We start from the raw sequence: 57,671 nt of genomic DNA, 5'->3' as shown, positions 1-57,671 counted from the left end.
CGGAGCGGAACAGCGACGCGACACCGGCGTAGGGGGTGCCGCTGGGCATCCACGGGCCGTAGACGTTGTGGTAGCGCAGCGCCCGCACGTCTCCCCCGGTCTGCCGCGCCCAGGCGGCGGCGAGGTGCTCCTGCGCGAGCTTGGTGGCGGCGTAGGTGCTGCGCGGGTCCAGCGGAGCGTCCTCCGGGACGAGCTCGCTGGTCAGCGGCTTCCCGCAGCGCGGGCACGGCGGCTCGAACCGCCCGGCCTCGACGTCCTCGGCACGCCGCCGCCCGGGGCGGACGTCGCCGTGCTCGGTGCAGCGGTAGCGGCCCTCGCCGTAGACGACCATCGAGGACGCCAGCACCAGCCGCCGCACCCCGGTCTCGTGCATCGCGGCCAGCAGCACCGCCGTGCCGAGGTCGTTGTGGGCGGCGTAGTCGGGCATGTCGGAGGGGTCGACGCCGTGGCCGACCATCGCGGCCTGGTGGCACACGACGTCGACGCCGCGCAGCAGCCGCCGCACGAGTTCCGCGTCGCGGACATCACCGCGCACCAACGGGAACCGGGTCCGCGGCGGCGCCCCGTGGGCTTGGGGCAGCAGGGCGTCGAGGGCCACGATCTCGTGGCCGTGGTCGGTGAGGGCCTCGGCGACGGCCGAGCCGATGAACCCGGCGGCGCCGGTCAGCAGGATGCGCACGCCCCGACGCTAGGGCCGCCCCGGCCGGGACGGGACCGTCCGGGCCGGGATGTCATCGATCCACAAGAACTTTCGGCTCCCTTACGCCTCGCCCGCACCTCTGGCGCAGCGGTCGCGGCAGGGCTCGAATGGAACCATGACCTCGCTCTCCCGTGGCCGAGCCGCCGCGATCGGACTCATCGCGGCGGGCTCGGCGCTGGCCGCCGGGCACCTGGTGGCCGGTTTCGGCGATCCGCGCACCTCTCCCCCGGTCGCCGTCGGCGGCGCGTTCATCGACCTGGTGCCGCCCGGGGTGAAGGAGTTCGCGGTGGCGCTGTTCGGCACCGCCGACAAGATCGCGCTGCTCACCGGCATGGGCGTGGTCATCGCCGCCATCGCCGTCACCGCCGGGTTGCTCTCACGGCACCGGGTGCTGCCGGGCGCGCTGATCATCGGCGCGTTCGGGCTCGTCGGGATCGCGGCGGCGCTGAGCAGGCCCGAGGGTGCCGCGCTGCCCGCGGTGGTGTCCTGATCGCGGGGGTGGGCGTGTTCACCGGGCTGCACCGACTCGGCGGCCCGCCCGCGACCACCGAGTTCGAACGGCGCCGGTTCCTGGCGACCTCCGGCCTCGTCGTGGTCGGCGCCGGACTCGCCGGTATCGCCGGAACCGCCAAGCAGTCCAGCACCGCCACCTCCCAGCAGCAGGTCGCCGCGCGGCTGCCGAAGCTGCCGGCACCGGCGATCCCACCCGGCGCGGACTTCGTCGCCGACGGCACGCCGCCGTTCGTCACCCCCAACCGCGACTTCTACCGGATCGACACGGCCCTGGTCGTACCCCGGCTGCGCGCCGAGGACTGGCGGCTGCGGCTGCACGGCATGGTTGAGCGCGAGCTGGACCTGTCCTTCGCCGACCTGCTCGCCCGCCGCCTGGAGTCGCGAACGATCACCCTCGCCTGCGTGTCCAACGAGGTCGGCGGCAACCTCATCTCCACCGCGCACTTCGTCGGCGTGCCGGTGCGCGACCTGCTGCTGGAGGCCGGGGTGCGGCCGGGCGCGCAGCAGCTGATCACCACCAGCACCGACGGCTACAGCGCGGGCACGCCCGTCGACCTCCTCCTGGAACCCGACCGCGGCGCGCTGCTGGCGTTCGAGATGAACGGAGAACCGCTGCCCGCCCGGCACGGCTTCCCCGTGCGCATGGTCGTGCCCGGCCTCTACGGCTACGTCTCCGCCACCAAGTGGCTGGTCGACGCCGAGATCACCACCTTCGACCGGCAGGCCTACTGGCAGCAGCGCGGGTGGTCCCGGTTCGGGCCGATCAAGACCCAGTCCCGCATCGACCGCCCGCAGCGCGGCGCCCAGGTCCCGGCCGGGCCGGTGACGGTGGCCGGGATCGCCTGGGCCCAGCACACCGGCATCGACGCCGTGCACGTCCGCGTCGACGGCGGACCGTGGCAACCCGCCGAGCTCGCCACCGAGGCGGGCCGCGACACCTGGCGGATGTGGCGGGCCAGGCTGGACCTGCCGCCGGGCGAGCACGTCGTGCAGTGCCGGGCCACCGACCGCACCGGCACCCCGCAGACCGAGACCCGCCGGGGTGTCGTCCCCGACGGAGCGACGGGCCTGCACGAGATCACCTTCCGCTGCGGGTGAGCGGCATCACTTCCGTTGGACAGCACCGCGCGAACTGAGCAACCGTTCGGTATGGGACTCGGTGAGGGGAGCGCGCGGTGAGCGACGGCGGGACGGGCATCTTCGAGTCGGTGGACGACGTCGTCGAGCAACTGGCCGAAACCGGCTACCTCGCCTCGAACGCCGTGGCCACCACGGTGTTCCTGGCCGACCGGCTCGGCAATCCGCTGCTGGTCGAGGGACCGGCCGGGGTCGGCAAGACCGAACTGGCCAAGGCCGTCGCGACCGTCGCCGAGGCGCGCCTGGTCCGTTTGCAGTGCTACGAGGGCATCGACGAGGCCCGCGCGCTCTACGAGTGGAACCACGCCAAGCAGCTGCTGCGCATCACCGCCGGTCGCGACGAGACCTGGGACGAGGCCCGCACCGACATCTTCAGCGAGGAGTTCCTGCTCCCCCGGCCGCTGCTCACGGCCATCAGCGGCGACGAGCCGACGGTGCTGCTCATCGACGAGACCGACAAGGCCGACGTCGAGGTCGAGGGCCTGCTGCTGGAGGTGCTCAGCGACTTCCAGGTCACGGTGCCCGAGCTCGGCACCGTCAGCGCCTCCCGGCGGCCGTTCGTGGTGCTGACCTCCAACGCCACCCGCGAGCTGTCCGAGGCGCTGCGGCGCCGCTGCCTGTTCCTGCACATCGACTTCCCCGACGCCGAGCTGGAGCAGCGCATCCTGCGGCTCAAGGTCCCGGGCCTCGACGAGGCGCTGGCCTCCTCGGTCGTCGAGCTGGTCGGGGCGCTGCGCGGCATGCAGCTGCGCAAGTCGCCGTCGGTGGCCGAGACGATCGACTGGGCCCGCACGCTGCTGGCGCTGGGCGCCGACACCCTCGACGAGGACGTGGTGCGCGACAGCCTCGGCGTCATCCTCAAGCACCAGGACGACGTCCGGCGGGCCACCGAGAAGCTGGTCGTGCCATGACCTTGCAGGCCCGCCTGGTCGGTTTCGCCGGGGCGCTGCGCGAGCAGGGGCTGCGCATCGGCCCGGGCGAGACCGTCGACGCCGCCGCTGCCGCCGAGCTCCTCGGCGTGGCCGACCGGGAGCGGTTGCGCGAGGGCCTGGCCGCCGCGCTGCTGCGCACCGACGGGCAGCGCAAGGTCTTCGACGCCGCCTTCGACCTCTACTTCCCCAGCGGCGTCGGCGCACCCGAGAGCGCCCGCGACGGCGATCCCGAAGACCTGGAGCAGCGGCTCGTGGAGGCGCTGGCCGGCGACGACTCCGGCGCCCTGTCGCAGCTGGCCGGGGAGGCGGTGGACGCGCTCGGGCACTTCGGCGGCGAGGGCGGGCCGCAGGGCTGGTCGGCGCACCAGACCCTGGAGCGGCTGCAACCGCAGACGCTGCTCGCCCGGGTCCTCGCGGCCATGCGCGCCGGAACCGAGGAGGACTTCACCGATCGGCTGGATCGCGACGAGATCCGCCGCCGCATCGACGGTTTCCGCGAGAAGGTCCGCACCGAGGCCCGGCGTCGGTCCGCGGAGCTGCGCGGCACCGACCACGTCGCCAAGCACGCCATCACCCCCAGCGCCGACCAGGTCGACTTCCTCAACGCGGGGCGCGATCAGCTCGCCGAGCTGCGCCGCGCCGTGCAACCGCTCGCCCGCAAGCTCGCCACCCGCATGGCGGCCCGGCGGCGCCGCGCCAGCCGCGGCGGCATCGACCTGCGCCGGACGCTGCGCCGCTCGCTGTCCACCGGCGGCGTGCCGCTGCGCCCCGCCTACCAGCACCACCGCCCGGCCCGGCCGGAGATCGTGCTGCTGTGCGACGTGTCGGGCTCGGTGGCCGGGTTCGCGAACTTCACGATGCTGCTGGTCCAAGCGCTGCACGACCAGTTCAGCAAGGTGCGGGTGTTCGCCTTCGTCAACCGCACCGACGAGGTCACCCACCTCGTCGAACCCGGCGCCGCCGATCCGGCCGAGCTCGGGCGCCGCGTGCTCACCGAGGCGGAGGTGACCGGCTGGCACGACAGCAGCGACTACGGCCACGCGCTCGGCGAGTTCGCCGAGCGGCACCTGGACGCGGTCGGCCCGCGCACCTCGGTGCTGGTGCTCGGCGACGCCCGCACCAACGGCTGGAACCCCAACCTGGAGGCGCTGCACCTGATCAAGGAGCGCTCCCGGCGGGTGTTCTGGCTCAACCCGGAACCGGAGAACCGCTGGTCGACGGGTGATTCAGCGGCCCTGGAGTACGCGGCCATCGCCGAGATGCACGAGTGCCGCAACACCCGGCGCCTCACCCACCTCGTCTCGACTCTCCTGCCGGTCTGACCTCTACCGGGCCGCCAGGAACCGCTCCACGGCGGTGGCCAGCGCGATCGGGGTCTCGTCGATCGCGTAGTGACCGGCGTTGGCGAACACCTCGATCTCGCAGTCCGGGTACCAGACCCCGAAGGTGGCCTTCATGGTCTCCACGCCGAGGGCGGGATCGTGCTCGCCCGCGATGACCTTGACCGGCACCGGGTTGTTCTCGATCTCGGCGTGGAAGTCGGTGCGCGCCCAGGCGTGGAGGTAGTCGACGACGGCGGCCGGGTCGGCGTGCCGCCGCGAGTGCTCGACCATCGCGTCCAGCCAGACCCCGGTGAGCCGGTTGCCGGTGGTCAGGTCGATGATCGCGCGCCGGTTGCCGAGGTCGTCGGCCGCACCGGAGAACAGCTCCCAGCTCTGGTCGTCGAAGGGCACCCCGGACGCCGGGACCGGCGAGATGCCGACCAGCGCCCGGACCCGCTCCGGCGCGTCGGCGAGGACGCGCTGCGCCACCGAACCGCCCATCGAGTGGCCGATCAGCGAGAACGTCCCGATCCCCAGCCGGTCGGCCAGCGCCAGGACGTCGGCGGCCGCTTCGGCGAGGGTGTGCTCACCGGCTTCGCCGAGGCGCTCGCCGTAGCCGCGGTAGTCCGGGAAGACGTAGCGGAACCGGCCGGTGTCCAGGTGCGGGTGCAGCACCCGCCAGGCCGACGCGGACCCGAACCAGCCGTGCAGCGCGATGACCGCGTGCTCGCCGCGGCCGATCTCCTCGTGTCCGGTGCTCATCCTTCTCCTTCTCGGTCGGTCGGTGCGCCGATGATCACCGGAGCTGACCGAGCGTAAGCAGCGTCACGCTCGGTGGTCAATCGCCTGCTCAGGGCCTGTGTGCCGAGCGCACCGGGCTCGGCGCGTACATTTGGGTCGAGGCGCGTCTGGGGCGCGCCGGCAACGTTGGTGGCCCCGGTCCGGGGCCGACATGAGCACCGAGAAGGTTGATCGGGTGGTAGTCCCCACGGCTCCTGCGCAGGACGTCGCGCAGCCGGTTCGACGCACTCCCGGACCGCGGGCCGCGTGGGCGCTGCGCCTGGTCGCGGTGATCGCCGCCGGGTTCGCCCTCTACGCGGGGTCACCGCCGCGCGAGGCCTGGTGGGTCGCGCCGCTGGCGATCGCGGTGCTGGGCGCCGTGGTGCGCCACCGCAGGGCGCGCGCTGGCTTCGGCTACGGCGTGGTGTTCGGCTTCGCGTTCCTGCTGCCGCTGCTGGGCTGGTTGCAGGACTTCCTCGGCGCCGACTTCGGCCCCTGGCCCTGGCTGGGCGTGGCCGCGGTGGAGGCGCTGTTCATCGGCCTGGCCGGTGCCGGGATGGCGCTGGTCAGCCGCCTTCCGGTGGCTCCGGTGTGGATGGCGGCGGTGTTCGTCACCGCCGAGTCGGTGCGCTCGGCGTTCCCCTTCGGCGGTTTCCCGTGGGGCAGGCTGGCCTTCACCCAGGACACCGGTCCGATGCTGTCGCTGGCCGCGATCGGCGGCGCCACCCTGGTCTCCTTCGCCGTGGCCCTGGCCGGGTCCGGCCTGGCGGAGTTGATCGGGCGGGCCGGCCTCATCGAGCGCGCCGGCCTCATCGAGCGCGCCGGGCTGATCCGCGCCCCGCGCCGCTGGGCGGTGCCGGTGGCCGCGATCGCGGTGCCGCTGCTGGGCGGGCTGGCGTGCTGGCCGCTGGTGGGCACCGACGCCAACGCCGGGACCAAGCGGGTGGCGATCATCCAGGGCAACGCCCCCAACCTCGGCCTGGGCCTGCTCTACGAGGACGACGTGCTGCACGACAACCACGTGCGCGCCGCTGAGGAGCTCGTGGACGACGTGCAGGCCGGGCGCGTGCCCAAACCCGACTTCGTGCTGTTCCCGGAGCAGGTCGGCAGCTGGGGCCCGGCGCGCAGCGATCCGGAGCTGTCGGCGATCGCCTCCCGGCTGGGGGTGCCGCTGATCGTCGGCGGGCTGGGGCAGGACCGCGACCAGCAGCTGCGCAACGAGATCGTGCGCTGGGACCCGGAGACCGGCTTCGGCGACCGCTACGTCAAGCAGCACCTGGTGCCCTTCGCCGAGACGATCCCGATGCGCGAGGTCGCGCGCCTGGTCAGCCCGTTCGTGGACCGCTTCCAGTCCGACATGGTCCCGGGCGACGACCCGGGCGTGCTCGACGTCGCGGGCCTGAAGCTGGGCGTGGGCATCTGCTACGACGTCGCCTACGACGACGTGTTCGGCCCGGCCGCGGCGGAGGGCGCCACGCTGCTGGCGGTGCCCACCAACAACGCCTGGTACGGGCATTCCGAGATGAGCTACCAGCAGCTGGCGATGTCGCGGCTGCGCGCGGTGGAGACGGGTCGCGCGGTGCTGGTCGGCGCGACCAGCGGGGTCAGCGCCGTGGTGGCGCCGGACGGGTCGGTGGCCGCGCGGACGGAGCTGTTCACCGAGCAGAACCTGGTCGCCGAGGTTCCGCTGCGGTCGAATCGAACCTGGGCGACCGAGCTCGGTTCGGTTCCGATGTGGACACTGGCGGTGCTGGGGGTGGGCGCGATCGCGGCCGCCGGGTGGCGGGCGCGGAAGTCCGGCGCCTGATCGACGAACGAGTGCGCGGCCGGTCGGCGACGACCGGCTAGGAGGATGTGGATGGCGAGGCAAGCGCCGGCCGAGAAGGTGCTGGTGGTGATCCCGACCTACAACGAGCGGGAGAACCTGGAGCCGATCGTGCGGCGGCTGTTCGACGCGCTGCCGACGGCGAACGTGCTGGTCGTCGACGACGGCAGCCCCGACGGCACCGGTGAGGTCGCCGACCGGCTGGCGGCCGAGGACGACCGGGTGCACGTCCTGCACCGCACGGCGAAGGCCGGTCTGGGGGCCGCCTACGTCGCCGGGTTCGAGTGGGCCCTGGCCCGCGACCACACGGCGATCATGGAGATGGATGCCGACGGCTCGCACGCCCCGGAGGACCTGCCGCGCCTGGTCGGCATGCTCGGTGAGCGGGGCACGGGCGCCGACGTGGTCCTGGGCTCCCGCTACGTCACGGGCGGCCGCACGGTGAACTGGCCCTGGTACCGGGAGTTCCTGTCCCGGGCGCCAACCTCTACTCCAAGCTCGCCCTGGGCGTCCCGATCAACGACATCACCTCGGGCTACCGCGTCTACCGCCGAGAGGTCCTGGAAACCCTCCAGCTGCACAACGTCGCCTCGCAGGGCTACTGCTTCCAGGTGGACCTGGCCCTGCGCGCGGTGGAAGCGGGCTTCAAGGTCGCCGAAGTCCCCATCACCTTCGTCGAACGAGAGCTCGGCACCTCCAAGATGGACGCCGACATCGTCAAGGAAGCCCTGCTCAGGGTCACCACGTGGGGAATCCGCAGAAGGACCACCCAAGCAACGAGAACAGCTCGCCAGCTACTCCCCTAACCCACGTCAGGCAACCGGCGAAGCCGGTTTCTCAGTACCCCACCTGAGCAACTGGCACCGCCGCGGGTTCTGACAGGTCTTCTGGGGAGGACAGCCGTAGCGCCGTGTATTTGGCATACATCAGTCTCGGATCCCGGAGCCAGAAGGCGTGTCAGGTTCCGCTTCCGGCACTGCCAAGCAACAAGACCACAGAGCAGTTGATCTTTAAACCCAACCCCGAACACACGTAAGCGCCCGAGCGGTCAAACTCGGGCGCTTGCCATGCGAATCAAAAAATCAACGACCCCGACGAGTCCTCAACAGCTCTAGCCGCTCGTTGAGCAGCTCTTCGAGCTCAGGGATCGTGCGCCGTTCGAGCAGCATGTCCCAGTGGGTGCGCGGCGGCTTGCTCTTCTTCTGCTCCGGCTCGTTGCCGTCGATGATCTTCGACTCGGTGCCGTGCAGGCGGCATTCCCAAGTCGGGGGGACCTCGGCGTCGTCGGAGAAGGGCACCTCGAACTCGTGGCTCTTGGGGCAGGCGTAGCGCACCGTCCGGCGCGGTGCGAGGTCGTGGTTACGGTCGGTCTCGTAGCTGACAGCTCCGAGCCGGCTGCCACGCAGAACGCGGTCGGCCATGACGGTTCCTTTCCCTTCGGCTCGGGCGCAGTTCCCGAGCGGTTGTGCTCACCGTGTGCAACGACGGAGTACCCGTCGTCTGTTCCCGGTGTCGTGCTGCTGGTCGCCGTCGGTGACATTGTTCACCCGTCAACGACGGCTGTCCTCCTAGGGACGCGGCCAGGTCGCGTTCGTGACGCGTTCTCCCGACAGCAATCCGTAGGTGGGTTCGAACGGGTGATAGTGCCAGATGTCCGGTCACTACCGCCAAGCAGGACCCCGGATTGTTAGTCATTGTGGGATGCAGATCACGACCCGTACGGCCGAAGGACCTGCCCTGGACGTGACTGCTCGTAATGCCATGATCCTCCCCGTGATCACAACGCAGCGTACTGGCATATTCCGTTTCCGCGGATTCCCCGCACCACCTAGATCACCAGCATGGAGCAACGCGCGCTCGATCGCGAGACGAACACGCCTGATCACGCTGCGCACATGACTCAGAGCAGCTCCGGCGCCCGGTTGCCCACCGCCTCGATGGCCCGGCGGACCGGCACCAGCGCGACCAGCACCAGGCCGACCGCGAAGAAGATCACCAGCGAGATGATGGCCAGCCGGAACGAGCCGGTCGCCTGACCGACCCCGGCGAACACCAGCGGCCCGAGCCACGACGTCGAGCGCTCCCCCACCTCGTAGAGCGAGAAGTACTCGGCCTCGCGGCCCGGCGGAATCATCTGGCTGAACAACGAACGGGACAGCGCGTTGGTGCCCCCGAGGACGAGACCGATCCCCACGGCCAGCCCGTAGAACTGCATCTGCTGCCCGGCCTGCACGAAGTAGGCCGCCACCAGCACCAGCAACCAGAACGCCAGGCTGACCAGGATGGTCTTCTTCGCGCCGATCCGGCGGGCCAGCACCCCGTGCAGCACGCCGCCGACGAAGGCGATGAACTGCACGATCAGCAGCGTCACGATCAGCGAGTCCTGCGGCAGCTTGAGCTCCAGGCTGCCGTACTGCGCCGAGACCTGGGAGACCGTGGAGATGCCGTCGGTGTAGATCCAGTAGGCGCCCAGGAACGCCAGGGTCAGCGGGAAGTGCTTGGCCTCGCGCAGCGTGTGCAGCAGCTGCTTGAAACCCGCGGTGACCGCCGCGGTTCCCCTCTCCCCGCCCTCGGGCGCCTGGTGCCTGCGCAGCGCGGTCAGCGGCAGCAGCGTGAACACCGCCCACCAGACGCCGGAGGAGAAGAAGATCAGCCGGACGGCCGCCGACTCCGACAGGCCCACGGCGTCGTGCCCGAGGTAGATGACCAGGTGCAGCGCCAGCGCCGTGCCGCCGCCGAGGTAGCCGATCGCCCAGCCGCGGGTGGAGACCCGGTCGCGCTCGTCGGCGTCGGCGATCTCGGGCAGGAACGAGTAGTAGACGACGATCGAGGCGCCGAAGCAGATGTTGCCGATGATGAACAGCACCACGCCCAGCTGCCAGTTCTGCCCGGCGACCAGCGCGAGCAGCCCGGTGGTGAACGCGCCGCCGAAGGCGAAGATCGCCAGCATCATGCGCTTGTTCTGGGTGCGGTCGGCGATGGCGCCGGTGATCGGCAGCACCACGACCTGCACCACCGTGGCCACCGACAGCAGGTAGCCCCACAGCGACCCGGCCGGGAACGTCAGCCCGAGCATCGAGATGTCGCAGTTGACCAGCGAGTTGTCGCCGGCGCAGGCGTTCAGGCCGTTGCGCGCGACGTCGGCCTTGGCCGCGGCGGTGGCCACCGAGGTCAGGTACAGCGAGAGGAAGACGGTGGTCACCGACGTGGGGAACACCGAGTTCGCCCAGTCGTACCAGCACCAGCCGCGTTGTTCCCGCCGACGCTGCGCGGACCCGGGTACCGCTTCGCTGTCCATCACGCTCATTCCGTTCGGTCCTCCGGCGGAGTGGATCACTCGATTGGAGGCACCATACTGGCTACCGGAGTGGTCGTGAGACGCACTCGCGCACGATTCTTCCGCTTATCCCGCGACGCGTTCCCGCAGCAACCCGTTGAGCAGGTCGGGCCGGTCGGTGACCAGGCCGTCCACGCCGAGATCCAGCAGCCGCCGCATCTCCGCGGGGTCGTCGACGGTCCACACGTGGACCTCCACGCCCCACCGGTGCGCCAGGGCCACGAACCGCTCGTCGACGACCTCCAGCCCCTGGTGCCGCACGGGGACCTGCACGGCCGCTCCCCGGATCAGCTTCCGCCGGAACAGCGACCCGGCCCGCGAGCACGCCCACAGCGCCGCGACACCGCGCTGCCCGGTGGAGGTCAGCAGGCGTCCCCCGCCGACCTTGCGCAGCAGGGTCAGCCGCCGGTCGTCGAAGGAGGCCAGGCACACCCGGTCCCAGGCGTTGTGCCTGCGCAGGGTCCGCAGGACCGGTCCGGCGGTGCTGTCGGCCTTGACGTCGATGTTGAGCAGCAGGTCCGGGAACTCCTCCAGCGCCGCGTCCAGGCTCGCCACCGGCTCCCGGCCGCCGATGCGGGCGCGGGCGACCTCCGCGAACGGCAGGCGCGCGATCTCACCCGCCCGGTCGGTGGTACGCCGCAGGTCCGCGTCGTGGTGCAGCACCACGACACCGTCGGCCGTGGCGTGCACATCGGTCTCGACGTACCGGTAGCCCTCGTCCGCGGCGGCGCGGAAGGCGCTGAGCGAGTTCTCCATGTCGGCGAGTTCGCCGAGGTGCCAGCCGCGGTGGGCGAACGCGCGCGGCAACGGCCCGTCCAGGAAGGGATGCGTCACGAGGACCACTGTCCCCCACCCAGGTGACTCCCGGGTAACCGGCCGGTGGACGTGACCTCGGCGTGGCGGGTCGGTGAAGATCACCGGGATTGACTAACGTGATCAGCGTGGACAACCCCGTCGAGCCGACCCGACGAGCTCGCCAGGTGCGGCACTGCGCCTGGTGCGGCAGGCGCGTGCCCGATTCCGGGCGGCAGGGCAGGCCGCGCCTGTACTGCGCCCAGTCGTGCAGGCAGCGCGCCTACGAGCGGCGCACGGCGGTGCAGCGCGGCGGGCTCCCCGAGGACTCGGTGGTGCTCTCGGCCGTCGAGCTCGCGGACCTGCAGGACCGCCTGTTCCAGCTGCGCTGCGCGGCCGAGGACGTGGTCACCGCGGTCGACGACGATGCCGACCACGCGGACGTGCGCAAGCTCGCGGCCCAGGTCGTCGACGTGGCCGCCGAGCTCGAACGCCTCCGCTGAACACCGAAGGCCCGGCCGCAACGGCGAACGGAGCCCACCGCCGGAACGGCAAACGGAGCATTGTGACGACATGACCGGGTGGCAAGATGAGACGAACCCCGGCGGCGAGGAAACGACGGTGTCCGCACGTCCCGCGGTCCGCGGCTTGCGCCGCGTCGACCTGCTCAGTCCCGACCCGATCGATGCTGCCTTCTTCTACCGCGCCGTGCTCGACTGGTCCCCGGTCCCGGCCGGTCCCGGCCTGGACTGCTGGGTCGGCAACCGCCGCTGCGCGTTCATCCGCAGGCCCCGCGCCGACGAGGCCACCGGGTTCCGGCTGGTGTTCGCCGGGGCCCCGATGGACTGCTCGCTGACCGGCCCGGACGACGCGCTCGCGCAGGTCACCAAGGGCCGCGCCCAGCACGGCCCGCTGGCCCCGGAACCGCGCCCGGGCGAACCCTGCTGGGCGGAGCTGACCACGACCGACACCGCCCGCGCCGACGCGTTCTGGGCCGACACCCTGGGCTGGGAGGTCCAGGACGGCGCCTACACCTCCGCGGGCCGGACGGTCGCCGGGCGCACCGAAGCCACCGGCGAGACGGGCTGGCTGTGCTACGTCGCGGTCGCCGACCTCGACGAGATCGAGCGCTACGCCGCCGAGCGAGACGGCGGGGTCGAGCGCCGCACCCACCCGGTGCTGGGCAAGACGATGCTGCTCACCGACCCGTGGGGCGCCCGAATCGGCCTCGCCGAAGCGAACTCCTGGGGCTAGGCCTCCCGGCCGCTGCTCCAGGTGTGGGACTCAGCCCGCACCGCCGAGCAGGGCAACCACCAGAACTCTCCTCAGCCGAGCTCGCCGAGGACCCGGTGGGTCCGGTTGGCCTTGACCGACAGCCGCTGCTCGCGGGCGGTGACGTCGATGTAGGTCTGGCTGGAGTTGATCGAGGAGTGCCCGAGGAGCTTGGCGATCTCGGCGGCGCTGGCCCCGTCCTCGGCCAGGCGGGTCGCGAAGGTGTGGCGCAGCGCGTGCACCATCGCCCCGGGCTGCACCCGGTCGGACACGCCCGCGGCCTGCAACGACCGGCGCACCAGGTACTGCAGGCCGCCGCGCTGCAGCTTCTCGCCGCGGTGGTCGACGAACAGCGGCTCGGCCCCGGGGAGCCGGTTGCCGAAGCGCTGCTTGCGGGTGCGCAGGTAGGTCTGGATCAGCCCGTCGAGGCTGTCCTCGATCGGGATGGACCGGCTCTTGCCGCCCTTGCCCTGCACGTGCAGCCGCCGGTCGCCGCCGCGCCCGGCCAGCGACGCCACGGTCAGCTCCAGCAGCTCCGCCGAGCGCACGCCCGTGCACAGCAGCGTCGCCAGGATCGCCAGGTCCCGCTCCGGCCACGGGTTGCGGGCCTTGCGGACCCCGGAGGCCACCTGCTTGAGCAGGCGCTCCGGGGTCTCCTCCCCCTGCAGCGGTTTGGGCGTGGCCGGGGCGCTGCGCGGCTTGGGCACCACCTGCATCGGATTGCCCGCCACCGCGCCCTCGATGACGCCGAACCCGAACAACCCGTTCCACGTCGACCAGGCCCGCGTCACGGTCGCCGCCGAGCGCTTGGCGGCGAAGCGCGCGAACGCCGACCGCAGCACCGAGGCGTCGAGGTCGTCGACGGGCAGCCGGTCGGACGGCGTGCCGGTGAGCTCGGCGAGCTCACCGGCCACCGATTCCAGGTCGCGGCGGTAGGCGCGCAGCGAGTTGGCCGCCAGCTTCCGAGCCTGCAGGTGCTCCAGGTAGCTCTCCACCAAGCGAGCCAGGTCCACGCGACACCTCCCGAAACGATGATCAACTACGGGAGATCAAACCAGACGCCACCGACAGTCAGCTGTTGCGGATGAACCGGTCCAGCACTCGCACGCCGAACTTCAGCGCGTCGACCGGAACCCGCTCGTCGACGCCGTGGAACAGCGCGGAGAAGTCCAGGTCGGCGGGCAGCTGCAGCGGCGCGAAGCCGTAGCAGTTCATGCCCAGGCGCGCGAAGGACTTGGCGTCGGTGCCGCCCGACATCATGTAGGGAAGCGCCTTGGCGCCCGGGTCCTCGGCCAGCAGCGAGGCCTGCATCTGCTCGACCAGGCGGCCCTCGAACTTCGTCTCCACCGGCGGCAGCCCGACCCATTCGCGCTCGACGTCCGGGCCCAGCAGCTCGGCGAGCTCCCGGTCGAAGACCTCCTCGCGGCCGGGCAGGATGCGGCAGTCCACGGCGGCCTCGGCGACCGAGGGGATGACGTTGTGCTTGTACCCGGCGGTGAGCATCGTCGGGTTGGCGGTGTCGCGCAGCGTCGCCCCGATGATGCGGGAGATGTTGCCGAGCTTGGCGACCGAGCCTTCGAGGTCGTCCTCGGGGAAGTCCCAGCCGGTGATCTCGCTGACCCCGTCCAGGAACTCCTGCACGCTGTCGCTCATGATCAGCGGGAACCGGTGCTGCCCGAGCTTGGCGACCGCCTCGGACAGCTGGGTGACCGCGTTGTCGGAGTGCACCATCGACCCGTGCCCCGCGCGCGCCCGCACCCGCAGCTTCAGCCAGCGGATGCCCTTCTCGGCGGTCTGCACCAGGTAGGCGCGCACCCCGTCCTTGAGGGTCAGCGAGTAGCCGCCGACCTCGCTGATCGCCTCGGTGCAGCCCTCGAACAGCTCCGGCCGGTGATCCACCAGCCACTGCGCCCCCTGGAAGCCGCCGGCTTCCTCGTCGGAGACGAACGCGAAGACGATGTCGCGCGGCGGCACGATGCCGTCGCGCTTGTAGCGGCGGGCGATGGCCAGGCTCATCGCCAGCATGTCCTTCATGTCCACGGCCCCGCGCCCCCACACGTAGCCGTCCTGCACGGCCCCGGAGAAGGGGTGCACGGACCACTCGGCCGGGTCCGCGGGCACGGCGTCGAGGTGCCCGTGCACCAGCAACCCGCCTCGCGACGGGTCGGCCCCGGGCAGCCGCGCCACCACGTTCGCCCGCCCGACCTGGTCGCCGGCCTCGACGTAGGTCACCTCGTACCCGACCTCACCGAGCTTCTCGGCCACGTACTCGGCCGCGGCCCGCTCGGGAACCAGGGTGTCGGCGTCACCCGTGTTCGTGCTGTCGATGCGGATCAGGTCGCTGGCCAGGGAGACGACCTCGTCCTGCGCCAGCGCCAACCCCGCGTCCTGATCACTACCGGAGATCCCGTTGTGCTCGCTCACCAGGCATTTCTATCACCCGAGGAGCAAACAGGGGGGTCCCTGCAAGGCCCTGTTGACCATGAGCTAATCTATTAACACAACACAGCGGGAACACCCCGGAAACGGCGGTGACCCGAGATGTCCGAGTGGCGGAATGGCAGACGCGCTAGCTTGAGGTGCTAGTGCCCTACTAATGGGCGTGGGGGTTCAAGTCCCCCCTCGGACACCAGTGGGTGGGATCCGTCCCACACAACCAAAGATGGTTTCAGACGCGAGACGGCGAGGTGCAATGCACCCGTCGTCTCGTCGCGTCTTCTGCCCCTGACCCTCGGTGCGGGGGTGAGGGCCATGGCTGAGGCCGCCGTCCCGGCCATCGAACTCCACCCGTTGTCGGTGGATGAGCGCACCGAGTTGATCGCCGCGCGCGGCACGGCCCAGCGGGTGCCGCTCACGCAACTGGCCGCGCTACCCGCCAGTACCTCGATGCTCTACCGGATCGCTTCCCTGGATCCGCAGGGCCGTATCGCCGAGAGCACCATCGTCGGTTCCTTGGGCTGGCGGGCCGGGCAGCGGCTGCGCCTGGACGTCCTGTCCAACACCACCGTGACCGTCCAGGCCGACCCCGACGGCGTGTTCACCCTCGCCCGCCGCGCCCACCTACCCCTACCGGCCGCCGTGCGCCGCTGGTGCGGCATCAACCCCGGCGACCGGGTGCTGCTCGCCGCCGCCCCGTACCCCGGGCTCCTTCTGATCCACACCATGCAGGCCCTCGACGCCATGGTCGCCGCATTCCACACCCCCGGAGCTGAATCCGAATGACTCACCACCCCGACGCGCCCGAGCTCGACGCCGCCCGCCTCCTGCTGGCCAAAATGGGCGTCACCCCCGAAGACCTCCTCGGCACCTCCGCGCCGAAACCACAAGCACCCACGTTCGCCGACTACATTCCCGAAGTCGCCAAAGCCGTCTCCCCCGGCACCAAACGCGTCTACAGCACCTACTGGAACCGTATCCTCGAACACTGGGGAGATCGGCACCTCGACGAACCCACCACGCTCGAAATCCAGCAACTCGCCGAAACCATCCGCACCCAGGTCGTCGTCCGCCGCAACGGCCGCGGTGGACGCGGCGCAGCCGAGCACCTCATCGCCGCCATCCGCTGCGTCTACAACCACGCCGTCGACGACCACCTCATCACCGAGGCCGACAACCCAGCCAAAAAGGCCACCAAACCCCGACGGCTCGCCAGTACCCGGCGGGGTCTGCCGGATACCCGGCTCAACGAGATCAATCACGTCGCTGCCACCACCGGCGACGATCCAGCGCTCGACACCCTCCTACTGCGCCTGCATATCGAGACCGCCTGCCGACGCGGCGGAGCCCTCAACCTCACCCTCCGCGACCTCGACCCCGACCAATGCCTCATCCGCCTCCACGAAAAGGGCGAAACCGTCCGCTGGCAACCCGTCTCCCCCACCCTCATGACCCACCTCCGCGAACACGCCCACCAACGCGGCGCCACCAAACCCAGCGACCAACTGCTGCGCTACCACAACCACCGACCCATCACCCGACGCCGCTACGACCACCTCTGGACCCGCATCGGCACACACCTGCCCTGGGTGGCCACCCAAGGAGTCAGCACCCACTGGCTACGCCACACCACCCTCACCTGGGTCGAACGAGAGCACGGCTACGCCATCGCCCGCGCCTACGCCGGCCACACCAGCACCAGCAGCAGCACTGGAACCACCGCCGCCTACGTTCAAGCCGGGATTCCCGAAATCGCCGCTGCCCTGGCTACCCTCACCGGTGAACCCCACCCACTCGCCCCGGCAGGATCGAAACGAGCCGACAGCGAAGACTGCTAACCCGCGAAAGAAGAGACCTGGCCGAATCGGCCCTGTGCACGAGCCGATTCGGCCAGGTTCCAGCCGACTGAATTGAAAAAGGAGCGGAACGACAGAGTGCCCGCATCAAAACATTTGCGGACCAATTCGGAATCTGGTTTGTACCAGCGACGATGACGGTGTCGACCTTGCTGCGACAGCATCACCTACCTGAGTCACGTGCTCCTCATCTGACTTGCAAGACCCGAAACGGTCGACGGCCTAGTGGATTACCCCCGCCTGCGCGGGGAGCACCCACCCGACTGCGGCGCTTCCACCACCCGCCCGGGACCATCCCCGCCTGTGCGGGGAGCACACCCTGGCCGTCTGACCGGTCCAGTTGCGGGTGGGTTCATCCCCGCCTGCGCGCGGAGCACCTCGTCCGGATTCATCGCGACGTGCGCCGTCCTGGGATCATCCCCGCCTGCGCGGGGAGCACGTGCTGTGCGGGCCCGTGATCGGCCTGCTGGCCGGATCATCCCCGCCTGCGCGGGGAACACTGATTTCAACGTGCACTGACGCAATAGCGTCAGGGATCATCCCCGCCTTCGCGGGGAGCACCGCCGCGGCCTGATCGAACGCTACGGCAAGGCGGGATCATCCCCGCCTGCGCGGGGAGCACACGTTCGGATACACCCGTTCATGGGAGTTCACGGGATCATCCCCGCCTGCGCGGGGAGCACCTGGCTGAAGCTCACATCCTCATGACCCGGTTCGGATCATCCCCGCCTGCGCGGGGAGCACCGGGTATCCGTGCGCGGAACGTGCAGCCCGTCCGGATCATCCCCGCCTGCGCGGGGAGCACGTGCTGTGCGGGCCCGTGAGCGGCCTGCTGGCCGGATCATCCCCGCCTGCGCGGGGAGCACGCCCACGGTGGCTTGCTCTCCTGCGGAGCCTGCGGATCATCCCCGCCTGCGCGGGGAGCACCAGGGCCAGGAAGTGCGCGTCGCTGCGCTGTCCGGATCATCCCCGCCTGCGCGGGGAGCACGCCAGTGCCCGCTCGGTGGCGGCGTTGAAGAACGGATCATCCCCGCCTGCGCGGGGAGCACGCGAGCACGTTGGCGAGCGGGTCGTAGATGTTGGGATCATCCCCGCCTGGGCGGGGAGCACCCCGAGCGCTTCGAGCGCGGCCGACGCCTGGGCGGATCATCCCCGCCTGCGCGGGGAGCACCCGCAGGGCATGCGCGGCGATGAGGTGCTCCGCGGATCATCCCCGCCTGCGCGGGGAGCACGACTCGCTGAACAGCACGCGGTTCCTCACGGCGGGATCATCCCCGCCTGCGCGGGGAGCACCGACGAGTAGGTCGCCGGTCTGCCGCCCGCTAGGGATCATCCCCGCCTGCGCGGGGAGCACCGCACCATTCCCATCGCCGCGTTCGGCGCCGTGGGATCATCCCCGCCTGCGCGGGGAGCACTCACGGTAGGCGGCGAGCTGCCCGGCGCGGGTCGGATCATCCCCGCCTGCGCGGGGAGCACGTGTAGCCCATGTTCGCGATGACGTCGCCGCCCGGATCATCCCCGCCTGCGCGGGGAGCACATGGCCGATCAGCCGATCAGCTGGTGGCTTCGCGGATCATCCCCGCCTGCGCGGGGAGCACTGGATCCGTGACGCCCAGTACGCCTGCCGGGTCGGATCATCCCCGCCTGCGCGGGGAGCACTCGCCGATCAACTTCATGATCGAACACCAGAGCGGATCATCCCCGCCTGCGCGGGGAGCACGACGCGCTGAACTCGACCCGCTTCGCGATGAAGGGATCATCCCCGCCTGCGCGGGGAGCACACGAAAAACAGTAACGAAAGGCCCCGGTATGCGGGATCATCCCCGCCTGCGCGGGGAGCACCTCGCCGAGCGCACCATCACCGCCGACAACCTGGGATCATCCCCGCCTGCGCGGGGAGCACGGCGAGGGTGGGCTTGCGGTTGATGACCTTCTCGGATCATCCCCGCCTGCGCGGGGAGCACAGCACGGCTGCCACGGCTCACCCGTCGCACCGTGGATCATCCCCGCCTGCGCGGGGAGCACGGCACCAAGGCCGGGCGCCGGGGATCGGTGTACGGATCATCCCCGCCTGCGCGGGGAGCACTCCGAAAACACCACACACCGGGTGCACTCAGCCGGATCATCCCCGCCTGCGCGGGGAGCACATGACCAACGATGACGCTGAACTCGTGACCGTCGGATCATCCCCGCCTGCGCGGGGAGCACGACGGCTACCGGTGGGTCGTGGCCTACCCCTCCGGATCATCCCCGCCTGCGCGGGGAGCACGGGCTCACCCCGAACACGAAGGCCATCCAGCGCGGATCATCCCCGCCTGCGCGGGGAGCACGGTCAGCGGGGAAATCCCCGGTATCGGCGAGGGGGATCATCCCCGCCTGCGCGGGGAGCACTGCTCGAAGAGTGGGCTAACGCCCTCACGATCGGGATCATCCCCGCCTGCGCGGGGAGCACCTGAAGGCGACTTTGAATGATGTCCGGCAGGAGGGATCATCCCCGCCTGCGCGGGGAGCACAGTCCAACGTGGTGCGCTGCTGCGGCGAACCGGGGATCATCCCCGCCTGCGCGGGGAGCACGTTCACGCTGATCGTCGCCATGATCAAGATTCCGGATCATCCCCGCCTGCGCGGGGAGCACGGGACCCGCATCGGTGACCGGCCGCTCAAGGAGGGATCATCCCCGCCTGCGCGGGGAGCACGGCCGAGGACACCCTGCAGACCATGCGCTGGGCGGATCATCCCCGCCTGCGCGGGGAGCACGCCGCGCGCTGCGGCCTGTCGGTGTCCGACCCCGGATCATCCCCGCCTGCGCGGGGAGCACCCCTTGAACACTGTTGGGACATTCTGTCCCAGCGGATCATCCCCGCCTGCGCGGGGAGCACTTCCTCCTTTCTCGAGGGGACGGCGTTTCGCGAGGATCATCCCCGCCTGCGCGGGGAGCACGCCTGCGCGGCGTAGAGACGTGCGGAGGCGAACGGATCATCCCCGCCTGCGCGGGGAGCACTCCAGCGCGACCCACTCCGGAAGCTGGTCGAGCGGATCATCCCCGCCTGCGCGGGGAGCACGTGCAGGTCCGACCGGGGCCGAGTTGGTGGCCCGGATCATCCCCGCCTGCGCGGGGAGCACACCACCTGCAACGGGCTCACCCGGATCGAGAACGGATCATCCCCGCCTGCGCGGGGAGCACAACGCCCGAAACGAAGCGCTTCGCCGAGGCGAGGGATCATCCCCGCCTGCGCGGGGAGCACCCGGTGATGGCGATCTTGTCCCCGTCCGGCACCGGATCATCCCCGCCTGCGCGGGGAGCACATCGCGGACATGCCGATCCGCTACCTGTCCCGCGGATCATCCCCGCCTGCGCGGGGAGCACGACCACGCCGTTGATCAGCCACGCGGTGCGGGCGGATCATCCCCGCCTGCGCGGGGAGCACCCACCGAAGGGGACCACCAGGTGCGGCTTCGGGGGATCATCCCCGCCTGCGCGGGGAGCACTCCACAGACGCGGCGTACTCGACCGTGACCGGCGGATCATCCCCGCCTGCGCGGGGAGCACCTCCAGGCCCACGCACGTGTCGGTCAGCGTGCCGGATCATCCCCGCCTGCGCGGGGAGCACTCCACACCCACCGCCACAGCTCTGTGATCAGCAGGATCATCCCCGCCTGCGCGGGGAGCACCCTGGGTGGGGGGAGGCCACGTGGGAGACGATCGGATCATCCCCGCCTGCGCGGGGAGCACCCGGGCGCGATCAAGGACATGTTGGAACAGGTCGGATCATCCCCGCCTGCGCGGGGAGCACGCTGGCGACCGGTCAGCTGCGTGTGATTCAGCGGGATCATCCCCGCCTGCGCGGGGAGCACGACCCGGCCCGGTTCTCCGCGGAGGCGGAGAACGGATCATCCCCGCCTGCGCGGGGAGCACGAAGCGGCCGGTGCCGGTCGCGACATCGATACCGGATCATCCCCGCCTGCGCGGGGAGCACGGCGGTGCCCTGGCCGCCTGGTGCGCGGAGAACGGATCATCCCCGCCTGCGCGGGGAGCACAACAAAAAAGCCCCAGCCGGAACCGGCTAGGGCGGATCATCCCCGCCTGCGCGGGGAGCACGGCTCCGATCAGATGGTGGGGTCGCGGGCGCACGGATCATCCCCGCCTGCGCGGGGAGCACGAGGCCACGCCGGTGCCCGCAGTTCTTGACCGCGGATCATCCCCGCCTGCGCGGGGAGCACTATTCGCAGAGGTCACCCAGGGGTAACCTAGGGGGATCATCCCCGCCTGCGCGGGGAGCACGTCACCCTCAGCATGACCAACAGCCTAAGTGACGGATCATCCCCGCCTGCGCGGGGAGCACACTTCGGGCTGGGGGTGCGCGATGGCGGGCACCGGATCATCCCCGCCTGCGCGGGGAGCACACTTATTGACCTGCGGTGTTTCTAACCGCGGGGGCAATTTTCCTTTAACTTGCTCGGCGGGTGTGGCTCGCGGCGCACGCGGTTCTCCGTTCTGGGCACTCACTCGTTCTTGCGTTTGAATTTGCGCCTGGCATTGCGGCGTTTCCAGACTGTCTCGGCGTTTGGTGCCGATGGTGACGTGGGTGCGGTTCCCGGGCTCGGCTGGTCCTTGCGCTGGACGGCCGGCGCGTAGGCCGATGGCACGTAGTCCGGAGTGCTCTGCCTCCGCATCAGCGTGATCCCGTCGAAGTCGACCGGTGTCCAGTCGTGACCGTGTACCTGGAATGCGAGGCGTTGTTCGCCGCGTACCGAGTGCACCATGAGTGCGCGGCCTTCGGCGACGAACTCCACGATCCTCGTCCACATCTCCTCGCGAACCCGGGCGGAAATGTGTCCGACGAACACGCCGGGGCTGATTTCCAGAAGCCAGCGCGTGAGGTGTCCGCGCAGTCCGGGTGGCACGGCGGTGAGGACGATGACGGTCACCATTCACCTCCGTAGGAGGTGCCACCGGAGACCGCGCCGTCACGGCCGTCCCACAGCGAGACGATGTCGACGTCGAATAGATCGTCCTCGTTCTCGCCTACCTGTTCAGGATCGAGCAGCAAACGCTGGACATCCCGGGCGCACCGTTGCAACAACTTCCCGTCGTGGAGCGCGTCGCGGAGGGCCCGCCGGGTTTCGGCTCCGACTTCGAGTTCGCAGTCGGAGGCGACATCGAAGGCGACGGGAATGGTCAGTTCGGCCTTGTAGAGGTCGGCGACGTCGTAGACGAACGACCGGTGGTGTCCAGTGTGGATGAATCCGAGCGCCGGCGAGCAGCCCAGTGCCACGATCACCGAGTGCACCACGCCGTACAGCGCTGAATTCGCCGCGGACAGCGCCTGGTTGATCGGGTCACCGTCCTCGAAATCGTCGATGTCGTAGTCTCGTCTGGTCCATTCGACGCTGGCGCGTTCGGAGTTCTCCCGGTACACCCGCCGGATCCGGGCCCCTTCGCGTCCGCGCAGCTGTTGCATCGTCAGCCCGGAAACGTCCTCGCCCGGGAACCGCATCTCATACATCGTCCGGGCAACACGTAATCGTGAGCGCTGGTTGCTGACGGCTTCGGCTTGCGCCTCGATCAATCGGGAGGTGCGGGCGAGGGAGGAACCGTGCGCGTAGTACCGCACGCCCCGCTCCCCCACCCACACCACGGTCGATCCGCTATCGGACAGCAACGCAATCGCCTGGTGGGTCACCGTCGTGCCCGGCCCGAGCAGCAGCACTCCGACCGAGGCCGCGGGGATGTGGACGGTGCCGCGTTCGTCGGTGGCCGTGATCGCGTTGCTGTCCCGGTTGACCACGCAGCGCTGGAGATACAGGAACGAGATCCGGTCCGCTGCCCGCACCAGTTCGCGGGGTTGCGTGGTTCTCTTGCTGATCGCGTTCATGCTCGTGCGGCGGGTTTCGCGATCGTGAGCAGCCCACAGCCATAGGCCTTCGCGCGGCCGATGCCGAAGGTCAGGCTCTGGCGGAACGCTGGCACGTCGGTGATTTCCAGGCGGCCTTCGAAGGTGGCCGTGGCGATCGTGACGCGTGCGCCTTGGCGGTTGAACCGTCGCGTGCCGCGCTCGACGACGCGGCAATCCGGCACCGGTTCCTCGACGCCCGCGGTGGTCTCGGCGATCCGGAATCCGCATCGCTGGGCGCGGTCGCGCAGCCAGCGTTGTTGCTGGTCGACGGTGACGTGTCCGATGGGTTTGGTGTCCGACCAGGACTCACGGCGGCCGGAATGGACGGTGTTGCCGGTCAACCGGAACTGCCACTGCTGACCGAGCCGCAGTGACTCCAGCAGTCCGTCGTAGGGCCGGGTGTCCCAGGCTTCGGTGGTGGGCCAGCCGACTTGTTCGACCAGGTGCGTGAAATCGGGCTTGCCCGGACTTGCCGTGAACAGCACAACTCGGTGCTGGTCGTAGGTGTCCAGCCGCCACAGGACCCGGCCCTCGTCGCTCGGGCTCGGGTCGGAGAACCCGGCGAGGACCGCAGCGTGCAGAGCCTGCGGCGACGCCAGCAGGTTCCGGGCCGCGCGACGCCGCGGGTTCAGCGGCATCTTCGTCAGAAACACCTCATCCTCCCAGGGCCGACATCGGATCGTGTTCGACGGTGTCGACGACCCCGTGCGGATTGGGCAGCTCCACGACGTCCCGCGTGATCGGCCGCCACCCGTGCTGTCTGCGGTTCGGGTCGAAACTCACCGGTTCGTCCCGCACCATCTCCGCCCCGGCCACCCCGACCGGCGCATCGCAGATCGTCGCGACCCGCACGGACCGTTCGCGATGACGCCGCTGCTCACGCGAACCCGCCTGCCACGGAATCGATGCCAACGCCGTGCCGAGATCGCCATCGAACACACCCAGCGCCACCGGCCCGGCCGGTGGGCAGGAGCGCCGGCCGAGATACAACGGGAACTCGGGCCGCCGCAGCGCCGCGTCGATTCCCTCGACCAACGCGCTCTCCCCTTCCAGTACCGCGACATACACCGCGTCGGAAAGGTAGTAGCGGTGCGACAATGGCATCGACGTCCAACTCACCGAGCCGTCGCGGTTGGTTTTCGGGCGTTGCGCGGTTTGGAAGTCCCGCATCAGCCGGCCGGGCTGATCCACGCGGACGCCGAAGCGGAGGTCCAGGATCTCTTCGAGCGAGTCGGTGCGGCGAATGCCCTTCGCCGCCGCGACGAGCCCGAGGACTCCGCTCTTCGTGGGCTCGCGCTCCGAGGAGCGCCGCACGAATCGGCTGCCCGAGCCCCACGACTGCATCGGCCCGGCCAGCCGCAGTGCGACCACCGTCATGAGGCCTCCCCCGCGCGGGAAGCCACCAGTGCGCCGGCCTGCTCAACAAGCTCGGCCAGCCCGACCGACTCGCCGAGTTCGTCCAGGCTCGCGGTGTCCGCGCCCACGCGCGTAACCCAGCTGGCGATCGGAGTCTCTCCGTAAGCCCGCTCGATTTCCTTGGCCTCGTCACGCAGTGCGTCGGCAGCCAGCTTGGTCCGGCCCGTCGTGGCGGTTTCGCGGACCGGGTTCTCGAACGCGCCGACGAGGTTGATCGGCTGCCCATCACGGGCCAGCACGACCACGGCCTCGGGCAGGGTGCGGTTGGCGAAGGTGTTCTGCTTCCCGGTGGGCATCGAGCGCACGAACGACTCGACGAACACCTCCACCGCACGCCGGGTCGCGACCACACTCCCGAGGTTGTCGGCCAGGCGGTCCACGTCGACCGTGGCGTACCGGTAGAGCGTCGAGGAGTTGAACTCGACCGTGCCGATCATTCCGGCGCCAGTCTCGTCATCGTCCTGGAAATCGTCGACGGCGGTGTAGTAGTCGAACTCGGTCTCCACCGGATGCACGCTGATCGCATGCGCAACCTGGGCGGCGGCGTCGACATTGATGTCGGCCTGGTCAGCGACCATCCGGCCGAACAACGCCACATCGACCGAGTGCTCCCGGTCGGCGACCTCCTTCACCTTGGCGTCCTTGAGCGCCTTCGCCACGTTGTCGGCGTCAGCGTGCTCGATTGCCCGGGCAGCGAGGTTCTGGATCTGGCGTCGACTCAAAAACACCAGGTAGCCGGCTTCGGGAAGCTCCTCTTTGGACGGTGGCTTGACCTCGATGCCGACGGCTTTGATCGTGTCGGTGGCCAGCTCGACCGCCCGTTCCGACAACTCCTGGTTCTGCTGGGTGATCTCCGCGGCCAGCAACTCCACGACCCGCTTGGTCCGGACCCCGACCTCGGCGGGATCCAAGTGATCGTTGAAGCGGACGCGAGCGGCCCGCTTCCAGGCCTGACTGGACACCCGGGCACGCCGCACTCCACCGTACACCGCGGTTTTCGGACTCCCGGTGTCGTCGCGGTTGATGTTGCTCGGCGGCACGGTCTGCACCACGTGAATGTCGATCAACGTCCTGCTCATCGCAGTCCTCACTCCTCACCATCGTCGGTGGACTCGGGTTCCGCGCTTTCCGGCGCGGTCCGGTAGAAATCACGGCCCCACGCCAGGCGCACCCTGTTCGCGCGGCCCGGGGTCAACAGGTTCAGCAGGTCATCGGCCAACGCGGCGTAGTCGAAGCCGAGCTGCGCGGATTTCAACTGGCTGATCAGACCGCGCATGTGGACCAGGGCTTCCTCGACCGACTCGGCGGTCGAGACCGCCATGAACCGGCGGGTCACGGCCTCGCCACTGCGGTCGTCGGAATGCCGCAGGCGCCCCGCCGCGCTGCCGAAGGATGTCCCCGGCACGTGCACTCCGGTGCGCGAGGACTGCTGGTGAAGCGCATACAGCACGAACGCGGCGTGCGCGGCCTCTCAGCCCGGCTGGGCGCGTCCCCGTCCCATTGCAACGATTCGGGAATCGCGCCGATGGTGATGTCCCAGATCTCCGGCACACTCCCGGCCGGTTTCCCCAGACCACGCCGCAGCTTCGCCAGCGTGGCCTTCGCCAGGGAAGTGTCGGCCAGGTAGTCGCTCTGGAGTCGCGTCAGATGCCGGTCCAGCGCGAATCCCAGGTCGCCGAGCCGCCGCGGCCGCACCGGTCGTTGCTCCGTGGTCGTCATCCCGCTTCCTCCACTTGCCTATCCGAATACGCCAACGGCAATGCCTTGCGCACTGCTGCCCGGTACCACGCCTCGGATATCGCGACGTTGACCAGGCGTTTCTGGATCATCCGTCCCGTCCATGCCACGGGTGGCGCGGCCTCGACCAGCTCGTCCACGACGGGAAACGCCGCGTCGCGCACGGTGCGTTGCCACGCGCGACGGGCCTCGGTCCGGTCGGTGTCCGGCCCCAGCGCCACGACCCACTCCCGATACGGGGTCTCCAGCAGGGAGAACAACGCCTCCTCCGCCCGATCACCCGCACCGGATTTCGGTTCGGCACCGCTGGCCTGTGCGACGTTCTCCGCCAGCCGCCACACCGCACGCGCAACCCCGCGCGCGTCGTCGACGGCGTCCCGGGCCAGCCGGCCGAGCGCCGGATGGTCCTGTGACAACAACGCCACCGACACCGGCAGCACATCATCGACGATCTCGGCGAAAGTCGTCTCTTTCGCACGGTATTCGACGCCCAAGACCCGCAGTGCCGGGGCGTAGGTCGAGGGGAGGTGTCCCTCGTGGGCCAGGTCGCCGAGCCACTGCAGCACGCCGGGGGCCAGGAACTTCTGCGCGTCTCCGGCGGGCCCGCGCCGGGGTGAGACCGACGGCAACATCGCTTCCAGCCCCCGCCACACCGACCGCTCCGGACGGTGCTCGTTGGGCATGTACGTGGTCGTTTTGAGCTTCTTCGACTGCGGCTCGCTGTAACGCCAAGCGGTGTGCGGTTCGAGACCGTGCCGGTTCTGCGGCACGATCTTGTCGCCGTTGGCCAGAACCACACCGCTCACTCCGGACCGGTCGCCGGCCAGCCGAACCCGGCGTGTCTGCCACGTATACAGCTCGATCGCTCCCGCAGGCGGACGTTCCTCGGCCCACCCCGGCCCGTCCGCCTCCCGTTCCCAGGGCGGCAAATCCTTCGAACCACCCAGACGCACGAACGACGCATCCCTCGAAATCAGATTCAGCACCAACGTTTCGCGCAGATTCGCGCCCTGCGGCAGCACTCCACCGATCTGCCCGGACCATCCCGGACGGCTCCCATAACCCTTGCCGTCCTTGACCTTCGGATCCCCGACCGCGCCCGACTTGATTCCGGAGGTGTCGAAGGCGTGCGCATGCACCAACCACCGAGCCGCTTCCCCCGCCGGGATGCTGCGGAAACTCGCCGCCGACCGCGTCGTGAAGAACGGTTCCCCATTGGGCACGTCCGCGATCAGCTTCTCCAGGCCCGCGACCTCGTTCTTCGCCGTGTGCAGCCCAGCGACCTGGAAAAACGGAGTATCCGGATCGAAGAGATCGAACCTGGAACGCACCCGATCGCCATACGCACGGACCCGATCCATGGGGAGCTCGGTTTCCGACCACAGCTGCGCCCAGTCGTCCTGGTCTTCCGGCCCGTCGAGCGCCCGGTGCAGGAACGCCAGCAGCAGCCGCGTGATCGCGAAGGCCTGCGTCGGCACCTCACCACTGATCATCCCCAGGCCCGGTGCTCGTTCCAGCATCTCTACTAAGGACAGTTCGTGTTGCCGCCCGTCCAAGCCGAGCGCCAGAATCCACGGCTCGTCCAGCAGATCGAAACTCAAATCCGTCGACATCCCCAGTCCGTTCACATCTCGTCGCCAACGCCCTCCAGCTCATGCGTCGTCGGTCGTGCTGAACACCTCCAGCCCCAGAGTCGGGGTGTAGCGGAAGCGGCGGCCGGCCAGTTCCCCTCGGCCGTTTTCGTCGATGACCAGCACCGGGGTCCGGTACAGCGACGGCGAGTACTCCCATTCCGGTGGCGTCGCCGCCCACAGTTCCTCTTCCGCGTCGGCGTTGCTGAATTCCAGCGGAAGCCGGAGCCCGCATGCGGCCAGGACCTGCGCAAGTTCCTCGCTTGGTGTCTCCTCGCGCGGCACCCTCAACTCCGCGCCGTCCGACAGCCACTCAGGCACCCGCCAGCGCCCGGCGTCGTCCTCACACACCACGATCGCCTCAAGCGTCGGTGCCCCGTCACGTACCTGTCCCTGGCCCTGCCCCTCGTCATCGGTGTCCCCGACATCGGCAGACACCCACCCCACGATCGCCTTACCCGGCTTGGAGGGCTCCGCGATCTGGAAATTGCCGGCCTTGTCTTCTCGGGCGCGGGTCTTCTCCTGTGACCGCGCAAGCGCCTCAGCACTCGCGTCCCGCCAGGCTTCGGGCTCGATCCGCTCGGCACCATAGGCCCGCTGGACCAACGTTGGGATGTCCCCAGGCAACGCGATCTGGCCGCCGAGGCGGGGCAACAGCACCGCCGCCGAGCGCAGTAATGCGTGCTCGCCGTAGATGTGGCGGGCGGCAGCGAGTTCGAATTCAGGAACCTCACCGGACAGATCAACTCCTGTCACGAGCGCGCGCGCCTGCCGCACCGGCTTGGGCCGCTTGTTCTGTCCCTCGCCTCGTTGGTGCCGGTGCAACCGGCCCATGCGCTGCAGCACGAGATCAATCGGGGCGAGGTCGGTGATCAGCAGGTCGAAGTCGACGTCCAGGGACTGCTCGATGACCTGCGAGGCCACGACGATATGCCTCCCGGGCCGTCGGGTGGCACGCGAGGGCGAGCCGAAGCGATCCAGCAAGGCACCGTCGGAGCGCATCCGGTCGGCAATCAGGAATTGCGAATGCGCGACCGTGACCTCGCCAGGAAACTGCTCTTCCAGCCGACGCGCGGTCGCCAGCACCCGCCGAACCGTGTTCCGCACGACCGCGGCGCACCCGCCATCGGCGAGGGTGTCCCGCAGCAGCGCGACCACCGCATCGAGATCGTCGTCGACCCCGCCGTCGAGAATCTCCAGGGCCACGTCCGTGCGCCGTCCCGACGGCTCGACCGCCCGCGTACGCACCTCCGCTCCCTCGGACCACGACACCACGGGATAGCCGATATCCCCGTTCAACGTGGACGGAATGTCGGGAAACTCGACCGGCTTCCCCTCGACTCCGAACCGATGACCTTCACGATAGGCCTCCAACAACGCGCGCCGCCGATCCGACGGCAAGGTCGCAGACAACGCCACAACCGGGACCCGATACGCCCCCAACCACGTCAACACCCGGGTCAGATACGAGTTCATGTACGCGTCGTAGGCGTGCACCTCGTCAAGGACCACGACCTTGCCTGCAAGCCCCAGATGCCGAAGCATCAAATGTCGCGATTTCAAGCCCGCGAACAGGAGCTGGTCAACCGTGCCGACCATGAAGTTCGCCAGCGACGCCTTCTTCCGGCCCGACAGCCACGAGTGCACCGCCACCGCATGCCGCCGCCCACCGTGCGCGTCGTCCCGACCAACCTCGATCCGCGATCCACGTACAAGGCCCTGAAAAAGCCGATTGAACCGAGCCTTTCCATGTCCGAGCGTGATCGCGCCTGCAACCTGCTGGCCGTCATCACCCAACGCGTCCAGCCAGTCGACAACCCGAGCGAACATCGCATCGCTGGTCGCCTGCGTCGGCAACGCCACGAACACCCCGCCCGCGCCCCACTTCGCCGCCATGATCTCGCTCGCGGCCAACGCCGCCTCGGTCTTACCCTCCCCCATCGGCGCCTCGACGATCATCAGCCCGGGTTCGGCCGCGTTCTTCGCGACCTCACACGCGGCGTGCTGCACCGGGCGCGGTTGCGCTTCCTTCGGAAGTGCGAAGCGCGTCCGGAACAACTCGCCTACTTGCTCCGGCACACCGCCTGGCCGCCACGGTTCAGGCAACCGCAGTCGACCCAGCGCACGCGCTACCCGTTGAGGGTCGTCGATCACCTCGGGCAGGTCGTCCCGCAGGTACGGCAGCAGCTCCTCGTTACTGACGATCCAATCCGCCACGATCACCAAACCGGTCACCAACACCTGGAACCCCGCCGACAGCATCACGTTCTGCCACCGCTGCAGAAACCGGGCGGCGCCCGTGGTTGCTGCCACGCGTTCCAACAGCTCGGTCTGCACATCCCGCCAGGTATGGGTGCCGTAACACTCCTCGTAGAACTCCGGAGAGTTCATCTCGGTCACCGGATCCGGAGGCGCACCGTGATGCCCACCCAGCACCACTCCCCAACATCGCGCCCGGCCCCGACTCCACCCATTTGCGGTCAACCACTCGATCAGAATGTGGTGCCCGGCCAGCGAATGATGCACAAGCCGGCGGTCCACAAGGTCCCGCTTCGACGGCGGACTGTACAGACCACGATCACGCATACGCTGCGCCAACGTGTCGTGCTGGATCGCGAACGCGGGCGTGGCCTTACCGATATCGTGCGCGCCGGCAAGAAACACCACCGCGGTCCGCGCCTCCTCGACGCTGCCGCCGAACTCCGCAGCGAGCCTCCGCACCACCGACGGCGCCAACCAACGATCGAACAACAACCCCGCCATCGATGCGGCATCGTCCATATGCCGCCACAACGGCAGCCACTCACCCTCCGCGTTCACGGATTTCGCCCACACCGACCGAGCAGCCCGACTCAACCCAGAGCCCGCTTCAGAAACCCCTGTCACCGTCCACCACACCAGTACCAGAACAAACGATCAGTTACCGCAGCACGCTGCCACAAGCCCCCGACAAAAAATGACGGAACCGACTACGCCATCCGTGCGGTCTTGCCATTGATCACTGAGCACGGACCGTGAGAGAGGCTCAGCCCGGCTGCGTGAGACCTCCTGGTGAACAAAATCAGCAACCCGTCCGGACGTCTTCGGAACCCAGCACGCCCAGCAGGGTGTTGTCGCCCCCGGCAATCATCCCCGCCTACGCAGGGAGCACGGCTGGACCCCGACCCAGCCCCCGCACCACACCGGATCATCCCCGCCTGCGCGGGGAGCACCACCGGCACCTCAGCAACCCGCAAACCCACGACGGATCATCCCGCCTGCGCGGGGAGCACCTGGTTCTGCGACTGACCAGGCTTCTCCAGCTCGGATCATCCCCGCCTGCGCGGGGAGCACGCCGCGGCCGCGTCCCCCAGATCCTGCCCCCGCGGATCATCCCCGCCTGCGCGGGGAGTACCTGGTTCTGCGACTGACCAGGCTTCTCCAGCTCGGATCATCCCCGCCTGCGCGGGGAGCACGCCGGGGTGTCCATCGGCGCACGCACCGTCGACGGATCATCCCCGCCTGCGCGGGGAGCACTTCGAGCCCCGGAACGGCGCACGCCGGTTCCGGGGATCATCCCCGCCTGCGCGGGGAGCACGCTGCCGGGCGCGCCGGGCAGCAGGGGGCGTACGGATCATCCCCGCCTGCGCGGGGAGCACTTCGAGCCCCGGAACGGCGCACGCCGGTTCCGGGGATCATCCCCGCCTGCGCGGGGAGCACGACAAGATGGACCCGGTCGACGCCAGCCAGGCGGGATCATCCCCGCCTGCGCGGGGAGCACGCCGTCGTCGTCTTACCCGTGCCGGGTTTCAAGGGATCATCCCCGCCTGCGCGGGGAGCACCCCGCCTTCGACTTCGTTTCCTTCTCGGCCGCCGGATCATCCCCGCCTGCGCGGGGAGCACCCCCAGAACTCCGCCAGGCGCTCGGCCGTGGCCGGATCATCCCCGCCTGCGCGGGGAGCACAGCTCGACGTTGACCGCGACGAGTACGCGGGTCGGATCATCCCCGCCTGCGCGGGGAGCACGACCCGATCGCCTCGGGGACCTGGCCCATCGAGGGATCATCCCCGCCTGCGCGGGGAGCACCACGACGTGATCCTCAACTTGTTGCCGTTGAGCGGATCATCCCCGCCTGCGCGGGGAGCACATCTCCTTCTGTCGGAGAAGTAGGTTCGCTATCGGATCATCCCCGCCTGCGCGGGGAGCACTCCTGCCGCTGGTGCACCGGCCTCTGGGTCGCCGGATCATCCCCGCCTGCGCGGGGAGCACGTCACCTTCTCGTCCTTCGGGCCCTTGGTCAGCGGATCATCCCCGCCTGCGCGGGGAGCACGCGAAGCAACGCCGCTCGCGTGACGGGAGGTTCGGATCATCCCCGCCTGCGCGGGGAGCACGTCGACCGCGACACGCCAGTCCCGCCCCAGAGCGGATCATCCCCGCATGCGCGGGGAGCACATCCTGTCGCCAGCGCCCGCCCTCGGGGCGCCGGGATCATCCCCGCATGCGCGGGGAGCACTGGACCGGCGCGGCGTTGGGCGAGCGGTTCGGCGGATCATCCCCGCATGCGCGGGGAGCACCACTACCCGATCCCCTGAACGGAGCTGGACGCCGGATCATCCCCGCATGCGCGGGGAGCACCGGACACACCTTGGACAGACCCCCGGACAGGCCGGATCATCCCCGCATGCGCGGGGAGCACGAGCTGGACGACGGATCGACCCACCGCAAACACGGATCATCCCCGCATGCGCGGGGAGCACGCGCCGGTCTCGCCGATCACCGCCAGGTGCAGCGGATCATCCCCGCATGCGCGGGGAGCACCCAGCAGCGATACACCCCGGCTTCCAGGGTCACGGATCATCCCCGCATGCGCGGGGAGCACGCCGGGTCAGCGACGAGCAGGTGCTCGACCAGCGGATCATCCCCGCATGCGCGGGGAGCACGTGATCGTGGCCCCCGCCGGAACCGGGAAGAGCGGATCATCCCCGCATGCGCGGGGAGCACTCAGTCTGGGGGGTGGGCGTCTCGCCCTTGCTCGGATCATCCCCGCATGCGCGGGGAGCACGTCTCCTCAAGCTTGTTGAGCGGCATCGGCAACGGATCATCCCCGCATGCGCGGGGAGCACACGACGTGACGTCGTTGCGGGCGGTGGTGGTGGGATCATCCCCGCATGCGCGGGGAGCACGCCGAGGCGCCTGACCTGAACGTCACGCCCGTGGGATCATCCCCGCATGCGCGGGGAGCACGTCCGGACCATCAGGTATGGCCGGTCACCCAGTGGATCATCCCCGCATGCGCGGGGAGCACACCAGCACCAACGTCACGTGGAACACCGCTGCTGGATCATCCCCGCATGCGCGGGGAGCACAGCTCCTCGCGCCGAATCCCACCCATGTCGGGGGGATCATCCCCGCATGCGCGGGGAGCACGTGGCGTTCAACTACTCGCGCCACCTCACCGAGGGATCATCCCCGCATGCGCGGGGAGCACCCCTGAACCGCCAGAGGCGAACTCAGGCTGAAAGGATCATCCCCGCATGCGCGGGGAGCACGAGCGCGAGCAGATCAGGGTGAACCGCCGAACCGGATCATCCCCGCATGCGCGGGGAGCACGCTCGGTGATTTCCCGAGGGTGCGGACGCCGGCGGATCATCCCCGCATGCGCGGGGAGCACCCCATGGCCGCGTTCAACGCATCCGTTGCGGCCGGATCATCCCCGCATGCGCGGGGAGCACTTCCTTCAGCCGGGCGTTCTCGTCGGTCAGCGCGGATCATCCCCGCATGCGCGGGGAGCACGAAGGGCGCGGCGAACTCGTCGACGTACAGGACGGATCATCCCCGCATGCGCGGGGAGCACACTTCTTGACCAGGGGCGTTGCTCCGTGGAAGCTTGCATTTCATTCAACTCATACTTCGATCGGCTGCGGCCCAGGTGAGCATCGCCGATAGCGCTTCCCCTCCGTGTGCCCGGACGTCCGCGCCGCAGTCGATGGATCATGCTCGCTTCCTTCAGCAGGCCACTCGCTCACTCGATGATGACGGTGGAGGCACCACGAACCCGTCCTTGGCGGGAATCAACTGGACCAGGGGCTCACGAAACGTGACGCTGATCGCGATCTTCGACGACCACTACGAGCACATCGCACCGAAGCCAAGAAGGAAGCCGACCTCCAAGGACTCTGGCACCGCACTTTCTCCGCAGGAGCCTTCAACCCCATCGCTGAGTCAGCGGGAGGGCACTGAAGGTTCACCGATGGGTGTCGGGGTCGTATTCCTCGATCGCGCATCCGTCGAGGTTGCCCTGGCGGAAGATGTCGAGCGCTGCATCGGAAACGACCAGGCGTCCTCGGGGCGTGAGCCCCACATCGTCGTGGCCTGCTGTGCCGGTGACGAAAAGCCAGCGGAACTCAGGAAACTCGGTCAGCCCGTGGCGTTCGAGGCGTTCGTGGGCCTCTTCGCCGTAGGTGATCTCGACTCCACGAATCTCAAACGCGCCGAGTCCGGAACCCGCCAGGGCCGCGGCCATCTTCTCGGTCAAGAGGAAGCACGGGTGAGCGGTGATCAGGTCATCCCCGAACCAGTTGTCGATCTCGTAGTAGAGGGTCCCCTCCACCCGGGGTGGGCGGACCGAGGTGTCCAGCACGGTCTCGTCCGCTAGGGCGCCGGGAACGTCGGGTCGCAGCCGATAGAACATGATCACCTACCGTACGGGTGGGTTGAACTGGTGACCGAACTTGTTATCGATCTCAGTCGCCTTGTCCAACAGGTCCTGCTTACTGGGGTTCGGGTTGTCGATGTAGAACTCGTCCCACTCCGACCGGATCTTGCGCAGGTGCACATCACCGTTGATCTCTTTCGGGATCCCCCGGAGATTATCAAGGGAATGCATCTCATTCGGGGTGATGTCCAGCTCCGGGTACTGCTTTTTCATCGCCTGCTGCTCGACCGCGTGATGCACCCACACCTTGCCCTTGAGATCGGGGTAGGCGTCGAAGAAGTTCGCCCGGTAAGCGTCTCGGCCGATGCGGTCGGACCAGCCGAAGCGGGCCTTCTCCCCAACCGCGAGTGCTTCACCGATCTTCGTGGCCGCTTTGCCGAGCTTGGAGCCGCCTGCGGCCCAGCCGGCGAACGGGACTGCGGCCGCCGCGGTCAGCGCCGCTTCCGTACCCCGACCTTGCAGGGCATACACCCCGGCGTGGGCCAGGTCGACGGCATCGCCGATAACCGGGATGAACCCGGCCGCGTCGGTCAGCGCGTGCGCGACGGTTTCGCCGGTGGACTCCTCGTCCTCCGTCGGCACCGCCTCAGCCATCCCGTTGAGCGCCTTCGCCGACTCATCAGCGACCGCTTCGAGCTGCTGACGTGCACGCTCCAGCAACTCACGCGCCGCCTGCCGATACTCCTCCCCCGGATCCTGAAACACCGGAGGCAACGCACCCGGAGCAGCGCGACCCGAGTTGAACTCAGCGACCGCCTGATCATGGGCCTGGCCGGCCTGCCGGGTCAGCTGTTGGCCACGGCGGTAGAGCTCCGCGGCGTTGTTGGCCTGCATCTGGGCCCAGCCCAGGCAATTCGCGTAACTCTCGACAGCTTGCGCGCCATAGGCCAGCGCGTCGCCGAGCTTGAGCCACCTCGGCCACTGGTTCGCGTTGTCGGCGGCATAGGCCTCATAAGCCGGCCCCGTCCACGCACCCGTATCAATGCGCTTGAGGGCCTCGGCGTCGGCGATCACATCGGTCGCGCGGTCCCGCAGCACCTGCGCATACCGGTACAGGGCCTCCACCTTGCCGGGAACGAGTTCGTCACCGCGCTCGGCCTCGCCCAACTCCTGGCGGTCAACCATCCCCGTGCCCTAGAAGTGCTCGTCCATCGCCGCGGCAGCCGGATCGCCGCCGAGGTGCTGCATCGCGGCGTGATCGGCTTCCCGGTAGGTGGTGGCCGCCTCGGACAGGCCTTGCCCGGTGTCCTCGGCCTTGTCCACCAGGTAGTCGATGCCCTCGCTCACGGTTTCGCAGAACGACACGAGCGCCTCGCACATCACGTCGCTGCCGATCGTCTGCGCATTGCCGTCACACAGCTCCGCGAGTTCCGTGGCGTTCTGGTCAGCAGCGATCTCCCCCATCGCCCTCGCTGCCGCCTCCAAGACCTCGACGTCGACGTGAAACCCCGGCCCGTCCAACAGTCACGCCCCCACACAGCACGCCTACGCCTCGTGATCTTCAACGAGACCGCGCGGGAGCGTAACTGCTGGCGTCGAGCCGGTGCGGCCGTGGTCGCCACACATCGCCCAAATGGAGCAGCACCCAGACAAGCACACGCCTGGACCTCGCCCGGCGCCGGCTCTCAAGTTAGAACGTGCTCGGGTTCGGGATTTCCGCGAGGCTGCTCACCACGGTCGCAGCACCAGCGGCCTGTAGGTCGAGGACGGTGAACTTGCCGGTGGACACAGCGATGATCTGAGCGCCCGCAGTGAGTGCGGCTTCGACGTCGCTGGGGGTATCTCCGATCAGGATCACCTGGTGTGCCGCGATTACCTCGCCGAGCTCGTCGGCTGCGCGGACACGGGCGATGTGTACGAGTTCGGCGCGGTCAGGGTGGTCGTCGCCGTAAGCCCCGATCGACGTGTCGAGATAGGCGGTGAGCCCGAAGGTATCGAGCTTGATGCGGGCGACCTCGGTGGTATTGCCGGTGAGCACACTTTGGTGGACACAGGGGGTCTCGGTGAGTGCCTGGAGCGCCTCCCGCGCGCCGGGCAGGACGCGGCCTCGTTCTCGCAGTTCGTCTTGGGCGGCGCGGTAGCCGTCAGCGAGGGCGTTCGCCAGGTCGCCTACGGCCTGGCCGGTGGGTTCGATGCCGTGGAGCCGAAGGGTGTCGTGGATGATGTCCAGCTCCGTGCGTCCGTGCACGGTGGCGAGTTCACGCAACGCCTGGCCGGTCACCCGGGGAAAGACTCGCTGGTAGATCTCACGCCCCACCCCGCGGCTTTCGATCAAGGTGTGGTCGATGTCCCAGAGCACCAAACGCGTCCGACCGTCGACTTTCATCGGTCCAGTTTCGCAGGTGATCGATGCCGTAGCATCACCCTGGGACGTCTGGTCAGACTGGGGCAGCGGCATGGTCGATCAACTTGCGCTAGACGTGGGCGACCGAGTTCGGTTCCACCGACTCGCCAGTAAGAAGACGCAGGTGGTGATCGCCGGCTTGGCCGGGATCACCACCGATTACCTCTACCAGATCGAGCGGGGTAAGAAACTCCCCACTGTCGCGGTACTAGTGTTGATCGCCAATGCGCTCGGTGTGCCACCAGCATCTCTGATCCAGGGAAGCCCCCGGGAACCGGTCTCCCAGACCCACCACGCTGCGGGTGAGGCCCTTCACCGGGCCATGACGCTGCCTCCGGCCATTGATGCAGAACCGCTGCCGGTCACTGACCTTCGCGTTCAAATCAACAAGGCATGGTGGATCTGGCAATCGTCACCGACACGATATAGCCAGGTCAGTAGGCTTCTTCCCCGGTTAATCGGGGAGGTCGAGCAGCTGCTCGGCCCCGCAAGTGACGCGGGTCACCTCGGAGACGGCTACCGTGCCGCTGCCGATCTCTACGGGTTGACGCGCACTGTTGCCAAACGGACAGGCCGCGTGGATCTGGCGTTGCTCGCCGCCGACCGGTCCCTGCGCGCGGCGCGGGCCAGTGGCGATGCTCGTCGCATTGGCGCGGCGCACTGGAACCTGGCTCATGCGGCACTGGCCGAAGGTCATCACGATGTGGCCGAGGACATCGCGATGACCGCGGCCGAAGAGCTCCGGAACAGCTCGGGCCCTGAGCCGGCAGCCGTACACGGTTCGCTGATCCTCGTCGCGGGTGTGGCCGCAGTGCGTCGTCGGGCGCTGTGGACGGCACGGGAGCGGATCCGGTCGGTGGCGCCGGTGGCGTGGAAGACCGCGGAATGCAACACCTTGTGGACGGCCTTCGGGCCCACCAACGTGGCGATGCATACGGTGAGCATCGAGGCTGAAGCCGGTGAAACCAGGCAGGCGTCCGAGCTCGCCGAGAGCATCGACTACGAGCGTTCACCTTCGATCGAGCGCCGCGTTGCCTTCCTCCTCGAACAGGCACGGGCGTTCCAACGCAGCAAGGACTACGGCAGCGCATTGGTGATCCTGCAGAGCGCGGCACGTGACGCACCCGAAGACGTCGCCTACCGGCCCGCTGCACAGAGCGTCTTGAACGAGGTCATCCGCAACGCCAGGCGCACCACCGCCAAGGAGGCAGCTCGCCTCGCCGACAGACTGGGTATTCATCCCGACTGAACCCCGACCGCTGGGCTACCCGGACGGACAGCTCGGGTTACCAGTGGGTAATCGCAATAGGTTCCTCCGCATAACAGATGTGAGGAGGAACTGATGGCTGACGTCGCAGATCCGGGAACATCAGCAGTCGAGTCCGGCACGGGTCACGCCCGGACGTGGACACCGATCGTTGATCAGCACGCCACATGGATCGCGCTCAATCCAGTGCAGGGCTGCCCGAAAAGGTGCACGTACTGCTTCCTCAACGAGCGTGGTCAAACGGCCGTGCCACCGAAGCACCTCGTTTCTGCGGCACGGTCGGTGGAGTTGCTGCTGAACTCCTCGTTCTACGCACCACCGCGTCCGGTCGCGCTGTACACGTGGACCGACGTGATGGCCCTACCCGACTCGCGCCGCCACCTGGCCGAACTGCTGGAAGAACTCGTTCGGCGGAAAGTGCCCAACCCGATCATCCTGATCACGAAATGCCATGTTCCCGACGACACCCTCGCGACCATCGCAACTGCTCGGAAGCGGGGCTTGACCGTCTTGGTGTACCTGAGCTACTCCGGTCTTGGACGCGACATCGAGCGAGGGATCCGGCACGAGGCCCTCGCCGAGAACTTCCCGAGGTTGGCCGAGGCCGGGATTCCGATCGTGCACTACTGGCGGCCGGCATTCCCGGACTCAGCCGACCCGGACACGATGCACCGAGTCCTCGACCACGCGGCGCGCTACGCACGCTGCACGATCGCGGCCGGACTGAAGGTCGAAAAAGACGCCCTCACGCGGCTGGCGCAGGTCTGGCCCGAGCTCACGGCCAGGCCGGAGGTGACCGAGGCCGAAGGGGTGTATCCCCGCGCGTTCTGGGAGTTCATCCACCGCACCTGGCAGTTGAACCCCGACTATCCTCTTTTCCACACCAACTCGTGCGCCCTGGCATTCGTCCTGGACCAGCCGGAGTCCTTCGGCATCTTCGGCAGTGAGGTGTGCCGGGTGCGCAACCACTGTCCGATCGCCCAGCGCGAGCGCTGCACCGTCGCCGATGCCCAGCGGCCCGAGCTAACGACCGACGCTATCGACGCGGCCTTGGCCCGCAGGGGCTTGTCCTGGACCCCGTACACCGTGGCCGATGGCAGCCGTGAGGTGGTCATCGATGCGACGATCGATACGAGCCTCGCCGCAGCGCTGACGCAGGACCTCGGCGTTCGGGTACGAGTCCGTAGGAACGGTACCGACGCGTACTGGAGCAGCGGTACCGCTGGGGCAACGCCTGTGGTCCTCGGATGACCAGCACCGCGCTCAGCGATCACCTGCACGAGGTGCTTCCGGAAGTCCAGCGCCTGCGCCAGCGATTCGCGGCAACCGCGCCACAGCAATGGGATGCGGTCACCGCGGCGGCCGAACTGTCCGCGCAGGTCGGACACCTGAGCCTGTGCCTGCTCCGTCAGCACGGTACCGATGTTTCTGACTACGACGATCCGCACCGTCCGATCGTCGATATCGGAGACGAGTTGGCCGACATCGTGCTCGCGGCCTTGAGTATCCCCGTGCTCGCGCACTTCGAACCCGCGACACCCAACCGCAGTCCGCAAGCAACCAATGACGTCGAGGCCCTTCTTCGGCTGCTCGTAGCCGCTGGCGGACTGTCGGAGGCGGCCATGGTCCACCACCGGTACCGGCATCGCACCGAAGGCACACCGCGGACTCTGTCAACAGCCTCTGCATCTGTCATCGCGGCATGTGACGAGCTCGCCCGCCAGCTCGGACTCAACCCCATCGGTGAGTTCCGCGCGATGGTCAACACCGCCGACCAGTTCCTCAACGAGCGAACAGGAACTTCATGAGTTGCCAGGGTGAATTCAGCACCCACCGCCGTGCGGGCACCGACGTCACCAAGTTCGCCAACGGCTCCCACCCCGCCGGCGGCAGGTTCGTCGATGCCATGACCTCAACCGGCGCCGCAGGGATGCATTCGTACCTCGACTCCCTGCAATCGGCCGGTGTGCGCCTTGCAGACGATCTACACGTCGTTTCCTCCCGTCCATTGACGGTCCGACACCGGTGGATGCCCGGCCCCACACTGCTCGATGACTCCAGCCAATCCGACCCTACGGCCTTCGCCGAGGCCATCGCCGAAATCGGCCATTGGGTATGCGCTCTCGAGGGAACCGACGCCCGAATCGACACCAACCTCGCCAACTTCTGCCTCGAAAATGGCAGGCCGGTTCTGGTCGACGTGCTGCCACCACTGGTGCCGAGCGTGTGCCCCACCCCAGTGACTCGATTCGAGGAGCTGTTTGACGTCCTGTGCTTCGACACCCCCGTCGTGCTCGACGCCCTTATCAGCTACGCCCTGCGTGCACTCCTGAGTGCCCACCCTGACGCAGCACGGGCACTCCTCCCAGTCCATGAGGAAATCCCCACCGGCGCACCCGATCCGGGCTTTCCCGCCCTGTGGTTCCACGCCCGACGTGCGCTCGCCGTCCGAGCGGCCAAGGGCGAAGTCGACGTCGCGAGCGTCCACGAGTTCTTCGCTCTCACCTCGGTGCTGGGTTTCAAACAACTCGATGAGTTCCACCGGTATCAGCGCATTCGTTCGGTCGCACGCCGACTCCGGGAGTCCCAGCGATGACCACTCGATCCGAAGTGACCCGAACCTTCCATCTAGGGGACCTCGCAGTCACCCTCACAGCACCCATGCCCTGGGCGCAGCGCCAACACGAGTACTTGGAGCAGTACCTGCCCGCCCCGTGTCTCGGCGATGACAATCTCGGCACGTTCCACTTGGCCATGTACCCCTACGAAGCTCAATTCCGCGAGCTCACCCGACTCATCCGGCAAGCGCCTGATACACAGCGAATCGAGCCAATACCAGGAGTGATGCTACTCGAGGCACGCGAACCCTCTGGTGCACGCAACTACGCGGTGAAAGCAGACGCGCTAGAGCACCAAGTCGATGCCTACGCCGTCCGCGTGCACCATCGGAACATCGAGCTCTACCTGCCTCGCGGAGCTCGCGACGGTTACCCGCTGCGATTGATGCGCGAAGCGATGCTGCGGACCCACGAAGATCACGGGGGCACGGTCTTCCACGCGGGCGGCGCCGACCTCGCAGGCCACGGAGTCCTGATATGCGGTCCCCGTTCCGCAGGCAAGACCACGTTGCTGACACAGCTGATTCGCGCTACGCGGGCGGCTGTGTTGTCCAATGATCGCGTGATCGTGCAGCCCAGCGGGCGCATGGTCGCCGTCCCCTTACCGGTACCGGTCGCCAGAGGCACCCTGGAGTCCGTCCCCGAACTCACCCAAGCAGCCTCCACCTCGTCTCGCCCTCAACCCGCAGTAGCGCAGCTACCCCGGCGTTTCGGGACAGCGAAGAAGGCGGCGTTCACCGCCCGCGAATACGCCAGCGCGTTGAACACATCGATCACCGCGGAATCGTGGCTCAACACCATCCTCGTTCCGCGCCTCAGCGACAGCACCGAACCACTCCGCCTCCGAACGTTGTCGGAAGCCGAGACCGAGGACACCCTGCGAGCCAATTGCTTCACACCGCACGACGAGTTCTGGCAGCGGCCCTGGCTCGTACCACGCACAACCCCGGACGCGGACCTGCAAGGCCGTTCCCTCCAGCTCATCAGAGGTCTCGTAACCCGGGTCGCCTGCGTGGAAATCCGATTCGGGATCCGCAACTCGCCAGAAGAGCTCACACGAGCGCTCGCCAACCTCAGCTGGAGCCCAGCATGCCCACAGTAGGCTTTCCCGCGGTGGTCACCGCCGCAGGCGCCGCCACCCGGTTCCGTCCCTTCTCCGACATCGTGCCCAAAGAAATGCTGCCACTGGGGCGCACCCCCGCCGTAGAACACGTCGTCATCGAGTGCCTGGAGGCCGGAGCCACCGAGGTCATCGTCGTGACCCGCCCAGGCGACCGCATCGTCTCCGGCCACATGCACGCCCTCCGTGCCGAGGGCCTGCCCGTGAGCACCGTCGAGGAAGACCTCAGCCACGGCTACGGCAATGCCACTCCACTGCTCACCCTCCGAGAGCGGCTCACCAAGACCACCATGTTCGCCGTCGCCTTCGGCGACGACATACTCCTCGCCGAGCCACGCCCGGGTTACAACCTCGCCACCATGCACCGCATGTGCGCCGATACCGAGGCCGTCGTGGCAGCCGCACACGTGGACCCGAGCGAAACCCGGTCCTTCGGCATCATCGACATCGACTCCGACGAACGACTCCTCAGAATTAGACAGCGTCCCGCTCCCGCGGCCGTGACCGAGCCCCTGGCCGTGGTGTCACGTCTGCTGCTACGGCCTTCCATCCTCGACCGGCTCCGGCCCTCCGATCTGGCTGGTGGCGAAGTCGACCTCGGCATCGCAACCAGCCAACTCGCCACTGAAGAACACGTCGGTGTGCACCGCATCGCGGGACACTGGGTCACCGTCGGCGATCCACACCGCTACCACCACACGCTCACCACCTACTGGAACCTCAACCCCAACGAACTACCGGCAACAGGAGCTCAACAGCCGTGACCTTGATCGACATCTTCAACGACCGCTACGAGCACATCGGCACCGAGGACAAGAAGGAGGCGCATCGCCAGGGACTCTGGCACCGCACCTTCTCCGCACTGGCACTCAACCCCCACACCCGCCGAATCCTCCTCCAGAAGAAGACTCCCGGGCGTTACACCTTCGACCGGCCCGACCACGCCGACATCACCGTGGGCGGGCACTACCACGCTGGCGAAACCATCCGCGATGGCGTCCGCGAAATCCACGAGGAACTCGGTCTCCCCACCACCTACGTCGATCTGCACCCCATCGGCGTGCGACAGACCGCCGCCACCCTCGCGCCGGACTACATCGAACGCGAGTTCCAGCACTGGCACCTCCTCCCGCTCGACGTCGACATCGAAGAGATCCCACTCGCTGACGCCGAAGTTTCCGGACTCGTCGAACTCGACCTGGACGACGCCACCGCTCTCGCCGACGGCACCCGCGACAAAACGTCAGCCCGGTTCGCCACCCGTACCGAACACGGCCTGAAATACACCGAAGGCGTCCTCGCCCGGACCGATCTCGTGCCCAACTACCTCGCTCTCGACCAGCTTTACCTACGCCTGTTCATCGCCGCCCGCCGCTACAGCGACGGCGAGCGAACACACCTCTTCTGGTAGTGGAAGGCAAGACATGCGCATCGCGGTCGTGGTGGGCACCCGCCCCGAATCCATCAAACTCGCCCCAGTCGTTCACACCCTCGGGCCTGAGGCCTTCACCATCCACACCGGTCAACACCACACCGCCGGCATGACCGGCCACATACACCCAGACTTCACCCTCAGCCCGCACCGCGACGCGCCCAGAGGACAACAGCTCGGGTCGATGACCGCCGAGCTAGATCGGGTCTTCCGCCGGTACCGCCCCGCCGCCGTCATCGTGCAAGGCGACACCACGTCAGCCCTCGCAGGAGGACTCGCCGCCAACGCCACCGACACCCCCTTGGTTCACGTCGAAGCCGGACTCCGCAGCTTCGATCGCACCATGCCCGAAGAACACAATCGCATCCTGCTCGATCACCTCAGTGACCTGGCGTGCGCGCCCACACCCCAGGCCCACACCAACCTCCGAGCCGAGAACATCCCCCCAGACCGGATCACCATCACCGGGAACACCATTGTCGAGGCTATCCAGAATGCGCTCCCCGGCGCCCGACGAGGGGAAATACTCCGCGCCGAGCTCGGCCTCCCAACGGGTCCCTTTACTCTGGCAACGCTCCACCGCCCCGAAAACACCGACAACCCAACCGCTCTAGCGATAATCCTCAGCGAGCTCTCCGCCATCGACATCCCCGTCGTCATTCCGCTGCACCCCAGAACGCAGCGACGAATCATCCACTCCGGACTTGACACACCACGGCCGAACCTCCGGATGACCGGACCACTTGAGTACCCGGACCTGCTGGCGTTGATCCACCAATCGGCACTGGTGATCTCCGATTCCGGGGGTATCCAGGAGGAATCGGCCGTCCTCAAATCCCCAATTCTCATCATCCGCCGTAGTAATGAGCGTCCGGAGGTCGAGGACACCTTCGGCACCCGGCTGCACCAGGACGGGCCGATCAGCTCTACCGCCAATACGTGGATCTACCACCGTACCCACATCAATGCCAGACTCGCCGAACTCCCGTCGCCCTACGGCGACGGCACAGCCTCCACACAGATCGCACAGGCGACGAAGGCCTTGCTCATGTCGTACGGGAAGTCCCAAGACAGCAGAACCAGAGTTACTCCCGCTCGAAATCCGGCCAGCGTGGCGGCAGCCCAGCACGATCAGCGACGGAACCCCCGAGCCGATCAACCGTTACCGTGACCGCTTCGTCCTCCCGCTCCCGCATGTCGAACCCGCGGTTAGAACCAGAGACCGTGTGGAAATCGCGGCAACCCCCGTGAAACAGCGCTCGATCGTGCCGATCTCGTACGACACCACGACATTCTAGTCTCAGCCCGCTAGGGCGAGCCTGCCCAGACGGATGCTGCTCCCTCCACATTCCGGAGACCAGACAGAGCGCAGGGCACATCAATTCCGCCCGACGGAGCGTGGTGAATCAGTTATTGTCACGGGGGTGGAAATTTCAATGCGGCACTCCCCGATGGTCAAATTCACACTTGTCGATGGCCCTTCACTCTAATGGAAGCCGACGAGGTCCGGGATCTCCACGACCCCGACGGCCGACGCGGGTCGTGAGCGTGAATCAGATGCTGGTCGTGTGGTATCGCTCCGGAGAGGTCTTCGCGCATCCATCGATCACCCCAGAGGCGTTCGAAGCGAACTTGCGCCAGCGGTATAACGAGTCGGGTGTCGAGTGCCTGACCCACCAATTCCCGCTCCCGGGCAGGGGAGAACATGCGGGTGAGCCTTGGCCTGCAGAGTTCGCAGAACTACTTGACGAGTTCCCGGGCCTCGACCAGTTGGTCGACGACATCGGCAGGCTTTGGGCCGGGGCGCTGTACCACACGATCACCGCCAGCTCATCCCTGCAGCAGGAGATGACCGAGCGTCTGACACGCGGTCTGGATCGCCCACCAGCCACCGCACACGAGTGGGATGTGCTATGGGAGCTGAGTGGGTACTTCACTGCGAGCGAATCGATTCGCAACGCCCAGAACCCCAACGATAACCTGTTGCTTCCGGTAACCAGGCGGGAGTGGGAGGGACTGCGTGGATCCTTCAACTTCCAGGACGAGCACTCCTACGACAGGAAGCCGCACGAGCTCGTCACCCGCGACCTACTGAGGGTGATTGAACACCGAATGAGACTCGCCGACGGCACCGAACCCGACGAGTTGTCCCAGATCATGGCCCGCGACGACGCATACAACGGCCGCATGCGTGCGGTGGTGGGGTGGGCTCCCCGGATGCGGGGCCTTCTAGAGGAAGCTTAAGAAGCTGACAACTCGGAGATCTCCTGAGCCAGAGTCAGTCAGTCCTTTCAGTCCTGTCAGTAGACGAGCCCCCGTCGCCGCCGGCGGCGACGGGGGCTCGTGTCTCGGGCGGCTACTACCCGATGTGGATCAGTCGGGCAGGTCGCCGCGCCGGACGGCGTCGACGAAACTTGCCCACGCTGCACGGGAAACGGCGAGGGTGTCCCGGTTCGGGTTGCCCGCCTGCTTGGTGTCGCGGATGCCCGTCACCGTGCCATCCGGGTTGAACCCGACCTCGACGCACTCGGCGTTCGGGTTGCTCCGGGAGGACTTCCGCCACCCGGTGAATTGCTGGTTGGGGTTGGGCATAGCGCCCCTGCCTTTCTCTCTCGCTTCACAGTGCCCCGGCCGCGTTGGCGATCATCGCTCGCGAGCCCTCCTGGTCGAGCGCTACCGCGTCCAGCTGGGACAACCCCACCGTATAAGCCTCGACATCGGCGGGCGTGTCCTGGTAGACGGCACCCTGCAGGTTCTCCACGTACACGAAGCCGGGAACGTCCTCGTCCGGAAACTGCAACATGACAAACGACCCGAACATCCCGGTGTGCGCTCCGGCCGCGAATGGGACGACCCGGATCGACACATGGTCGGCGCGGGACGCCTCAACGAGTCGTTCGAGCTGTTCGCGCATGACGTCGGCACCGCCGACGGGGCGCCGGAGGATCGACTCATTGAGGAAGTACTTCATTTCCGGCGGGTCATCTCGATTGACTTCCTCTTGCCGCTTCATTCGGAATTCAACTCGCTGCGCAAGTTGCTCCTCCGACAAATCCGGCTTAAGTGCTCGGGTGCTCGCCTCGACATAGGCGGCCGTTTGCAGCTGCCCCGGAACCCACTCGGATTGATAAGACCAAATGGTCGCCGCATCCGCCTCCTGCCCAACGAATGACAGAAAGTATTCCGGTGTGGTCTCGCGGTATTGCGTCCACCAACCCCGCTGGTTCGCGGCGCGGGCGAGTTCGACGAGCGTGTTCGTGGTCCCAGCGTCAGCGCCGTAGAGCGTGCATAGCAGCCGAACGGACGGCGGCTTGATCGCTTGTTTGCCGAGCTCGATCTTGCTCACGGTCGGCGCTTGCACTTCGAGCCAGTCGGCGGCGTCGTCGCGGGTCTTGCCCGCGTCGTTGCGGAGCTGCCGGAGCATCGCGCCGAGTTGCCGTCGGCGCACGGACGGACCGCGTCGCGTGGTAGCGCGCCCACCTGTCGACATGAGACCTCCACTCGATCATGACCGGCGCACAGTCTGTCACGCCCGGTTGCCATCGGAACGTTCTCGTCCGATCGGGTGTATCAAGCCTAGGACTTTCCCGGGACCGATTGCTATAGGAACGTTCCTCGTGTCATTGTTCCTGACGTGACCGGTCGTTGGTAGGAACGTTCCGCCGCCGCCACTCGAAGGGGGTGCCCCATGACAGACCTAGTCACCATCACGGCGCTGTTGATCTTTGCCGGAACTCTGTTCGCCGGCTCGGTCCTCGACGCCGTGCGCGATTCCGCTTGGTGGCGGGAGGTCCGCAGGTGAGCGCCCCGCAACTAGACCTCGACCCCGTGCGGTCGCGATTCAGTGAGCGCCGATTGCGGCGAGCGCCCTTGATCGCCGCCGCGTTCCGGTCCCGCGTGGGAGGCCGATCCCCCGAGTACGCGGCGCCGCACGGGGCCTCGCCCGGTGTTACCGACCCCCACGACGACGCCGGGCGGGTCATTCCGTCGGCCGGAGCAGGCGACCGCGAGCGCTTGTCTCCGGCCGACGGCCCCCGTTCCAACTCGAAGGAATCGACCATGCGCATGGTTCTTGCTCGGGCTCGCCACCGTGCCGTGACCGGCGACCCGTCAGCCGATGGTCCGACGGAAGTGCACGCATACGAGGTCGTCGAGGGCACCGACAAATGGGTGTCGGTCTGCGGGACGAACTCGATCTCGCCGGACGACGTCAAGGAGGTCGAGGCGTTCAGCAGCAGCCCGTGCCTGGCGTGTTGGGGCGTGTTCATCCTGTCGAGCAACGTCGAGCCAGTCGAGCGTGACGAACGGCCCACACGAGTGATCGAGGCGGAACCCGTCAGAGTGTCCGCCGTTCAGCGCTACGCGATGTCTTGGCGGGGTCCCTTCGTGCATCTGGTCACGCCCGACGCGGTCATGGGCAAGGTCGACGACCGGACTCACGTGGTCGGGCTCTGCGGCGGCATTGGCACGCCCCTGCCCGGCCGGGGTGGATACCCGGTGTGCGAGGGGTGTGCCCAGTGGCTGAGATGACGAACGAATTCCTCGCGGGCGTGGCTTTGCTTGAGGAGGCGGCGCGCCGACTCAACGCCTACGCCGACACCGTCGAGGCATACGACGACGAGCGGTATTCGCTGATCGTCGACGCCGCGAACAACATCGAAGGGCGTGCGGACCTTCTAAGGCGCATGGAACACCAGCACAGCGCGGAGGTCGTTGCGTGATCGAGGCGCTTCTATTCGCGGTGTTCGCGTTGGCCACGGCCGCGGTTTGTGCGGTCTCGGCAGCGCCCTACTACCCACCCGACGAGACGTCCCGTCGGCCGACTGACGCGCCCTGTCAGCCGGCGGGATCGCCTGGTCGGCGGTGACGCCGTCGGCCGGGCCCTGACTCCGTCGTCGGCGTAACGACCCCCAACCGCGCCGACGGCGGCACGGCCTGCCCTTCCCGGGAGTGTGCGTTCGCTAACTGGGAAGGGCGGGCCGGATCCATTTCGTCTACCGGGGGAAGGAAGTGCAGTATGCCGTCTGAGATCACGCACAAGACGGGGTTCTCTCCGGGGAAGTACCTCGGGGTGCTGTTGCTCGCCCTGCTGTTCGGCTGGCTCATGGGGATCAACGGCGTGGGCTTGGACGCTGACGCCGCCTCGCCGATGGATCAGGCGAGCGTGCCCGCTCCCTGCTCAGCGGCGACGCCGTGAGTCCGCCGGAGCTCGTGGCGCCTCGGCCCGGCGCCTCTCTGGCGTGGGCCGGAGAGATCCCGAACGACCATGCCGACGCGGCGGATCTGCTCGACGTGACCGTTCCAAGCATCCCCGTAGTGCGGCGGGGGAACCGGACCATCTGGGATGCAGCAAGTGCACCGAGTCGGGACTCGGTCGCGGAGTCCGACGCACGGAAGGCCGCTCCGCAGTGGGGTTCGTACCGGCCCGTGACGCTCGAGCTGCTGCGTGAGGTCCTTGCCGGGCTCCGGCGAATCTGAAAACCAACCACACCACAACAACGAAGGTCGCAGTTCGTGAACGTTGAAGAGCTCAAGGCCCAATTGAACTCGATAGAGAAACAAATGCTGGACGAAATCGTCGGACCCGCGGCGCAAATTGAGGATGCGTTCGAGCGGATTTTCTTGCGGGTGCAGACGCTCACGTACGGCACCTACGACGCGGGCGGCAACATCAACGAGGCGTTACGCGAGCTCAGCGAAGGCAGGGCGCAGGCCGGGGATCTCTGCGGTTACGAGAACCGAGTGATCCTCGCGCTCCAGTCCTACACCCAAAACCTGTGACCGGTACCGGAAACCACGATTGGATCGGTGAGTGATCATGTCCGGAGTTGAAGAGATCCGCGCTGGGATCGCCCTCGCGAGTGAGCACGGGCGGGAAGCGTACGCAGCGATTCAGCAGGCGAAAACGAAGCTCGAAGTGGCGCAGGGCTCGTTAAGGCAGCTCACGGAAGGCACCACGCAGGAGGAGGTGCGAGCGGCGTCCGGCGGGCTCGCGGAAGCACTCCAGTCCCTCGACGGGGTTCAGGGAATCGTGGATGCGAGTATCACGGCCGCAGAGGGCTACGCTTCGCGGCTGTGAGCGCGCTCGAAGAGGTCCTGTCCGCCCTTCGCCAGGCTGTGAGCCAGGCTCAGGCGGCGCGGGCCGACGTGTCGGCGGCGTTGGACCAGTGGGACCAGCGCGGTTCAGTGCTTAAGTGGTGGTTGACGGGCACCGCCGACGCGAAGGCGCTGGACGTGCTGGCCAACCACGGGACCACGGCCGACGAGCTGCGGGCAGTGTGGCAGCAGGTCGGGGCGGCGGTCGAGGTGGTCGAGCGCTACATCCGGGACTTGGAAGGGGCGGCGCCGTCCGGTGCCGCCCCCGGCGGAGGCGGCGACCAAGGCGACGCGTCGCCAGCACCACCGAAACAGCCGCCCCCGGTGACCTCCTCTGACGGGAGCCAGTACCCAGCGGAAGCGGCATGGGTAGCCGACATGATGCCGCGCCGGGTGCGCGAAGGTCAGCAGGGGGAAAAGACGTACGGATTTGTCAACGGGTCTCTAGCCGATCAGTTCACTTCCGGTGCCGACGGCACGTGGTCGCCCTATGTTGAAGAGCGAATGCAACGACTTGGCGTCAAGGCGGATACGGCGAAGTTCTTTAGCAGGCACGTGGAGATGAAGGTTGCGGCGATGATGATCCAGCGCGGGCAGCAACAGAGCGAGGTCGTGATTAACCACGTTCCGTGTGGATCCCAACCGCATCATCGGTCGCCAGGGTGCCACCAAGCACTTGAGCGGTTCTTGCCGAAGGGACACACCTTGACCGTCCACGGCACAACACAGCAGGGTAAGCCCTATTCCCACACCTACAGGGGGAAAGCGTGACCATTACTGTAAACCTACTGCAAGCCGAGGAGATCGTGTTTGCCGAGGGAACACCCGTCGAGGATGTTGTTTCGGAGCTTCGAGAGGTCGGCGGGCAGACCAGCAAGCACGACAAAACCGGGTTCGCCTGGCGATTCCCTGTGCGCCGGAGCATGGATATCTTCGAGTCCGTTGATGAACTGTACGTAGGTATCCGGGGCGAGGTCGGCACTCTGCTGTGGTCCGGCGAATCGGAATCGTGTGTGCCGACGAGCGGCGAGTTCAGCCATTGGGTTGAATACTTCTCGCCGACCGGGTACGAAACTGGAGTCTTCCGCAACGCGGACGGGGTCGACCTTCCACTTGAAACCGTGCTCGATGCCGTGCGTGAGTTCGCTCGCACCGGACAGCGTCCAACGTGCATCGCGTGGATTGACGCAGACGACGTGACCGAGTACCCCGCGCCGAAAACGAACACCGGCGAAATCTACGTGACCCCAGGCATGGACGCCGACGATGTCCTAGCGAAGATGACGCCGGAGGATCGCCCCCGTTCCTGGCGTCTGTTTCTCGCCGATGACGAGACAGATGTTCGTCTCCGCACGGACAGCCCACCGATGTTGTGGTTCGGTCTCGACACCGAGGAGCGCGGGTTCCTGCTGTGGGAAGACCTGGGCGGCCGGTACATGCCAGCACACGGCGACGATGAGTCGTCGCATTCGTACTTCGCGCTCGGCGACACGGTCACCGGAATTCCGGCGCGCTCGATGCTACCCAGCGATGAGGTGCAGCAGGCGATTCGTGAAGCTGTTTCGACGCGTCAACGCCCGACCTCCGTCGAGTGGGTCGAACGCCGTTCCTGATCGGACAGGGCACCCGCATACGGAACGCCCCCGGACCTCCCCCGCGAAGCGAGTAACACGGGGAGATCCGGGGGCGTTCTTGTACCCGGCGTAGCCGACCGGGCGTTATTCCGCGAGTCGTGTCGGCGGCGGTGCTGGGACGAGCGGCGTCCCGTCCAGCGTCTTCAGCGCCGCCGACGGGATCACCTTACGACGGGGTCCACCGGGTGAGGGCGACCGACACGAGGCCCCCTGAGTTCCGGACCAGACCGCGCCGATTCGTCCAATGTGGCCACTCGGGGCCACAAACATCACTCGCTGTCGGAGGCCTGTGGCAGATTGCCATCGGCAGTTCGAGCCCTTCGCACTTGCACCGACCTCCAAGACCCAAAACCAGAAGAACGACAAACGGGGAGTTCAATATGGCCAAGAACGACGCGCCACCCATCGCAGAGACCGACGCGCACCCATTGCTCGTGGCAGCTGTGATTGTCCATGACGTCACTGCGAACCAGGTTCTCCTCATCCAGCGTGGCCCGGAAGCGAAATTCGCCCCGTCACACTTTGACCTTCCCATTGGCAAAGCACATGCGGCCGAGCCGATCGTAGCTACGGCGGTACGTGAACTCCGCGAGGAAACCGGATTGATCGTCACTTCGGACTCACTCTCCTTAACAGGAGCTATTCACGGAGCGTGGGGAGTAGCAGCACCGGAAGGGTTCCTAGCGCTGACCTTTGCCACCCAAACTTGGACGGGCGACGCTGTTAACGCCGAACCCCATAAACACTCTGACGTAATCTGGTGCCCTACAGGTCAAATCCCTCACCTCTTCGTGCCAACGACACGACAGGCCTTACTTTCATACCTTAACTCAGATACTCACGTGGTCCTCAACGGTTTTTCGGCTTTGGATGCACCAGCCGAATCCCGTTGATCTGGGCGCGTGTGGCACATCCCTATTGGAGCAACCGTCCACTAATAGGAGACGTCGCCTGTGGCGATCGCGCTGAAGGTGGGGCCGATCGCGAAGTAGGTCTTTTCGACCACTGCGAGACCTTCCTCGCAGCCTGGGATCCGTTCCTCCAGCCACTGGTCGGCTTCACGTGCGGTGAGGTTCCAAGGCTGGCTGTTGACAATCTGCAGCCAGCGCTCGACTACTTCACCAGGTGGATACAGGCCCGCGAGGAACTTGGGCAGATCGACTGCATCATCCGGCACGGGGTCAACAATTTGATCCGGCAGTTGCCATTGTCCCGCGAGCATGGCAAGTCGGATCGCGGCCGGCCACATTGCGATGCGGGTCATGCGCCACCACTGCGGCTCGTCATCATGGGGAGGGAGGGTGTTCGACGGCATCTTCAGCTGAGAAAATTCAGCCGCGATGTGCCGGTCCAGTTCCGTCGGCACCCATCGTTGTTCGACGAGTGCCGAGCCCGCCACTGACGCCCACCTTTTGGCCGTGGCACACTGCGCTTCTACTTCGACGATTCTCATCCGACTCCTCGCTCATTGAGCCCCTGGACCCGTCAGGGGTTCTCCGCTGTTCCCCGACAGGGCGATAGCCAGGACCCGGGACTGCGAAGCTCGCATACGATAGCCCGCACCCCTGTATCAAGGACGGTACCGACACGGACATCGCCTGTTTCAATGTCGCCCTCAGTCGGCGGCTGGTCAACGCGGAGCAGCACATCGTGCCACACCCGCACAACCGGATCTGTGCTGAACGACACGTCGACTTCATGCCCCCAATAGCGCAACGCGTCAGCGAATAAATCTTCCAAATGGATCCGCGTCCAGGACTCGAGAGACATCGTCGGGAACGCATCGACGATTTTTTCCTCGGATACATCGGCGACCCGGTACGATGGATTCCCTCGAACGATTAGGTAAATCATCAAAGCAATACCGGGTGCGGCATCCTGAATATTCCACCCGTTAGAGCCTTTACCTTCCCACTTGGGGGTGAGGATCTCATCGGCTCTGTCGATTGCGTCCAACCATACCTGAGGTCCACCCCATTCCCGCACTCGCCGCAAGTGCTCCTGAACAGGCAGGGAGGCCGGCCACAGTCGCTCTGAACTCATGCCACGACGATACTTGATATCGTGCGGCCGTAGGGTCTGCTTCATTGAATTTGGGTGGGCCATTCGAAAGTAGCGACTCGATCCCGGAGTGTCCCTGGCATGTTCACTCCTGTTGATCGTCCGACAGCCACGCTGGGCATACTAGAGGTGCGATCCAATCGGGTACGGGTGAGGCACGTGCGCAAGGTTGCGATCTGTGGGTGTGGTGGAGCTGGCAAATCCGCCGTGGCTCGCCAGCTTGGCACGCGCCTGAACTTGCCCGTCACTCATCTCGACATGCTCTACTACGATCAAGAGTGGCGTCCTGTGAGTCACGACGAGTTCGTGGCCGTGCAACAACGTCTTGTCGCCGAGCCTCGTTGGATCATCGATGGCAACTACGCGTCAACGATGCCGATCCGACTGGCGGCCGCTGACCTGGTCATATTGCTGGATATCCACCCTGTTGTTTGCTTGTGGGGCGTCCTCCGGCGACGCCAGCAACACCGCGGTGCCGATGACTTGTCACGTCATCTCCGTGGGAGGCTGAGCTGGGGGTTCATCAGCTACATCCTCCGATTCCGCAAGACCACGCGCCCCAAGGTGCGGCAACTGCTTACCGAGCACGCAACCGGGGAAGTGGTCGTACTGACCAGCCGACGGGCCGCGCGTCGCTTCCTCCACGCGGTCGCAACTCACACCGACTCGTGACGACGCTGATTGCAGGGGCCGCCTCACTGCGCACAAACCCGACGATCCTGGTCAGGTCAAAGCCGGGACACTGGCTTTCTCGCTGTTCTAGACTGCGGCACATGTCAGCCGACCGGGAGCGCGTGCTTGGGTGGATCGCGAACAGCGTGGGGCACACCTACGGGCCGTTGAGCGCGGCAACCCGCAGCGCGTTCGATCTTGATCAACGCGGCCGCGCAAGGGTGTCGTGGATGTCAGGACCGACGGCCGCAGCTATCGCCTCGGTGCTGGCCGAGTCCGCAAAGCCGGATCTTCCCGTTCTCGTCTCCACACGTCTCCGTGACGATTCGAACGTCGTACATCTCACGGTCGGCGATATCCCAGTTGTGCTCCACGCCGTTGAACCGGATCCACACAGCCGCCCTGGTCCTGTCAGTGAAAGCAGGGAGACAGAATGGCCCTCTCCATTGGCCGAAGGTGGTCTCGCTGAGCACTGCGTGCTGTGGCACTCCTCCCCCGGTCAGGACCTAGATTCCGGAGACGCCACGGTCGTCGAGCTTCCTGTCGGCGACCGTGGGCCGTGGTGGAGCGAACCGGCAATTCTGGTTGCTCATGCCGACCACGAGTTCCATACCCGCGCGGAACGAAACCGGCGGTCCAACGCCGATATCGTGCTGCGCGCTGCGTCGTCCAGTACCACTACCGCCGAGGCCGACGAATGGCTGGCCACCGCCACCACCGAGCGGGTCGGCAACGGGTACGCGGCGATGGTGTGGGGTGATGGCACGGTCCGGATGCACATGGCAACCAAGACAGTCAGCTGGCGGATCACGGCGCACCTCAACGTCGGTCTGTCCCGGTATGCCCCGACCACGTTGCTTCCCGCCGCGGTGTTCACTTGGACCCAACAGCATCCGCAGAAGCGGACCCCGCAGCATATGCATCTCCGCCGGTTCGGTGACGGGCACATGCAACATGCCTGGGATCTCGAAGCCGAGTTGACCGCAGGTCTGAAGTAGCTGCGCCCACCCCGACAGCCCTTCATCCGCTGCGCGTGTCGCCTGGTTCCGCGCTGCACTTGTGGCAGGAGCGCTCGGCGTATGCGCGTGCCTGGATGGTGAACAGTTCGCGGTACAGGCCGTTGGCCCGGATCAGTTCCTCGTGTGTGCCGGTTTCAGCGACGCGTCCTGAATCCATGACGACGATGCGGTGGGCGTGGCGGATGTTGGCCAGCCGGTGCGTGACCAGCACGGTCGTGCGGTGGTCGTCGTTGTGGGCATCGCGAGTCGCGCGTTGCAGGCCTGCGAAGACCCGCGATTCGGCCTTCGCGTCGAGGGCTGCAGTGGGTTCGTCGGCGATCAGCACGGTGGCGTGGTCGCGGAAGATTCCGCGACCGACGCTGAGTCGTTGCCACGAGCCGCCGGATAGCTCATGGCCTCCCCGGAACTGACGCGACAGGATCGTGCTCGGACCGTGCGGAAGCTTATCCAGGACCTCATCGGCGCCGGATTCGCGCAAGGCGGTCTCCCAGGTCTCGCCGAAGGGCTCGGGGACCGCGAGGTTTCCGATGCGGATGTTGGTGTCGGCTGTCATGGGCCACCGAGCGGGATCCTGGTCGATCAGAGCGACCTGCTCGTACACGCTGTGGGCGTCCACGGTCGTCAGATCGACCTCGTCCCACAACACTCGTCCCTCGCTGGGCGGATACAGCCCGGTGATGAGTTTTCCCAGAGTGGTCTTGCCCGATCCATTCTCGCCGACCAGCGCCACGACCTCGCCCCGGCGGAAAGTCAGGTCGATATCGATCAACGCGGGCTTGTCGGCATCGGGATAGGTAAACGACACACGCTCAAGCCGGATGGTCGCAGGGTTCTGGGGAGCGAGCAGTGTGCTCGCCGGCCTGCGACGTCGCTGCGACTCGGCGAGCAGTTGGGTGTAGAACCGCAGATAGAAGGAGTGCTCGTAGAGGCGGTTGACCGACACCATCGTGGTGGACAACGAACTCGCCGCGGCCCGCATCGCGATGACGGCGGCGCCGGCGATGGCCAGTGGCATCGCCCCGGCGTAGAGGAGCGCGCCGAGCACGCAGTAGGCCAAGCCAGTTCCGGTGCCTGCCAGCGTGCGTCCGATCAACCGAGTCCAGGTCTGCCGGTGTTCGGCGCGGATCGCTTCCTCGGTGACTTGGTCGGCGATGCGCCGGTGTTCGCTCAACAGCGCATCCTGCAGGTTCAGCGCGGTGCGTTCGGTACCCACATCGCGTGCGACCAGCAGGTTCTCCACGACGTGCAGCCGCAGACGCCGGGTTACGAGGCTTAGGAAGTTGACGTAGCCCTGCTTCGCTGCGCGCATCGAGGCCCACGCTTCGGCTGCTGTGGGCAATAGTAGCGCGGGCAACAACCACGGGTTGAGCAGTGACGCCGTGGTCAGCGCAGCTGCGAGCGACACCAGCGCCGAGGAAATCGAGGCGATGCTGCGCACGCTGGACTCCACGGCCTGTACACCTTGATACCCGCCTTGTCGGGCGAGCTCTTGGAAGTCGGAGTCTTCCCAGGCCAGCAATTCGACCTCGGCGACCGCAGAGTTGAGGCGGTCTTGGGCCGCGCGGCGAACCAAGGGCATCAGCACTCCCTGCACCGCCGACACCGCGCTGTCCAACAGTCCGCGCAGCGCGAAAGCTGCCACTACAGCCGCAATGGCGGGTAGAGAGGCGACGACCCTTTCCGGGGTGGGTCCGGCCGTGAGCAGTTGTGTCAGTACTCCGGCCGTGGCGAACAGGCCGAACGCCGACGCACAGCCTGCCCCTAACTGGACCACGCCTGCCAACACGGTCCGGCCGGGTGAAGCCTGAAATGACAGCCCGATCACGAGCCTCGCCGCCATCGGCAACTCACGGACCGTCTGCCACAACCCCGCGCCGGCGACCTGCTGGTCGACATCCGCCCACCGTGGCGGTTCCAAATTCTCGACACCAATCAAGGCACCGTCCACGGCCGTCCCCGACGCGCGCAGGTACCCGTTCTTGATCCCCAGCATGCAACTCCCCGTCTCCACCCAGAACGTTCGCTGCTGCACCGCCGACCCCACCGCGAGCCCAGTTACGCCCCACCCGCGCGCACCGTTCAGCGTCTCGCTGGAGTACACGGAGGGACCATCGAGCTTGTGGTGCAACGCCTGTCGGGAGCGCGTCTTTGGTCACTGTGCCGGAGGACACCGACAATCATCGGGCTCTAGGCCAGCCTGCTCGCCCCGCACCGCAGCGTCGGTCGCGCTCAGGAGTCGGTGCCGACCGGAAGCACGGCCAGCGTGGCCCAGGTGAACTCGCCTCGACGCGGGTGTTGGGTCACCGAGACGAGCTCCAGTTCCCGCACGGGGACCTCGACGAAGCCGGGCCGCGGCGAAGCCTCCTTGAGCGTGGACATGATCACGCCGCTGTCGCCGTCTCCGTACCCGTAGCCCAGACTCGCGTGGGGTCGGCCGTTCGATGCCACTGGTGGCATCGCATCCAGGCCGAGCACGCTGGAGACGGCACTGCGCACGGTGCCGACGAGACCGGCCCAGGCCTGGTCCGCACGTGGATCCACCCAGAACTCCACCGCGTGCATCGACGCTTGCGGTGGCCCCACGGTGAGTGCGAACGGTGTCACCTTGGCCAGATCGGCTTCAAGTCGAGCGATGAGCTCGTCGAGCGTGGGCTGTGTGACCTGCCGTCGGTACAGCGACAACATCTGCACGGTGAAGTGCACGAACTGCGGTTCCTGCAGACCCAGGTGGTGCTCGGCGGCCACCCCGCTTCGTCGCAGCGTCTCCTGGTAGCGCACCGCGACGGTCTGGAGCTCGGTGTTGCTCCGAAGGTAGATGTGCAGCCGCTCCGGCTCCGGCCACGTCGCCGTTTCGTGCCGCGTGAAGAAGTTCTGCACAGTCGTCCCTTTCCCGGTTGACGTCCGCAAATCGGTCTCCCCAGTCCAGTTGCCATGTAGGCGAGCGCTGGGTGAGTACAGATCCATTCCGCAGCCGTTGCAACGTCGGGAGGGAGGAAAGGGGGAGGGAGTTGGGTTGGCTCACGGCGCCCGCCTGGTCCAGTGCTGCCGACATGTTCACTCGACCGGCCCATCGGGCGTGATCGCCTGCCCTTGAGACACCGCGTCGCAATTCGGCACCTGCAGGGCATGGC

General features: G+C 67.6%; 52 protein-coding genes, 1 tRNA gene, 2 pseudogenes and 2 CRISPR repeat arrays (1 of these 57 cut by a window edge). Of the genes and pseudogenes, 30 read left to right on the top strand and 25 right to left on the bottom strand.

Annotation, left to right across the window (positions count from 1 at the left end; translation table 11 throughout):
* Positions 1–679 carry the 5' portion of an NAD-dependent epimerase/dehydratase family protein gene (locus tag REH65_RS31700; protein WP_406690411.1) on the bottom strand. Its footprint begins 374 nt before the window's first position, so the window shows 679 of its 1,053 coding nt (coding positions 1–679); the start codon lies at positions 677–679; its stop codon lies beyond the left edge, outside the window.
* Between the two features lie 136 nt (positions 680–815).
* Here REH65_RS31700 and REH65_RS31695 point away from each other — a divergent pair, with 136 nt between their 5' ends.
* The 4 genes from REH65_RS31695 (at position 816) to REH65_RS31680 (ending at position 4,604) form a co-directional block, all read left to right on the top strand.
* Entirely contained in the window at positions 816–1,190 is a 375-nt protein-coding gene (locus REH65_RS31695) for a hypothetical protein (protein ID WP_406690410.1), read from the top strand.
* An 8-nt stretch (positions 1,191–1,198) separates the two neighbouring features.
* Entirely contained in the window at positions 1,199–2,311 is a 1,113-nt protein-coding gene (locus REH65_RS31690; RefSeq protein ID WP_406690409.1) for a molybdopterin-dependent oxidoreductase, read from the top strand.
* A gap of 77 nt (positions 2,312–2,388) precedes the next feature.
* Positions 2,389–3,261 (top strand): AAA family ATPase, encoded by an 873-nt coding sequence (locus REH65_RS31685; RefSeq protein WP_406690408.1) that lies wholly within the window; start codon positions 2,389–2,391, stop codon positions 3,259–3,261.
* A complete protein-coding gene (locus REH65_RS31680) occupies positions 3,258–4,604 on the top strand; it encodes a vWA domain-containing protein (RefSeq protein ID WP_406690407.1) in 1,347 nt (448 codons plus the stop codon). Before REH65_RS31685 ends, REH65_RS31680 begins: the two co-directional genes overlap by 4 nt.
* Before the next feature lie 3 nt (positions 4,605–4,607).
* On the opposite strand, the gene REH65_RS31675 is transcribed toward REH65_RS31680, so the two are convergent.
* Positions 4,608–5,366, bottom strand: a complete 759-nt coding sequence (locus REH65_RS31675; protein ID WP_406690406.1) for an alpha/beta fold hydrolase — start codon at positions 5,364–5,366, stop codon at positions 4,608–4,610.
* Positions 5,367–5,556: 190 nt separating this feature from the next.
* On the opposite strand from REH65_RS31675, the gene lnt reads away from it, so the two are divergent.
* A complete protein-coding gene (gene lnt / locus REH65_RS31670) occupies positions 5,557–7,191 on the top strand; it encodes an apolipoprotein N-acyltransferase (protein WP_406690405.1) in 1,635 nt (544 codons plus the stop codon).
* Between the two features lie 51 nt (positions 7,192–7,242).
* Positions 7,243–8,015, top strand: a pseudogene (locus REH65_RS31665) (polyprenol monophosphomannose synthase).
* Positions 8,016–8,291: 276 nt separating this feature from the next.
* Here REH65_RS31665 and REH65_RS31660 read toward each other — a convergent pair.
* From REH65_RS31660 to REH65_RS31650, 3 genes are all read right to left on the bottom strand, one after another.
* A complete protein-coding gene (locus REH65_RS31660) occupies positions 8,292–8,630 on the bottom strand; it encodes an RNA polymerase-binding protein RbpA (RefSeq protein ID WP_281458067.1) in 339 nt (112 codons plus the stop codon).
* 479 nt (positions 8,631–9,109) lie between these two features.
* Positions 9,110–10,516 carry an MFS transporter gene (locus tag REH65_RS31655; protein ID WP_406690404.1) on the bottom strand — a complete coding sequence of 469 codons (1,407 nt, stop codon included), beginning with the start codon at positions 10,514–10,516 and terminating at the stop codon, positions 9,110–9,112.
* 96 nt (positions 10,517–10,612) lie between these two features.
* Entirely contained in the window at positions 10,613–11,380 is a 768-nt protein-coding gene (locus tag REH65_RS31650) for a glycerophosphodiester phosphodiesterase (RefSeq protein ID WP_406690403.1), read from the bottom strand.
* Between the two features lie 107 nt (positions 11,381–11,487).
* On the opposite strand from REH65_RS31650, the gene REH65_RS31645 reads away from it, so the two are divergent.
* Both REH65_RS31645 and REH65_RS31640 read left to right on the top strand, forming a co-directional pair.
* Positions 11,488–11,841: a hypothetical protein gene (locus tag REH65_RS31645; RefSeq protein WP_093420650.1), complete on the top strand. Its 354-nt coding sequence runs from the start codon at positions 11,488–11,490 to the stop codon at positions 11,839–11,841.
* 70 nt (positions 11,842–11,911) lie between these two features.
* Entirely contained in the window at positions 11,912–12,592 is a 681-nt protein-coding gene (locus REH65_RS31640) for a VOC family protein (protein WP_406690402.1), read from the top strand.
* 71 nt (positions 12,593–12,663) lie between these two features.
* On the opposite strand, the gene REH65_RS31635 is transcribed toward REH65_RS31640, so the two are convergent.
* Together REH65_RS31635 and REH65_RS31630 are read right to left on the bottom strand one after the other, a co-directional pair.
* Positions 12,664–13,623 carry a tyrosine-type recombinase/integrase gene (locus REH65_RS31635; RefSeq protein ID WP_406690401.1) on the bottom strand — a complete coding sequence of 320 codons (960 nt, stop codon included), beginning with the start codon at positions 13,621–13,623 and terminating at the stop codon, positions 12,664–12,666.
* 58 nt (positions 13,624–13,681) lie between these two features.
* On the bottom strand, positions 13,682–15,034 hold the full coding sequence (locus REH65_RS31630; protein WP_406690400.1) for a M20/M25/M40 family metallo-hydrolase: 1,353 nt from the start codon (positions 15,032–15,034) through the stop codon (positions 13,682–13,684).
* A gap of 119 nt (positions 15,035–15,153) precedes the next feature.
* Between REH65_RS31630 and REH65_RS31625 the strand changes: the two genes are divergently transcribed.
* From REH65_RS31625 to REH65_RS31615, 3 genes are all read left to right on the top strand, one after another.
* A tRNA-Leu gene (locus REH65_RS31625) sits at positions 15,154–15,242 on the top strand.
* A 119-nt stretch (positions 15,243–15,361) separates the two neighbouring features.
* Positions 15,362–15,832 (top strand): hypothetical protein, encoded by a 471-nt coding sequence (locus tag REH65_RS31620; protein WP_406690399.1) that lies wholly within the window; start codon positions 15,362–15,364, stop codon positions 15,830–15,832.
* Positions 15,833–15,885: 53 nt separating this feature from the next.
* Complete coding sequence (locus tag REH65_RS31615) at positions 15,886–16,884, top strand: tyrosine-type recombinase/integrase (RefSeq protein WP_406690398.1); 999 nt, start codon at positions 15,886–15,888, stop codon at positions 16,882–16,884.
* Positions 16,885–17,129: 245 nt separating this feature from the next.
* Positions 17,130–21,306: direct repeats of the CRISPR family, unit length 28 nt; unit sequence GGATCATCCCCGCCTGCGCGGGGAGCAC.
* Positions 21,307–21,405: 99 nt separating this feature from the next.
* On the opposite strand, the gene cas2e is transcribed toward REH65_RS31615, so the two are convergent.
* From cas2e to REH65_RS31555, 12 genes and pseudogenes are all read right to left on the bottom strand, one after another.
* Entirely contained in the window at positions 21,406–21,834 is a 429-nt protein-coding gene (gene cas2e, locus REH65_RS31610; RefSeq protein WP_406690397.1) for a type I-E CRISPR-associated endoribonuclease Cas2e, read from the bottom strand.
* Positions 21,828–22,691 carry a type I-E CRISPR-associated endonuclease Cas1e gene (gene cas1e, locus REH65_RS31605; protein WP_406690396.1) on the bottom strand — a complete coding sequence of 288 codons (864 nt, stop codon included), beginning with the start codon at positions 22,689–22,691 and terminating at the stop codon, positions 21,828–21,830. Before cas1e ends, cas2e begins: the two co-directional genes overlap by 7 nt.
* 83 nt (positions 22,692–22,774) lie before the next feature.
* Positions 22,775–23,452 (bottom strand): type I-E CRISPR-associated protein Cas6/Cse3/CasE, encoded by a 678-nt coding sequence (cas6e, locus tag REH65_RS31600; protein WP_406690395.1) that lies wholly within the window; start codon positions 23,450–23,452, stop codon positions 22,775–22,777.
* A gap of 1 nt (position 23,453) precedes the next feature.
* Entirely contained in the window at positions 23,454–24,176 is a 723-nt protein-coding gene (cas5e, locus tag REH65_RS31595; protein ID WP_406690394.1) for a type I-E CRISPR-associated protein Cas5/CasD, read from the bottom strand.
* A complete protein-coding gene (gene cas7e, locus REH65_RS31590) occupies positions 24,173–25,294 on the bottom strand; it encodes a type I-E CRISPR-associated protein Cas7/Cse4/CasC (protein ID WP_406690393.1) in 1,122 nt (373 codons plus the stop codon). The genes cas5e and cas7e overlap by 4 nt, the downstream gene beginning before the upstream one ends.
* 8 nt (positions 25,295–25,302) lie before the next feature.
* Positions 25,303–25,934, bottom strand: a pseudogene (gene casB, locus REH65_RS31585) (type I-E CRISPR-associated protein Cse2/CasB).
* On the bottom strand, positions 25,931–27,565 hold the full coding sequence (casA, locus tag REH65_RS31580) for a type I-E CRISPR-associated protein Cse1/CasA (protein WP_406690392.1): 1,635 nt from the start codon (positions 27,563–27,565) through the stop codon (positions 25,931–25,933). Before casA ends, casB begins: the two are co-directional and overlap by 4 nt.
* 39 nt (positions 27,566–27,604) lie before the next feature.
* A complete protein-coding gene (gene cas3 / locus REH65_RS31575) occupies positions 27,605–30,403 on the bottom strand; it encodes a CRISPR-associated helicase Cas3' (RefSeq protein WP_406690391.1) in 2,799 nt (932 codons plus the stop codon).
* Between the two features lie 484 nt (positions 30,404–30,887).
* A CRISPR array of direct repeats spans positions 30,888–33,416; the repeat unit is 28 nt; unit sequence GGATCATCCCCGCCTGCGCGGGGAGCAC.
* A gap of 390 nt (positions 33,417–33,806) precedes the next feature.
* The gene (locus tag REH65_RS31570; RefSeq protein ID WP_406690390.1) at positions 33,807–34,202 is read right to left on the bottom strand and encodes a hypothetical protein; all 396 of its coding nucleotides are present in this window, start codon (positions 34,200–34,202) and stop codon (positions 33,807–33,809) included.
* Positions 34,203–34,259: 57 nt separating this feature from the next.
* Positions 34,260–35,402: a putative T7SS-secreted protein gene (locus REH65_RS31565; RefSeq protein WP_406690389.1), complete on the bottom strand. Its 1,143-nt coding sequence runs from the start codon at positions 35,400–35,402 to the stop codon at positions 34,260–34,262.
* A gap of 9 nt (positions 35,403–35,411) precedes the next feature.
* Positions 35,412–35,738, bottom strand: coding sequence for a hypothetical protein (locus REH65_RS31560; protein ID WP_406690388.1), 327 nt, complete (start codon positions 35,736–35,738; stop codon positions 35,412–35,414).
* A gap of 169 nt (positions 35,739–35,907) precedes the next feature.
* Positions 35,908–36,603: an HAD family hydrolase gene (locus REH65_RS31555; RefSeq protein ID WP_406690387.1), complete on the bottom strand. Its 696-nt coding sequence runs from the start codon at positions 36,601–36,603 to the stop codon at positions 35,908–35,910.
* Between the two features lie 16 nt (positions 36,604–36,619).
* Between REH65_RS31555 and REH65_RS31550 the strand changes: the two genes are divergently transcribed.
* The 9 genes from REH65_RS31550 (at position 36,620) to REH65_RS31510 (ending at position 45,302) form a co-directional block, all read left to right on the top strand.
* Positions 36,620–37,870, top strand: a complete 1,251-nt coding sequence (locus tag REH65_RS31550; protein WP_406690386.1) for a helix-turn-helix domain-containing protein — start codon at positions 36,620–36,622, stop codon at positions 37,868–37,870.
* A 93-nt stretch (positions 37,871–37,963) separates the two neighbouring features.
* Positions 37,964–39,139, top strand: a complete 1,176-nt coding sequence (locus REH65_RS31545) for a hypothetical protein (RefSeq protein ID WP_406690385.1) — start codon at positions 37,964–37,966, stop codon at positions 39,137–39,139.
* Positions 39,136–39,696, top strand: a complete 561-nt coding sequence (locus REH65_RS31540; protein ID WP_406690384.1) for a hypothetical protein — start codon at positions 39,136–39,138, stop codon at positions 39,694–39,696. Before REH65_RS31545 ends, REH65_RS31540 begins: the two co-directional genes overlap by 4 nt.
* Positions 39,693–40,484, top strand: a complete 792-nt coding sequence (locus REH65_RS31535; RefSeq protein WP_406690383.1) for a hypothetical protein — start codon at positions 39,693–39,695, stop codon at positions 40,482–40,484. Before REH65_RS31540 ends, REH65_RS31535 begins: the two co-directional genes overlap by 4 nt.
* 95 nt (positions 40,485–40,579) lie before the next feature.
* Entirely contained in the window at positions 40,580–41,608 is a 1,029-nt protein-coding gene (locus REH65_RS31530; RefSeq protein ID WP_406690382.1) for a hypothetical protein, read from the top strand.
* Complete coding sequence (locus REH65_RS31525) at positions 41,596–42,390, top strand: sugar phosphate nucleotidyltransferase (RefSeq protein WP_406690381.1); 795 nt, start codon at positions 41,596–41,598, stop codon at positions 42,388–42,390. Before REH65_RS31530 ends, REH65_RS31525 begins: the two co-directional genes overlap by 13 nt.
* On the top strand, positions 42,387–43,037 hold the full coding sequence (locus REH65_RS31520; RefSeq protein ID WP_406690380.1) for an NUDIX domain-containing protein: 651 nt from the start codon (positions 42,387–42,389) through the stop codon (positions 43,035–43,037). The genes REH65_RS31525 and REH65_RS31520 overlap by 4 nt, the downstream gene beginning before the upstream one ends.
* Before the next feature lie 13 nt (positions 43,038–43,050).
* Positions 43,051–44,229 carry a non-hydrolyzing UDP-N-acetylglucosamine 2-epimerase gene (wecB, locus tag REH65_RS31515; protein WP_406690379.1) on the top strand — a complete coding sequence of 393 codons (1,179 nt, stop codon included), beginning with the start codon at positions 43,051–43,053 and terminating at the stop codon, positions 44,227–44,229.
* A 386-nt stretch (positions 44,230–44,615) separates the two neighbouring features.
* Positions 44,616–45,302, top strand: coding sequence for a hypothetical protein (locus REH65_RS31510; protein WP_406690378.1), 687 nt, complete (start codon positions 44,616–44,618; stop codon positions 45,300–45,302).
* Between the two features lie 129 nt (positions 45,303–45,431).
* Here REH65_RS31510 and REH65_RS31505 read toward each other — a convergent pair whose 3' ends face one another.
* Positions 45,432–45,650 (bottom strand): DUF397 domain-containing protein, encoded by a 219-nt coding sequence (locus REH65_RS31505; RefSeq protein WP_406690377.1) that lies wholly within the window; start codon positions 45,648–45,650, stop codon positions 45,432–45,434.
* A 25-nt stretch (positions 45,651–45,675) separates the two neighbouring features.
* The gene (locus REH65_RS31500) at positions 45,676–46,482 is read right to left on the bottom strand and encodes a helix-turn-helix domain-containing protein (RefSeq protein ID WP_406690376.1); all 807 of its coding nucleotides are present in this window, start codon (positions 46,480–46,482) and stop codon (positions 45,676–45,678) included.
* Positions 46,483–46,928: 446 nt separating this feature from the next.
* On the opposite strand from REH65_RS31500, the gene REH65_RS31495 reads away from it, so the two are divergent.
* The 8 genes from REH65_RS31495 to REH65_RS31460 all read left to right on the top strand — a co-directional run bounded on the left by REH65_RS31495 (position 46,929) and on the right by REH65_RS31460 (position 51,681).
* Entirely contained in the window at positions 46,929–47,588 is a 660-nt protein-coding gene (locus tag REH65_RS31495) for a hypothetical protein (RefSeq protein ID WP_406690375.1), read from the top strand.
* Complete coding sequence (locus REH65_RS31490) at positions 47,576–47,779, top strand: hypothetical protein (RefSeq protein WP_406690374.1); 204 nt, start codon at positions 47,576–47,578, stop codon at positions 47,777–47,779. The genes REH65_RS31495 and REH65_RS31490 overlap by 13 nt, the downstream gene beginning before the upstream one ends.
* Positions 47,780–48,075: 296 nt before the next feature.
* A complete protein-coding gene (locus REH65_RS31485) occupies positions 48,076–48,255 on the top strand; it encodes a hypothetical protein (protein WP_406690373.1) in 180 nt (59 codons plus the stop codon).
* Positions 48,256–48,572: 317 nt separating this feature from the next.
* Positions 48,573–48,839: a hypothetical protein gene (locus REH65_RS31480; RefSeq protein ID WP_406690372.1), complete on the top strand. Its 267-nt coding sequence runs from the start codon at positions 48,573–48,575 to the stop codon at positions 48,837–48,839.
* 37 nt (positions 48,840–48,876) lie between these two features.
* Positions 48,877–49,137 (top strand): hypothetical protein, encoded by a 261-nt coding sequence (locus REH65_RS31475; RefSeq protein ID WP_406690371.1) that lies wholly within the window; start codon positions 48,877–48,879, stop codon positions 49,135–49,137.
* Complete coding sequence (locus REH65_RS31470) at positions 49,134–49,925, top strand: DddA-like double-stranded DNA deaminase toxin (protein WP_406690370.1); 792 nt, start codon at positions 49,134–49,136, stop codon at positions 49,923–49,925. The genes REH65_RS31475 and REH65_RS31470 overlap by 4 nt, the downstream gene beginning before the upstream one ends.
* Positions 49,922–50,767, top strand: coding sequence for an Imm1 family immunity protein (locus REH65_RS31465; protein ID WP_406690369.1), 846 nt, complete (start codon positions 49,922–49,924; stop codon positions 50,765–50,767). Before REH65_RS31470 ends, REH65_RS31465 begins: the two co-directional genes overlap by 4 nt.
* Before the next feature lie 401 nt (positions 50,768–51,168).
* Positions 51,169–51,681, top strand: a complete 513-nt coding sequence (locus REH65_RS31460; RefSeq protein ID WP_406690368.1) for an NUDIX domain-containing protein — start codon at positions 51,169–51,171, stop codon at positions 51,679–51,681.
* A gap of 41 nt (positions 51,682–51,722) precedes the next feature.
* Here REH65_RS31460 and REH65_RS31455 read toward each other — a convergent pair whose 3' ends face one another.
* Together REH65_RS31455 and REH65_RS31450 are read right to left on the bottom strand one after the other, a co-directional pair.
* Positions 51,723–52,241: a hypothetical protein gene (locus tag REH65_RS31455; RefSeq protein WP_406690367.1), complete on the bottom strand. Its 519-nt coding sequence runs from the start codon at positions 52,239–52,241 to the stop codon at positions 51,723–51,725.
* 32 nt (positions 52,242–52,273) lie between these two features.
* Positions 52,274–52,744 (bottom strand): hypothetical protein, encoded by a 471-nt coding sequence (locus REH65_RS31450; RefSeq protein ID WP_406690366.1) that lies wholly within the window; start codon positions 52,742–52,744, stop codon positions 52,274–52,276.
* Positions 52,745–53,008: 264 nt separating this feature from the next.
* On the opposite strand from REH65_RS31450, the gene REH65_RS31445 reads away from it, so the two are divergent.
* Together REH65_RS31445 and REH65_RS31440 are read left to right on the top strand one after the other, a co-directional pair.
* Positions 53,009–53,521, top strand: a complete 513-nt coding sequence (locus REH65_RS31445) for a DNA topology modulation protein FlaR (protein ID WP_406690365.1) — start codon at positions 53,009–53,011, stop codon at positions 53,519–53,521.
* 101 nt (positions 53,522–53,622) lie between these two features.
* A complete protein-coding gene (locus REH65_RS31440; RefSeq protein ID WP_406690364.1) occupies positions 53,623–54,519 on the top strand; it encodes a hypothetical protein in 897 nt (298 codons plus the stop codon).
* 22 nt (positions 54,520–54,541) lie between these two features.
* On the opposite strand, the gene REH65_RS31435 is transcribed toward REH65_RS31440, so the two are convergent.
* Both REH65_RS31435 and REH65_RS31430 read right to left on the bottom strand, forming a co-directional pair.
* Positions 54,542–56,533 (bottom strand): ABC transporter ATP-binding protein, encoded by a 1,992-nt coding sequence (locus REH65_RS31435; RefSeq protein WP_406690363.1) that lies wholly within the window; start codon positions 56,531–56,533, stop codon positions 54,542–54,544.
* A gap of 236 nt (positions 56,534–56,769) precedes the next feature.
* A complete protein-coding gene (locus REH65_RS31430) occupies positions 56,770–57,417 on the bottom strand; it encodes a hypothetical protein (protein WP_406690362.1) in 648 nt (215 codons plus the stop codon).
* Positions 57,418–57,671 lie beyond the last annotated feature (254 nt).

This window comes from Saccharopolyspora sp. ID03-671, assembly GCF_045278815.1.
Lineage (GTDB): Bacteria > Actinomycetota > Actinomycetes > Mycobacteriales > Pseudonocardiaceae > Saccharopolyspora > Saccharopolyspora ipomoeae.
This window is presented reverse-complemented; position numbering and strand designations above follow the sequence as displayed.

What these genes read in the sequence shown, in the direction of transcription:
- REH65_RS31695 (WP_406690410.1), top strand. Translation starts at nt 816, where the DNA reads ATGACCTCGCTCTCCCGTGGCCGAGCCGCCGCGATCGGACTCATCGCG.
- REH65_RS31680 (WP_406690407.1), top strand. Translation starts at nt 3,258, where the DNA reads ATGACCTTGCAGGCCCGCCTGGTCGGTTTCGCCGGGGCGCTGCGCGAG.
- REH65_RS31675 (WP_406690406.1), bottom strand. Translation starts at nt 5,366, where the DNA reads ATGAGCACCGGACACGAGGAGATCGGCCGCGGCGAGCACGCGGTCATC.
- lnt (WP_406690405.1), top strand. Translation starts at nt 5,557, where the DNA reads ATGAGCACCGAGAAGGTTGATCGGGTGGTAGTCCCCACGGCTCCTGCG.
- REH65_RS31660 (WP_281458067.1), bottom strand. Translation starts at nt 8,630, where the DNA reads ATGGCCGACCGCGTTCTGCGTGGCAGCCGGCTCGGAGCTGTCAGCTAC.
- REH65_RS31655 (WP_406690404.1), bottom strand. Translation starts at nt 10,516, where the DNA reads ATGAGCGTGATGGACAGCGAAGCGGTACCCGGGTCCGCGCAGCGTCGG.
- REH65_RS31640 (WP_406690402.1), top strand. Translation starts at nt 11,912, where the DNA reads ATGACCGGGTGGCAAGATGAGACGAACCCCGGCGGCGAGGAAACGACG.
- REH65_RS31620 (WP_406690399.1), top strand. Translation starts at nt 15,362, where the DNA reads ATGGCTGAGGCCGCCGTCCCGGCCATCGAACTCCACCCGTTGTCGGTG.
- REH65_RS31615 (WP_406690398.1), top strand. Translation starts at nt 15,886, where the DNA reads ATGGGCGTCACCCCCGAAGACCTCCTCGGCACCTCCGCGCCGAAACCA.
- cas2e (WP_406690397.1), bottom strand. Translation starts at nt 21,834, where the DNA reads ATGGTGACCGTCATCGTCCTCACCGCCGTGCCACCCGGACTGCGCGGA.
- cas5e (WP_406690394.1), bottom strand. Translation starts at nt 24,176, where the DNA reads ATGACGGTGGTCGCACTGCGGCTGGCCGGGCCGATGCAGTCGTGGGGC.
- cas7e (WP_406690393.1), bottom strand. Translation starts at nt 25,294, where the DNA reads ATGAGCAGGACGTTGATCGACATTCACGTGGTGCAGACCGTGCCGCCG.
- casA (WP_406690392.1), bottom strand. Translation starts at nt 27,565, where the DNA reads ATGTCGACGGATTTGAGTTTCGATCTGCTGGACGAGCCGTGGATTCTG.
- REH65_RS31565 (WP_406690389.1), bottom strand. Translation starts at nt 35,402, where the DNA reads ATGGTTGACCGCCAGGAGTTGGGCGAGGCCGAGCGCGGTGACGAACTC.
- REH65_RS31555 (WP_406690387.1), bottom strand. Translation starts at nt 36,603, where the DNA reads ATGAAAGTCGACGGTCGGACGCGTTTGGTGCTCTGGGACATCGACCAC.
- REH65_RS31545 (WP_406690385.1), top strand. Translation starts at nt 37,964, where the DNA reads ATGGCTGACGTCGCAGATCCGGGAACATCAGCAGTCGAGTCCGGCACG.
- REH65_RS31540 (WP_406690384.1), top strand. Translation starts at nt 39,136, where the DNA reads ATGACCAGCACCGCGCTCAGCGATCACCTGCACGAGGTGCTTCCGGAA.
- REH65_RS31535 (WP_406690383.1), top strand. Translation starts at nt 39,693, where the DNA reads ATGAGTTGCCAGGGTGAATTCAGCACCCACCGCCGTGCGGGCACCGAC.
- REH65_RS31525 (WP_406690381.1), top strand. Translation starts at nt 41,596, where the DNA reads ATGCCCACAGTAGGCTTTCCCGCGGTGGTCACCGCCGCAGGCGCCGCC.
- wecB (WP_406690379.1), top strand. Translation starts at nt 43,051, where the DNA reads ATGCGCATCGCGGTCGTGGTGGGCACCCGCCCCGAATCCATCAAACTC.
- REH65_RS31510 (WP_406690378.1), top strand. Translation starts at nt 44,616, where the DNA reads ATGCTGGTCGTGTGGTATCGCTCCGGAGAGGTCTTCGCGCATCCATCG.
- REH65_RS31505 (WP_406690377.1), bottom strand. Translation starts at nt 45,650, where the DNA reads ATGCCCAACCCCAACCAGCAATTCACCGGGTGGCGGAAGTCCTCCCGG.
- REH65_RS31500 (WP_406690376.1), bottom strand. Translation starts at nt 46,482, where the DNA reads ATGCTCCGGCAGCTCCGCAACGACGCGGGCAAGACCCGCGACGACGCC.
- REH65_RS31485 (WP_406690373.1), top strand. Translation starts at nt 48,076, where the DNA reads ATGCCGTCTGAGATCACGCACAAGACGGGGTTCTCTCCGGGGAAGTAC.
- REH65_RS31475 (WP_406690371.1), top strand. Translation starts at nt 48,877, where the DNA reads ATGTCCGGAGTTGAAGAGATCCGCGCTGGGATCGCCCTCGCGAGTGAG.
- REH65_RS31460 (WP_406690368.1), top strand. Translation starts at nt 51,169, where the DNA reads ATGGCCAAGAACGACGCGCCACCCATCGCAGAGACCGACGCGCACCCA.
- REH65_RS31455 (WP_406690367.1), bottom strand. Translation starts at nt 52,241, where the DNA reads ATGAGAATCGTCGAAGTAGAAGCGCAGTGTGCCACGGCCAAAAGGTGG.
- REH65_RS31440 (WP_406690364.1), top strand. Translation starts at nt 53,623, where the DNA reads ATGTCAGCCGACCGGGAGCGCGTGCTTGGGTGGATCGCGAACAGCGTG.
- REH65_RS31435 (WP_406690363.1), bottom strand. Translation starts at nt 56,533, where the DNA reads ATGCTGGGGATCAAGAACGGGTACCTGCGCGCGTCGGGGACGGCCGTG.